Consider the following 57,671-nt stretch of genomic DNA (forward strand, 5'->3'; position numbering starts at 1 on the left):
TCACGTCGGAATCTCGCACCTCAGCCAAAGTACTGGCGATACTGCCACCGGTGTTGATTGGGGTGTTGTACGGCTCGGCCAAAGAGCATTTTGACTACTTGCTACGTGACGCAACCGGGCAGTGGATCTTGCTTTATGTGGTATTGAGCGTCGTCACTGGCTTGTTGTTGATTCGTCAACTGACCAAATTTAAGGGGTAGAAGATGGTCATCGCACAAATTGTAATGCTGGTTAGCGCGCTAATGCTGTTGGTGGTGACAAGCTTGTTGTGGCACAACACGAGTCAACGCAAGCGTCGTGAAGCGCGTCTTTCACACTATGTGAAACGTCAAGCGGCGGCTTCGTCCTCCAATCATTCCTTAATGCATAACTGGATCACGCAAAATGAAAAAGCGCGTTTAAGTCGCTTACTGGCGAACGCGGGTTTTCATAAACCTCAGGCGTTATCGTGGTTATTGTTGGCCAAGTTTGGCAGCGGCATTTTGGTGGCGCTCCTGCTGCTGATGCGCCAATCCATCAATGGCGAAGCGATCGTAAGCATGTTGTCGCTTACCTTGGTGCTGGTGGGGTATGTGTTGGGCGCCAATGGCCCAGAGTGGTGGTTGAACTTAAATGCGGACAGATACCGCAAGAAGCTCAAACAATCCGCCCCCGACGCGATTGATCTGCTGGTGTTGTGTGTGGAATCGGGATTGTCACTCAACCGTGCCTTTGAACGCGTGGCTCGTTACCTACAAGAGCAACATGCGCCCATGGCGGAGCAGTTTCGCGTGACTTCAGCTGAATTGGATTTGCTGAACGACCGCACTCAAGCGCTCAATAACTTAAGCTGGCGAACCGGTATTCCAGAGTTACATACGTTAGCCACGACACTGACGATGGCGGACAAATATGGCTCGCCACTGGCTGATACCTTACGTCAAATCAGTGAAGATGCGCGTCGACAACGCGCGCTCGATATTGAAGAAAGAGCCGGTAAATTGCCGGGCAAAATCACGTTGATTCAGATGACCATGATCATGTTGCCGATGTTGGTGATGGTGATTTCGCCGATTCTTTCTCAACTTCTCACCAGTCTGGCCTAGCTTCAATGTTGGACCGCAGTACCTCTGTGCTCCTTTAGGAACAAATCATGAAATTTGCCTCAAAACTTATTCTTTCCGTTGTCAGCATTTTGCTCGTGGGATGCGCTGCGCCAGCATCGCAACCCAGCGCAGAATCGCTCAACAGCTTGGCCGATACCGCATTTGAGTATGCGCGTTACGATTCTGCCAAAAGCAAGTATCAACAAGTGCTTGATGTGTATCCTGAACAACCGCATGCACGCTTGATGCTGGCGCGCATCGATCTCTTGCAAGATCGGCCGCATGCAGCGCAAAGTCAATTGCAGCAACTGCTGACAGAAAAAGCCGACAATGCGGCGGAAGCGGCGTTCATTCTTGGCCGTTATCAGCTCAATCAGGGGGATGCACTCAGCGCCAGCAATTATCTTCAACAAGGCCTCGCATTGGATGAGCAGCACGCAGGGCTGCACAATTTGCTTGCGATTGCCCTAGATGAGCAACAACGCACGGCGCAGGCCAAACAGCATTTCCTCCGCGCGATGGAACTGGAGCCCGATAGCAAAAGTTTTCGCGTTAACCTCTCGTTTCACTATTTATTGCAAGGGCAGTTCAAGCAAGCACAGTTGTTATTGCAACCGCTGATGAAAGGCAATCAAGTGCCGGACTTCGTCACGCAACATTACGCCTTAGTGTTGTTGGCACAACAACAAGAACAACAAGCGTTTTCGCTGCTCAGCCGCAGTATGTCAGAACAACAAGCGGAGCATGATATCGCTTTGTTGAAGCAGCAGTTGAGTCGTTTGCAATGAGAAGTCGTCAATCTCAAAACGGCAGTGTCAGCGTGGAAGCGGCGCTGATCATGCCGGTGCTGTTAGCGCTGGTTTTGCTCTTTTTCGAAATTGGCCGCGTGCAGTGGCATTTTTCATCCCTCGATCATGCGGTTCAGCAAGCGAGGCGAGCAACCCAGCTCAAGCAAGAGGCTGATCCGAACGCGCTCATTGAACATTTTTCGCAACAGTTGCTGTTACACAGTCCGGAGTTAACCAGTGAAGCCACCATAGAGCCTCAATGGCACCCTTCGATTGCACAATGGCTCGGCGTGGCCGCAACCGAGGAAACGACACAGGTGCGATTGCAACAAGGGGTGATCGTATTGACGGTAACACTCTCATTACCCGCGTTAGCGATTCCTCTGTTGAGTGAACGCGAGATGACGTACACCTACCGAAACCAAGTGGCCTTAATCCCGGAGAAAGCGTTTGAAACTGAATAGACTCTCTCGCCGCCGTGTTCAAACTGGCAGTGTGGCGGTAGAAGCATTGATGTTTATCCCTTTGTTGCTGGTAATGGCGCTGGCGTTTGTCGATCTCACTTCGCTGATTCGCAGTAACGATAAAGTGCAAGATATCAGCCATACCTTGGTTCGATCGATCTCAATGCAGGATATCCAAGATGGCAATGAACTGCGCGGATGGATGCCCGCCTATCTCCAGCAAGCGGAACAGCTAATGGCCAAGCCCGGCTCAGTGCTCGGAGTCAAAGTCCAGTTTTTCTCTGAGCAAAACAGCTTTGTGCTGGCAGAAGGGGCGTGCCAGCCACCAGAGCTGCAAGCGGAGCTGACCGAGGTGGATCTGTGGATGGTGAGTGTGTGTTACCAACCCGCACCCAAAGACTTGTTGTCACGTGTATTGGTGCTGTTGAGTGAACAGCAATCTCTTGTTAGCCATGCGATTTACAAAAGGAGATAACATGCGCAAGCAAACGGGTGGAATTTCGGTGTTCATGCTGGTCTTGTTGATGAGCATGTTGGTGTTTGCCGCATGGGTGACGGATGTGATGCGTATTTACAGTGTGCATAACCAAATGGCGAACGCGACGGATGCCGCACTCGCGTCGGCGATCATCAGTGAGGTGCCAGAAAGTACGGCGGTGGAACTGCTGCATGCCAACCTTACCTCCGGAGCGGCAAGCCCTTATGTGGAAGAGGTGCGTCTGACTCATCTGCGTGATGAGCAAGAGGAAAGTTTGCAAGTGGCGTTGGATTTTGTGCCCAACTCGCTCAACATCGCGGCGCAAGAGAGTGTGCCGATCCGCACCAACGCCAAAGCGGGCATCAGTAGCAACAAAGCGGAAATCGTCTTTATGCTCGATGTTTCCAACTCGATGTCTGGTGAGCCGATGAACAAAACCAAAGAGGCGTTGCTGGCCTTTGCGGACAAGCTTTACGCTCGTGGTAACCGCAATCAAAATTACGTGGTCAGCATTGTGCCCGCGTCAGGTAACGTCAATACCGGGCCGATGGAAGAAATCTATCTGGGTTCGTTTCGCCGCTACGATCACGCGCAAGTCAAACGTGAAAATCGTTGGAGTGACATGTTCGATAGAGCCAGTGGGCGAACGCCAGCCGTACCGGGAAGACAACGTAACGCGATGTGCCGCGATCTTGATTTTGAGGGAAACAATCCCGCGACGTTAGGCTTACGTTATTTTCGTAACCTCGAGAAAGCGCCTCAGTTTGCCAGCAACAATTCAAAGCGCATTATCCGCCCAATTCACAAGCCAGCGGTACTGCACTTTGATGATGGAACACCGCTGGATCCGCCTGTTTATCCGTCGACCAATCCGAGCAATAACTATCGTCCTTTTCACGAAGACAAAGCCATTTTTGATGACATCGAATGTCACGTAAATCCGATTGTGCCGTTTATCACCGAGCGTCGACACTTTGAATCCACCGTCCAACGTCTCGTGCCCGGCATGAACACCAATAATGCGGAAGGAATGGTGTGGGCGATGCGTTTACTCTCTCCGTATTGGCAGGGGATATGGGATAAAACCCGTCCAGAATTGCCACGCCGATACAGTGATGAAACGAGCAACAAATACTTAGTGATGTTTTCTGATGGCAATCATTTGATTGATCCCGCGTTTCGCGACAAAAAAATGAAGCTAATTTGTACACAGCTCAAGCAGCCAGGCCGTGGTGTTAAGGTCATGACGGTTAACTTTGGTGGAGCGGCAAGTGAACGTTTGATGCAATCTTGTGCGTCTGGTCCGGAGTATTACCACGTGGCGAGTTTGTTTAGCGTTGAAAAGGTGTTTGAGCAGATCGCAGAGCAAGTGATCAGCAGTTCGTTGATCGAGTAACGCAAGGGTAGAAGCCTGATGAAAAAAGCCCTCACATCATGTGAGGGCGTAAACAAACTGGCACGAAGTGGGCAAGGTGCTATCAATCCGTTGGTGTGCCAGGCAGTGGAATCTATACGGGTGCTGTGACTTAAGTTGTTAGCGTACTTAAGCTGTTAGCGCTGCAAGGTGCTCACTCGCTGAAGCCAAACCTTTATTGGCAAAATCGTCACCCATGTTCAGCGCTTCAGCGTAGACAAATTCAACCTCTGTGATGCCAACAAAACCCAGTACGGTTTTCAAGTACGGTGTAATGATGTCAGAAGCTGCGTCTTTATGAATCCCGCCGCGTGTTGTCACGATCACGGCTTTCTTGCCTTCAATCAGACCTTTCGGGCCTTGCTCGGTGTAAGTGAATGTCACCCCTGCACGCGCAATCAAATCGATCCAGTTTTTCAATTGAGTCGGGATGGTGAAGTTGTACATAGGTGCCGCAATCACTAGGGTGTCTGCCTCTTTGATTTCATCAATCAAGGTGTCTGACAATGTCACAATTGCTTGTTGCTCGGCAGTCAACTCACCCGCAGCGCGCAGAGCGGTTGCCACCTGAAAATCTAAAACCGGCAATGGTTGCTGCGCCAGATCGCGTACAACGAGCTGCTGGTGGTCGAAATGGTTGATGAACTCGTCAACCAGTTTGTTTGATTGTGAGTAATCGCCAAGAATGCTTGATTTTAATACTAGTAAACGAGACATAGTGAATTCCTTAGATGGGTGTTCAAACGATGAAGTCATTCTATCGAGTTCATCTTAGGGATGAAGCGTTGAAATTCGCTCATCTCATTCGAAAAAACTGAATGAGTTATTGCTAATGTAGTCGTGGCGTTAAATACGACAGAGATAAAGAAAAAGAGCCGCAGATGCGGCTCTAGAGAGGCAGACGATTACTGGTTTTGTTCGATCATTTGATTGAAGTAATCCACTTGTTCTGCCATTGAAAGGCTTTCAGTATTGGAACCTAAGGTCCAGATAAAGAAGCCGCCATAGCCATTCTGTTTTTGCCAACGTGCACGCTCAATGTTGTTTGCGCGGGTTTCCACAAAGCGCCCGTTTGGTCCCCATTGGCTGTTGATGGTCGCCCCAAGGATGATTTTCGACGGATCGCCTACGTGCTCGGCATAGTTGGCCATTGCCACGTCATATCGGAAGTTTTCCCCCGCGTCATAGGCCATCACATTGAAGAAATCGATGCTCTGTTTGGTGTTTTGCAACAAAGAGATCACTTCACCGTGATGAATAGAGCGTGCAGGTTCAATAAATGAGCAGTTCTCAAACACCGCTGGGTTTGAACACGCTTCTGGATCCGCACCGACGTGATAGGTGGTCAGTGAGAGCAGCTTGCTGTCGCCCACTTGAGCACGAATACGTTGAATCAGGTCTTCCAAATTGCGATTCGATTGTTCGGTCAAACGCGCGGTCGTCTCGTAGTCGAAGTCGATACCATCAATAGAAACGTAACCTGCCAGCTGATACTTGCTGTAGTCACATTGGCCGCTCCAATCGGTCGCCAAACACTCGCCAACCATCTCTTCCGGTTTCAAATTGCGTTTGTAAACTGGGTAAGGTTGGTTCATCAGTTTCACCAAACTGTTGGCGATATTCTGACGGCCTTGCTCGGTCGCCATGTCGTTCCACATGCTTTCGTAGGTCGCGCCGCCAAAGGCCACCATCATCGCTTTGCGCGGTTGGGCATGTTTGAGTTCCGTCCACGATTGATACGTTGGTGACATCCAATCGGAGTTGTAGCTTGGGGTCAGCATGTCGTCACTGATTTGGATATTGCCGGCGCTGTCCCACTTACCAAAGGAGAGGAAGTAAGCATCACCCTGAGAGCGTTGAAGCTCTTCGATGTTGGTCAAACCCCAAGAGGTAAGATAGGTGATGCTGCGATCTGGGTTGTCACGCAAGCCAGTATCGGGCTTGGCTTCTTTGACTTCGATGTGCGAAACCACCGAAGTTTGCTCGTTGCCTTTGGAATCCGTCGCGATTGCATAAAGCTGATGTTGGCCAAGCTGTGCCCCTAACCACTCATGTTGGTATGGGCTTTGTGTTACCGTCGCAATCAGCAGGTCATCGGCGTAGAAACGCACTTGCGTGACTTCTCCGACAAAACTCGACGCATCTGCGGTCAACGTGATCGCACGGCCTTGAGTAAAGACCGAACCGTCGCTTGGTGAGGTGAGCCCCACAACCAGTGTTTTATCCGTGATTGCCAAGGTAATTGGTGATGTTTCGCTGCTCGCGCCTTTGTCGTCATAGGCCATCGCCGTCAATTGGTACAAGCCCTCAGCTTGCCCCGCGATTGTGAGGCGATAAGTGTCGACACCTTGTTGCCCGTCAGCGGTTGCCACCACTTTTCCATTAAGTAGCACGTCGACTTTTTCGATATCACCGTCTTGGTCAGTCGCGGTTAACATGACATCGAATGGTTGGTTCGGTGTGAGGCGATCGCCATGCGATGGTGAAAGCAGATCGACTTCTGGCGCGTAATTAGGGTCACATTGACCGACTTGATCCCAGGCATCTTTCCAAGCGTCCGGGTAGCTCGGGTGTCCGGTTCCAGGTGCCCATACAGGGTTGCCACACCAACCAAACACTTTACAAGAGAAAATCTCGCCGACATTGGTGACTTGATCGCCCACTTGGTAATTGACGCCATCTTGATAGCGAGGCACATCGCCACAACTGTTATTGGACTCGGTCACCGAGATGTTAACTTGCGCTACGCTTTGTAGCTTTTGTTCATCAACCGCGGTGGCCGACAGCGTCACGCTACCAGCATGGTCAGGCTGCCATTCACATTCGAAAGGCGTGCTTTCGGCAGGTTCAAATTGGCAAATCTCTACGCCATTGGCATCCAAGGTGACGCTCTTTAAATCGTCATCGGCGTCAAAGGCTTCAACCGCAATGGCAATACGTTCTGTTTTCTTAAAGCTTTGACCACTTTGTGGTGTCAGGAAGCGCACTTCTGGCGCACTGTACTGGTGATCCGGAATGACGGAAACAGACACGCTTTGTGATTCCAACTGTTTACCTGCATGGTCAAATGCCAGCGCGGTGACAGTCTGAATTCCTGTGGTGTTAGGTGTCCAGCTTTGCTGATATTCCAGCGTGTTTTGGTCCACTTTTTGCTCGCCAAGTCGACGATTTTCGGCCCAAAATTCCACTTTGTCTGCCGGACCAGAAAGAGAAATGGAGATAGAAGTCGGCTCTGATACGGTTAGTGTGGCACCTTCAACAGGTGCAAGAATGGTGAGTTCAACTTCAGGGTCCACTGGAGGAAGAGTGCCCCCGTCGCCATTGAACTTAATGCTCTGTTCAAATTGGGCCAAATCGTTCAGTTGCCCGTTGTAACCTATGGTCAACTGAAACGATTGATTGGCTTGCAAAGTGGTTTTGACCCAATCCCCCTGAGGAAATTGAAACGTCACGATATGCCTTACACCACCTTGGATGGGTTGATGAGTGATGGCGCTGCTTGGGTAAGAAAGGTGCTCTGACGCCCATTGAACATCGTTGACCGCACTTGGCAAAACAAACTCGATGTTCGATTCACGCATGTCAATTTGGCTATCACCGGCGTTGCTCACTTGCACACGATAAGTGCTCCACCATTGGCTTTCTGAAGGCGCTTGCACGCCGATTTGCACCGTTTCTGCCAATGCCGCAGAGATTGGATTCAATGCGAACCCAACCGTGAGCATCAAGCTGGCGAGTGTTGTGGTTTTTCTGTACATGGTTTTTCCCTATTGTTTCACTTTCCAATGAGCTTGGTTTCGAAGGAAATAGTACTTCGAGATAAAACAATTTGATTGAAGGAAAATTCTTACAAATTAGTGGTTTGGCTTGTAAATTGACAACGAATTTGCAAATTCTGGTGGAATGTCACAATTGCATCTTATGCTCAGATAGAGACAAGAAAGGTCCGTTTTCTATTGGTGTTTATCGAAGTTGTTGATGTTATTGATTTGATAAATTAATAAAGCGAAAGGAGGCGAGATGCGCACTTCGCGCGGCCAGCCTCGGTGTGATACAATCCGCGCAGTTTTATCCCATGAAATGAATAGGAAATGCTTTGACTTCGTCACAGCCAAATACAGAATCCCATGCTTCTGAGCAAAAGGCTCAAGCAAACAGCGCCGCGTCATTACGCAAGGCGCTCAGTCAGTGTTTGATCAAAGATCGCTTTCGCCTGAGTAAGCGCATTGCAGGTGCCAGTAAAATTAATAAAGAATCGGCACGCAACGCGGTGTTTGATGAGATCGCACTGGACATCGCCAAATCCATGATGGAAGTGGAACAGCGCAGCCGCTATCAACCGAAAATTGAGTACCCAGAAATCCTGCCTGTTAGTCAGAAGAAAGATGACATTGCAGACGCCATTGCTCATCACCAAGTGGTGATTGTGGCGGGTGAAACGGGCTCAGGTAAAACCACGCAGCTACCAAAAATCTGCGCCGAATTAGGCCGTGGTAAGTTTGGTTTGATTGGCCATACTCAGCCACGCCGCTTAGCGGCACGCTCGGTGGCCAATCGCATTGCCGAAGAGATGGAAACGCAACTGGGGGATTTCGTCGGTTACAAAGTTCGATTTAACGATCAAATCTCCGAAAATACCCAAATTAAATTGATGACAGACGGTATCTTGCTGGCCGAGATCCAACACGACCGTTTCCTTAATCAATATGACACCATCATCATCGATGAAGCGCACGAGCGCAGCCTGAATATCGATTTTATCTTGGGTTATTTGAAAGAGTTGCTGCCACGTCGTCCTGATCTGAAAGTCATCATCACGTCGGCAACCATTGACCCAGAGCGATTCTCCAACCACTTTGGCGGCGCGCCGATCATTGAAGTGTCGGGACGGACTTATCCTGTGGAAACGCGCTACCGTCCGTTAGGTGGCGAAACCGAAGACGATCGTGACCAACTTGAAGGCATCTTTGACGCGGTTGACGAGCTGTGCGACGAAGGCTTGGGCGACATTCTTATCTTCATGAATGGTGAGCGTGAAATTCGCGATACCGCAGATGCGCTGGCCAAACGTAAGCTCAAAGATACTGAGATTGTGCCGCTTTACGCGCGTCTTTCTGCGGGCGAGCAAAATAAAATCTTCCAGCCGCATACTGGCCGCCGCATTGTCTTAGCGACCAACGTTGCTGAAACCTCGTTAACCGTGCCGGGCATCAAGTACGTGATTGACCCTGGTACCGCGCGTATTAGCCGTTACAGCTATCGCACCAAAGTACAGCGACTGCCCATTGAGCCGGTTTCTCAAGCCAGTGCCAACCAGCGAAAAGGTCGTTGTGGTCGTGTGCAAGAAGGTATCTGTATTCGTCTCTACTCTGAGGACGATTTCAATTCGCGTCCTGAGTTTACCGATCCTGAAATTCTGCGCACCAACTTAGCGTCGGTTATCTTACAGATGACCGCGTTGGGCCTTGGCGATATTGAAGCATTCCCATTTGTTGAAGCGCCAGATAAACGCAATATTCTTGATGGTGTACGCTTGCTTGAAGAGTTGGGTGCCATCAACAGCAACGCCAAAGATCCGAAAAAACGCCTCACCGCGGTGGGCAAGCAGTTGGCTCGTTTGCCAATTGACCCTCGCTTAGCGCGCATGGTGTTGGAAGCGCCAAGATTTGGTTGTTTGAAAGAAGTCATGATCATTGCAGCGGCCTTGTCGATTCAAGACCCGCGTGAGCGACCTTCAGACAAACAGCAATCGGCAGATGATAAGCATCGTCGCTTCTACCATGAAGATTCTGATTTCCTCACCTTTGTGAATTTGTGGAATCACATTCAGAAGCAACAAAAAGCCTTGTCGGGCAACCAGTTCCGTCGTCAGTGCAAAGACGATTACCTCAACTACTTGCGTGTGCGTGAGTGGCAAGATGTTTACTTCCAAATCCATCAATCGATGCGTGAGATGGAGTTCAAGCTCAATAGTGAACCCGGTTCTTACGATGCGGTGCACAGCGCGATTTTGACTGGCCTGTTATCGCATATTGGGATGAAAGATCAGGAGAAAAATGAGTATCACGGCGCACGCAATGCCCGTTTCCATATTTTCCCTGGCTCTGGTCTGTTTAAGAAACAGCCAAAGTGGGTGATGTCGGCAGAGCTGGTCGAAACCTCGAAACTGTGGGGCCGAATTATTGCCAAGATTCAACCAGAATGGATTGAACCACTGGCGAAGCATTTGATTAAGCGTAGCCACAGCGAACCGCATTGGTCGAAGAAGCAAGCGGCCGTGATGGCGTACGAAAAAGTGATGCTCTATGGCATTCCGATTGTGCCTAAGCGCTTGGTGAATTATGGCAATATCGATGCGTCAGTGAGCCGTGAGATCTTCATTCGCAGTGCGCTGGTGGAAGGGGATTGGGAAACCAAACACGCGTTCTTCAAACAAAACCGTAAATTGCTGCTCGAAGTGGAAGAGCTGGAGCACAAATCTCGTCGTCGCGATATTTTGGTCGACGACGAAGAGCTGTTCCAATTTTACGATCAACGCGTCGGTACGGAAGTGGTCTCTGGACGCCATTTCGACACCTGGTGGAAGCAAGCATCGAAGAAAGAGCCTGAGCTGCTGAACTTTGAAAAAGAGATGCTGTTCAAAGGCGATGCAAGCCACGTGACGGATTTGGATTACCCGAATTTCTGGCATCAGAATGGCTTGAAACTCAAGTTGAGCTACCAGTTTGAGCCGGGTGACGACAGCGACGGCGTCACGGTGCACATTCCATTGCCGATTTTGAACCAAATTGATCCGGCGGGCTTCGATTGGCAAATCCCGGGCTTGCGTCATGAATTGGTGGTGAGCTTGATTAAGTCGCTACCGAAGACGCTGCGCAAAAACTTTGTGCCTGCGCCAAATTATGCCGATGCATTCCTATCTCGCGTTACTGCAATGGAAATGCCGTTGCTCGATGCTTTAGAGAAAGAGCTACGCCGCATGACCGGGGCGACGGTGCTGCGTGAAGATTGGAAACTGGATCAAGTTCCTGACCATCTGAAAGTGACTTTCCGTGCGGTTGATGAAAGAAATCGTAAACTGAAAGAGCACAAAGATCTTCATGAGTTAAAAGAAAGCCTAAAAGAGAAGGTGCAAGAAACCTTATCGAAAGTGGCGGATGACGACATCGAGCAACAAGGCTTACATACATGGAGCTTTGGCGAGTTGCCACAGGTATATCAGCAGAAACGTGGCGGTTATCAGGTTAAGGCGTTCCCTGCGCTGGTTGACAACAAAGACAGCGTAGAAATCAAGCTCTACGAAACCGAGCAAGAGCAGATCAGTGCAATGAAAGCCGGTCAACGCCGTTTGATCTTGTTGAATGTGCCATCGCCGATTAAGTATCTGCATGCGAACTTGCCGAACAAATCGAAGCTGGGCCTGTACTTTAACCCGTATGGCAAAGTGCTTGATTTGATCGACGACTGCATTGCTTGTGGCGTTGACAAGCTGATTGAAGAGCAGGGCGGCTTAGTTTGGGAGCCAGAAAAATTTGAAGCGTTGAAGGAACACGTGCGCGCAGAATTGGGCGACACGGTGGTGGATATCGCCAAGCAAGTGGAAACGATTTTGACCACGGCCTTCAACATCAACAAAAAGCTCAAAGGTAAGATTGATTTCACCATGGCATTTGCTCTGTCGGACATCAAAGCGCAAATCGAAGGTCTGATCTTCAAAGGCTTTGCCACGGAATGTGGTTGGAAACGACTGCCAGACATCTTGCGTTACATGAAAGCGATTGAGCGTCGAATGGAAAAACTGCCTATCGACCCGAACAAAGATCGCTTACATATGTTGAAGATTGAGTCGGTAGTCAAAGACTACAAAGAGCTATTGAACAAGATTCCGAAAGGATTAGCGGTACCGGAAAATGTGAAAGAGATTCGTTGGATGATCGAGGAGCTGCGAGTCAGTTTCTTCGCTCAGCAGCTCGGAACACCTTATCCGGTCTCCGATAAACGAGTAAAAAACGCTATAGAAGCTTGCTAATACGTTGTTTACTGTAGGCATATAATTTGCATACGCTATAATAACGGATATTGATATGTCGGTCAGGTGGCAAAACCATGCCACCTGAATGACTGACTAGTAAACAAGAGAAGGTTAACAATGAAAAAGACTCTTTTAGCACTAGCGCTTATCGGCGCGTCATCAACTGCGATGGCAGATTCATGGATTTACGGCGGTGCGAGTGTAGGTCAGTCTGACTACAAAGGCGAAAGCGACACGTCTTACTCACTGCATGTAGGTACAGGTATTCTACCTATCATCGGTATTGAAGGTGGTATCACTCAACACGGTACATTTGGTATTGATTACTCAGGCACTAAGCGTGACACCAAGTTGAGCTCTTACTACGCGGCGCTAAAACCAAGCATCGATTTTGGCCCACTGCACATTTGGGCAAAAGGTGGTCTGCACTCATGGGACAAAGAAGTGACTGGTCTTTCTTCTTCCAATGATGACGGCGTAGATATCATGTACGGTGTGGGCGCTGAATACTTTATCTTTGGTCCACTTTCTGTCGGCGCAAGCTACATGAACTACACCATGGACAAAGATGACGTGGGTACTTTCTCACTGAACGCGACGCTACACTTCCTATAAGCTGACGCGAAATTGTTCCTATAAACCGCTACCTTGTTAGCGGTTTATTTTTATCCCCACTTTCTCAAAACGTGCTTCCACCGACGGTTGTTCTTGGTGATACCACTCCCTAGGCATGGCGTTTTCTAGCCCCGCTTCTTTCAGACTTGCTTGTTCATCTTTGGTGATCACCGCGTAGTGCAGCCATTGCTCAAACAGCGATGTCAGTGATAGCAAAGAGATCTGCTCATGGTCTTTCCAGTAGGCTTTCAGCAAACCGACGATGCTCTGCTCAGGCACGAGTGGCTCAATGACACATTGCTTGGTGGTGATAACCGAAGACGAACGAGGCAACTTTTCTCTTGCTAAGAGCCAATCAGGCTTGCCTTGACGCGTGAGCAACTGGTGCTGATAGCAATAATAAGGGAAAAGGAAGCGCTCGATGGCGTGCCAACGTTCAGCTTTCACTTCTAACAAGATGTGCTGCAGTTCTAGATGGGTGTCGTACATAAATGCGATGTGGCTTTACAGTAAACTCGAATCGGATGGGCTTATTGTAACGCAGTTCTGCGTGAAAGCGTGGTTTGGCGGAGTAAGCAAGTGAATCAATTCGCGTTATTCTGGTTGGCTTATGAGGCCATAAAATATCAGAATCGGGATTGTCTTGATATCAAAAGGGTTTTCTATAATCATCTTTTTATAAAGCTAACTAGATGAAAAACAATGAAAATAACACATACCATTTACATCCATTCTGCATTTTTAACCTTTATTGTAGTGGTCATGCTTTTTTCTTCGGTGGTTTGGGCAAACGACACTTGGTCTGATCCTATGGAGGAGAGCATGCTTAATAAGTACATCATGGGGCGTGTCTTTGTAGAGCAATATCCGCAGCAAGAGACAATGCGTTGCCATTCTTGCCTAGAACAAAGTGTGATTGAGTTTGATACCCAAACCCGCACGGCACTTTACTCCCATCCCGGTGGGGAAGAAGGCTACACCAGCATCTATAAATACGAAGATCACACCATTCGTCTCAACGGCTTATTGCTGCACATCAAGTTACAAGAAGACAGAGTTGCATTAGAGACCGAGAGTGGCGTAGTGTTTCTCTCCAATTAGAACTTTGGCGTCAAAAGCTGGTTTTGCCATTCATGGAGGGAAGATGGCGGAGTACAAAGCGAAAATAGTGTGGCAGCGTCAGGCGAGCGAAGTGTTCTCAGACAATCAATACAGCCGAGGTCACATGTGGGAATTTGATGGTGGTGTGCAGGTACCTGCATCGGCATCGCCACATGTGGTGCCACTGCCGCTTTCTGTGGCGGAAAATGTGGATCCTGAAGAAGCGTTTGTTGCTGCTCTTGCAAGCTGTCACATGCTAACGTTCCTCGGTATCGCAGCGAAACAGCGCTACGTGATTGACGAATACATCGACGACGCTGTTGGAATCATGGAAGAGAATGAGCAGGGCAGAATGTGGGTGGCCAAAGTGGTTTTGCGACCGACCATCCGTTTTTCCGGTGACAAGCAGCCTGATCGACACGCTTTGGAAAAACTGCATCATTTAGCACACCAGCACTGCTTTATTGCGAACTCCGTGAAGAGTGAAGTGGTTACCGAAATTTAGTAAAAGCTAATAAAAACAAAACCTTACTTTATGCGGTATCGTGCAATGTTCACCATTCTTGTTGAACTGCAAGATATGCTCACGAATGTTAAATTAATGTTACTCATTAATGCCGCTTTCGCTGAATTTCCCTTCTACTTTTAATTAGCTCCTCAGAGGTCCGATTAGTAGAAGGAAAATAACTTGAAACGGAAAATATTGTTCGCTGCTCTCTGGTGTATGAGTGCCGCTGCCCTCGCAGGGACCAGCACCTCATCTCTCAATCAAACGGGGTATACGCAAACGCGTTACCCTATCGTGTTAGTCCATGGTCTGTTTGGCTTTGATAAGTTGGCTGGCGTGGATTATTTCTATGGTATTCCTGAATCCTTAACCAAAGATGGTGCCAAGGTGTATGTCGCGCAAGTCTCTGCTACCAACAGCAGTGAAGTGCGTGGTGAGCAGCTCCTATCACAAGTAGAAATGCTGTTGGCAGCCACTGGCGCAGCAAAGGTCAATTTGATTGGTCACAGCCATGGTGGGCCGACTGCTCGTTATGTTGCGTCTGTTCGGCCTGATCTCGTGGCGTCGGTCACCAGCATTGGTGGGGTCAACAAGGGCTCTAAAGTGGCGGACTTAGTCCGAGGTCATGTTTCTGAAGGCTCGCTTACCGAAGCACTGGCAGTGAAGCTCGCGGAGGGGCTTAGCGGTCTAATTGGTCTACTATCCGGTGGCAGTGGTTTGGATCAAGATCCGCTAGCGTCACTGGATGCACTTACAACGCAAGGGTCATTGCGCTTTAACCAATTCTACCCAGAGGGACTGCCTCAAACCGAGTGCGGCGAGGGTGAGATGTTGGCTGGCAATGGCGTCTATTACTACTCGTGGACGGGTTCGAGCACCTATACCAACGTTTTGGATCCCGCCGACGCACCAATGGCCATTCTTGGTTTAGCGTTTGCCGGTGAAGCGAATGATGGCCTTGTTGGTGCGTGTAGTACCCATTTGGGTAAAGTGATTCGTGACGACTACAAAATGAATCACTTAGATGAGATCAATGGTCTGTTGGGTATTCATCATTTGTTTGAAACGGATCCCGTCACCCTTTATCGCCAGCACGCCAATCGTCTGAAACTACAAGGGCTGTAGCCTCAAAGGGAACGTTATGAAAAAGACCGCACTGACCATTATCACGATCGCCTTGGGGAGCCTCGGTGCGGTCTATTTTTTACCTTCGGAGCCCGCTGCGCAAAAAGACATTCGCGCTACCTCTCAGCACGATACCTCGGTTGATAACACATCGGCCAAGGCCTTTTTGGACTACTCACTCTCCACGCTAGGTGAAAAACCTTTGCAGACAATAACGCAAGATGTGGTTAGAGAAGAGAGGGCGTTAGGCGAATTGCAGTTGGATGAGCAGCTATTCGCACTTTACCTTCGCTACAAGCAAGCTCTTGCTGATTTAGATATTGAAATAACGGGGTCAGACATCATCTCATTAGAAACCTTGCATCAAGCGATACTCGATCTACAGCGAGAGTACTTTTCAGCGCAACAAATCGACCTGATTTTTGGCGAGGAAAACCAATTAAGGGCGCTTGCTCTGGAAAAAGCGCGCTTGAGTGAACAGGGCTATTCAGCAGAAGAGCAGAAACAGCTCTGGCGTGATCATTTGGCACTGCAACCGGAATACGTTCAAGAAAGTGACGCCAACCGCCGATTGATGAGTGAATTAGCGCAAGGAGAAGATGCACAAACCACTTATCTCAAGCGAGTGGAACTCGTGGGCGAGGCTGGAGCACAGCGACTGGAAGTGTTGGACCAAAATCGCGCCGAGTTTGATCGCGTTTTTCAACATTACTTAGTGCAACGCAGTGCGATTCTTGATGACCTCGGCTTGAGCGATGAGCAAAAGCACAAACAAATCACAATGTTGAGAGAAACCAGTTTCGACGCAAAACAGTGGCGCAGAATTGAAGCACTTGAACGCATTGCAGATGGTGGATAATCGCTATCGGAGCAAATAAAAAAAGAGGCGATGAAATCGCCTCTTAGAAAGATCAGATTGCCAGCGGCATTTCATTGGAAGAATCAGGTTTACGATAGACCAAACGCAACCCTAACATCGCAAGGATGGACATTGCGAGCATGAGGCAGCCAAGAGGCAGTTGATCTTGGGCTGGGAACAAGGAGGCGATTAATGTCGCGATACCTGCTCCTAGATTTTGCATACCGCCCAAAATAGCGCCACCGGTTCCCGCGTGATAAGGGAAAGGAGCCAGTGCTCCCGTGGTCGCCGCTGGGAACAAAATGCCTGCGCCAAGGAAGTAAATTGTCGCACCACCGACCAACGTCAGTGCCGTTGTTTGACCAAACAGACCTGGAATTAGCACCACGGCTGCGCCGATCAGTATTGCGACCAAGCCAACGTTCAGAGCACGCTTTTGTGAGCGACGCTGCGCAATGTAGCTGGATAAGCCCGCACCAATCAGATAGCCCGGGATCGGCAATACAAATAGAATGCTGACGACAGTCGCAGGCAGCCCTAACACACCGCCTAATAGCACGCCCGCCGCTGCCTCAAAAACCGCCACGCCAGCAAAGGTTGCAACTAAGCAAAGTAAGTAACCTTGGAAACGTTTGTTGGATAAAACGTAGTGGTAGCTGCGAGCAACAGGCTCGTGTTTACGTTTTTCTTTTGGCAACGTTTCCATCATGCTGGTCATCATGGTAATAATGACCGCAATAGCAAATAGCGCCAAAAACAAATAGCTTGAACGCCAGCCAAAGGTTTCCGTTAGCACGCCGCCCAATACAGGAGCCATCAGCGGTGAAAAGATCACGCACATGCTGATCAAACTGTTGGCGCGATGTAATTCAGCGCCTTCAAAACAGTCACGAGTCAGGGTGCGAGACATTGCACCACCACAACCGATCCCCAAGCCTTGAACAAAGCTACCGACAAGGAACCAAGTGTACTCGTGTGCAAACAGTGACAGCATAGTGCCGGCAATGTAAATCAATAGACCGGCGATGATGATCGGCTTACGGCCAAGGCGATCCGACAGTGGACCATAGACAAATTGCGATAATCCGTAAGGGATCAAATAGCACGCCATGACGGCCTGCAGTGCAGCAGGCGATACCAAAAACTCACTGGCCATGTGACCGATTGACGGCACGTACATGGTTTGAGTCATTTGACCCACAGCGGTCAAAATAGCGATCAAAAGGGTAAGCTTGGCTAATGGAAATGACGCGGACATCTGCGCAAATTCTCCGGCTAAATTAAAAACGAAAAAGACCATGACAGATCGGTAAGGACTGCCAGATGATGAGTTTTATAGGGATTTACGGCGCGAGATATTAGTCGTTGATGGCGTTGTGATCAATCCGGAAATGTGATCTTAAGCAAGATAAAAATCTATCATTTGCATTAGAAAAACTAATGATTATTTGGTTGTGGTAAGAGCCTGATTGGTGTTTAGACTTAGCCCCGATGAAAACGCTGCAGTAATTAGATACCGAAAGAGCATTTAGGGCCGTTAAATAGCAAGGAGTGCAAATGAAAAAATGATAAGTAGTGTTTATCGGTTCTTGGTTAATGAAAAAGGCGCGAAATGTCGCGCCCTTTGCTCGTCTTCAGCTGTGACCCAAGAGGTGCTTGAAACGGATTGTCTGTGGCTGGCCTGCTAAAGTTTGAGTAGGACTTTAACATCAGCCGTTAATGCTGACTCGTCAACGTACCCAATCGCGTTTGTGTTGCTGGTCACTTCCGCAATCACACCTGCATAGTCGGCCACTTGGATGGGTGCTTCTGCTTTGCCAGTAAAGACCAATCGTGACCATGCGGATTGCAGCTGAGACTCACTGCGCCCTGTGGCTAGGTTGTGAAAAGCAATACGTCCTTCTGAGCCATCGCTAAGTTCAACAATGCGTGCTTTTGCACCGTTGGTGAGCAGATTTTTTTGCCCCAAAAAGAGCTTTTTGACTTCATTTTGGGAAAGAGAGTCGACGCCCGCTGCATTACCAATGACAACCATGCCTGCCATCGCATTGAAAGAGAGTAGGGATGCTGCAAAAAATGGAATCAGTTTGTTCATGAGAGGCTCCTTAGAAAACGAAATCTAGACGGGCAGAGTAAACCACGCTGTCTTTTTCATTAAACGCTCCAGTGTTATCAATGTTGCTCTTAAAGCCGCCACTGGTGTTTTGATAATCGGCGTACGTGATATCGAATTTCAGTGCCATGTTGGTGGCGAAATCCCAACGGCTTCCAATGGAGTAGGATAAGCGCTCATAGTTCATCAAGCGATTCAACCCGAGCGCTTGTTTATACGCAGGAAGGTTTGTTGCGGCAAGGGCAGGAGTTGGTGCTGGTCGCTCATCGTTATCGGTGGTTTGCATCCAGCTTACCGCTAAATATGGCGTAAAGGCGGCCACTCGGTAACCCAGCAAGCCCGAAGCAGAGCGGGTATCACTGAACTTGCCATCGAGCTTCACGTCCGTCGCTTCGATGTTCGCGAGCAGGCTGCCATTATCATATTGCGCGCCAAGTGAAATGAACTGGCCATCTTGCTTGTGAACGCCTAACAACGCAGCACGTTGGCAAGGGGCCGAGTTGGTATCTCCTTTGTCGCATTTAGGATTGGCTTCGGCGATAAAGTAAGAGCCGCGCAGCGAGAAGTCGCCGTAGTTCCAGTTAGCAGAAAGGCCGAGCATTTTGTCCAGTTTGACTTCGCCAATGCTCGAATCATCCTCATCGATGGTGGCAATGCCGACAACGGGCTGTAGCAGTAGGCTTGAGTGCTCAAATTCAACCGGGATAAGAAGATCTGCACCGGTGTAGCTCTTAAGTACGATGTGCTCGTAAGTCTCTTGAGACGGACGAATCATCGGGTAGGCGTAGCCTAAATCAATGTAGTCAGAATAGAAGAACAAAGGCAAACGCAGTTTACCCGCGCGAGCAGTGAAAGCTTCAAATTCGTAAGAGGCGTAGGCCATTTCAATTTTAGGCGCATAATCATAGCGGCTGTTTGCCACCAATTGGGTGACAAACTTCACCTTGTCGTTGATTTGAAAATCAAACTGAAGACCCGCCAAGGTTTCTTGTTCCCAATCGATTTTTTCCGCTGTGTATCGTGCGTAACCAATATCGTTGTTTGATTTGCCCATACCGACGGAGCCAAATCCACTGATGGACAGATCCTCAAGATTGGCAGCATTGGTGCTAAAAGTGGTAGCAACGATGAGGCTTGCTAACATGGTTTTTTTCATTCTGAACTCCACTACTGTGTTCGTTATTTTTGCTTTTTATGAAATTTAAGGTGCGGCAATCCACACCTGGTCAACACGACCAAGTGCCAAAGCAAGTGCGAAGGATTACTTCACCTTAAAGTGTCCGGTTAAACCGGATAAGTTTGCCGTAATTGCGTTGATGTTTTGTGCTACTGCGTCAAGTTCGCCGACGCTGTCAGCGGTGCCCTGTGCCATACTGCGAATGTTGTCGACGATGGCTTCAATGTCACTGGAGGCACGTTCCTGCTCTTCGGTTGAAAATGCAATCAGGCCATTTTTACTGCTGATGTCGGAAACGTCTCTGGTGATGCGTTGTAAGGATTGCTCTGCGACCAACGATTTCTGCACGCACTCTTCTGCGCGGCAAGCGCTCTCAGAAATGATGTTTGCGGCCGTTTTGGTTTGTTCTTGCAACTCATGCAAAACGGATTGGATCTCTTGGGTGGAAGATTGAGTACGAGAGGCCAGTGTTCTGACTTCGTCAGCAACGACGGCAAACCCACGCCCCTGTTCTCCTGCTCGGGCGGCTTCAATCGCTGCGTTCAAGGCGAGCAGGTTGGTTTGTTCGGCGATGGCACTGATGGCATCGAGTATCGAGCCTGCGTTTTGCGTATTTTGATCCAATTGCTGAACCACGAGTGAGGCATTTCTCACTTCGGCCGTCAGTTCTCGAACGGCAACAATCGTGCTTTGGACCTGCGCTTCGCCGTTGGCAGCTTCTTCACTCGCGCTATTGGCGGATGTGGAGGCTTCACTGGCGTGCGAGGCGATGTGTTTCGCTGCGTCGAACAACTGGCCAAGTGAATGGGACACATCTTCAATCTCTTTATATTGGCGTTCAGACAAGTCTGCCGTAGTGTGGCTGGAAGCAACCAAAGTGCTGGATATTTGGTCCAGTTTGCTCACGTTCTCAATGGTTTGCGTGACGTTGTGCTGAAGTTTGGTGACAAAAGCGTTGAATGAATCGACAACGGGTTTCAGTTCATCATTTTTCTCGTGACGGATGCGAACAGTAAGGTCGCCATCGCCGTCGGCAATATCACGCATCTTTTCTGCGAATGAGCCTAAATCTAGTCTAATGCCGCGAGTGACAAACCAACCCATCAAAATGGTGAGCAACAATGCAGTGGCGCCCAACACACGCATGAGTTGAGTGGCCGCGACATTGTTCTGTTCAAGCTCCGTCACGGAGCGTTCAAAATCCGCGACTCGAGCATGTGAAAATTGCTGCATCTGATTTTTTAGTGCGTCAAGCGTCTTTCGATTGGCGTCTGCTTTTTGCGCAGCGGCGGAGAGATCAAGGTTGCCATCAATCATGCCGAGAGCCACATCATAAGTTGATTGAAAGTAAGTATTTAAAAGCCGACGCAACGTGGTGGTTTGTTCACGTAACGCGGGTTGCAATGTCGCCTGTAACGCAAGGTTCTCAACGATTTCCTCAAGCGTGGTGCGGTTCAAATCCAGCAGCTCTTCATCGCCTAGGGTAACCGCAAGGTTAAAGCGCTCTGTAAGTTGGGAGAGCAGCACTAAGTTGAGCGCTGCGGAGTTCATGACGGGATAGTACAGTTTGTCGATATGACGAACCTGTTCAGTGTTATTGGTCAGGGTGGAACCACTAATGGACAACATGCTAGCAAATCCGAATAACGATAGAAGGCATAGTGCAAGCACCTTCCCTCGAATAGACAGTGACATCATGCAGACATCCTTCTAAAAGAAAAAATAAATATAAAAATTATAATCTTGGGTATTAATAAACCGCGTCCATGTTACCGCTAATGACATTCATGACATTAGAGTATTTATGTAAGTGAGCGTAAGCTGGTGACGTAGGGTGAGCGAGAGGGTCTTGTTTTAAAGGTGGTAAAGTCGGCATGCCATCGGTGCAAAATCACTTCGCTGCGTGGTTCTCTTTGGATTAGAGGGGCGATCTCTTTCGTGGGAAAAGTGATAAAAGGTGGGGAAAACGATAGTCTAGAAAGACAAAAATCCGATAAACAGAGTTTATCGGATTTGGTGGTCTTGCTTCAAAGTCTTCGCTTAGAACTCTGATTCAAACTCTTTATTTGCTGCCCAAGCGTACATAAGTTCCAGCGCAATGGTTGCGCCAGCCAGTGCCGTCAAATCGCTTTGATCGTATGGAGGAGAGACTTCTACCACATCCATACCAACGATGTTAACGTCTTTTAGGCCACGGATGATTTTCAAAATCTTGTCCGAGTTCAAGCCACCGCAGACAGGTGTACCAGTTCCTGGTGCAAAAGCCGGATCGAGACAGTCGATATCAAACGTCACATACACCGGCTTATCTGCCACGATGCGGCGAATATCTGCAAGGATCTCTTCTACGCTCATGTCGTTGGCTTGCATCGCATTGATGACGTTAAAGCCGTGACCTTCTTGCTTGTACTCAGTACGGATACCGACTTGTACGGAATGCTTAGGAGAGATAAGCCCTTCTTTTGGCGCATGGTAGAACATGGTGCCGTGGTCATAGCTGCTGCCGTTTGCGTACGTGTCGGTGTGCGCATCGAAGTGGATCAGTGCCATTTCACCGTAGTGTTTTGCGTAAGCGCGCAGAATAGGCAGCGTGATGAAGTGATCACCACCAAGGCCAAGCATTGTTTTGCCACTTTTTAGGATCGCAGAGGTAGCTGCTTCCATACGGTAAGTGAAGTCTTCTGCATCACCACAATCGAAGACAAGATCGCCACCGTCAATCACTTTCACCTTTTTGAAAAGGTTGAAATCCCAAGGGAATTTCTTACCTTCCCATGCAAGATTCACCGATGCACGACGGATCGCATCTGGGCCCATACGCGCGCCAGGACGACCAGAGGTTGCCATGTCTAGCGGTGCGCCAAAAACAACTAGGTCAGCGTCTGCTGCGACAGGATCTTTGACATACGGACGACGCACAAAACTCATCGAGTTTGAGTAGAGTGAATAATCAGTTTTAGTAAACAAATCATTCATTTAGAAATCCTCTAAATAGGTGTAACCAGACAGACCTTGTTCAAGCTCTGCTAGAATTTGTTGCTGTTCCTCTTGGTCAACGCGCTGCGATACCAAAGAGTGATAATTTTTGCGAATTTGGTCTACATCGATGTGTACGTAACGCATCATGTCTTCGACGGTGTCGCCTTCGTTGATGAAATCGATGTTGATCTCACCTTGGTCGCCCACGTTCACCACAACACTGTGGGTGTCACCAAATAGGTTGTGCATGTCACCAAGAATTTCTTGGTATGCACCCACGAGGAAGAAGCCCATCAAGTATGGCTCATCTTCGTTCCATGCAGGTACTGGCAGTGTACTTTCGATGCCTTGACCATCTACATAGGCGTCAATCGCGCCATCTGAGTCACAGGTGATGTCGAGCATCACTGCACGGCGATCAGCGGCGTTTTGTAAGCCAGACAGTGGCAGAACAGGGAAGACCTGATCAATACCCCATGAATCTGGCAATGATTGGAACAATGAGAAGTTGACAAAGAACTTATCCGCTAAACGCTCTGACAATTCATCAAGAATTGGGCGATGGAAGCGGTTCTTCGTGCTCATCAAACGGTTCAATTCATAGTAGATACGCAGCGATGTTTGTTCTGCCCACGCGCGATGTTCAAGGGTTAATACCCCGGTCGCAAACTGTGAGTGCACTTCCGCCAAGTCGCTTTGCGTATCGTTGTAAATTTCGATCAGTGCACGAGCATCGGTGCCATTGTGCAAGTTCAACCAGCTGCGCCACATGTTGTTCAGTAGAAGAGGGAAGTCTTCTTCTGGCTCTGTCACGGTTTCTGGTTTGTAAGTTTCAGTACCAATTACGTTCGAGATCAACACTGCGTGGTGTGCTGTCAGTGAACGACCAGACTCAGAAATGATCACTGGCATTGGTTGCTTGTAATCTTTACACACGTCACCCACGGTATTGACGATATTGCGTGCGTACTCCACCAAGCCGTAGTTCATCGAGTTGGAAGACTGGCTGCGAGTGCCATCATAGTCAATCGCCAAGCCGCCACCCACGTCGAAATACGTGATGTTGGCACCCAATGTACGCAGTTCACAGTAGAAACGTGCTGATTCATTCACACCATTACGCACATCGCGAATATTCGCCATTTGCGAACCTAGGTGGAAGTGGACGAGCTGCAAGGTATCGAGTTGGTTTTCTTTCTTCAAACGGCTGATCACATTCAGCACTTGTGATGCAGAGAGACCAAATTTCGATTTCTCGCCACCGCTGGCTTGCCACTTACCTGCACCTTGAGAAGCCAGGCGAATACGGATGCCAAGACGGGGTGTCACACCAAGACTTTTTGCTTCTCTTAACACAAGGTCTAGCTCGGACATTTTCTCAAGTACGATGAAGACTTTGTGACCAAGTTTTTCACCAATCAGTGCCAAACGGATGTACTCACGGTCTTTATAACCGTTACAAACGATAACAGAGCTTGCGTGCTGAGCCATGGCTAGAACGGCGAGAAGCTCAGGCTTACTGCCTGCCTCTAGGCCTAGCTGTTTGGTTTCCAGTTGTGCCTGGCTGGCAAGAATCTCGTCTACCACTTCACGCTGTTGGTTTACCTTGATTGGGTACACTAACAGGTATTTATTTGGGTATTGATATTCTTCAATTGCCTGGTTAAACGCGTCACAGATTGAATGCACACGTTGATGCAGGATTTGCGGAAATCGAACCAGCACAGGTACATTGAGCTGACGCTCTTCTAGCTGCTTAACGATTTTGCTTAGCTGAATCTGATGGGCATTATCACTACGTGGGGAAACGTACATTTCGCCTTGGTCGTCAATACCGTAAAAACCTTGACTCCAGTAGTGCACGTTGTAGTCGGCGCGAACGCGGTCTAATTTGGATGTTTGTTCCACATCTAATCTCACAGAGTATATCCGAAATACAGCAACGGATATTAAGAACAAAACATGAGTGGAAAGTCCCTCTCATGGCCTGGCACGCAACGCGTGTTGCGCGAATTAACGGACAATTTATCACTTGAGTCTAATGAATAAAATTGATTATTACGACAAGAGTTTATTATTGAGAGGTTGGTAAAAAGGCCAGCGAATTTTCATGGAGGAACAATGCATAAAGCGATCTTGTTTGATTGGGGAGATACTCTCATGATTGATGACAAAACTCAGCAAGGAAAGATGAGGTATTGGGATAAAATTCAATTGGTTAATGGTGCTTCTGAGACCTTAAGAAAACTGAGCTCTGTCTATCCACTTTACGTTGCAACCGGTGCTGGCGATTCAACAATTAAAGATATTCATGCAGCATTTGCACGTGCTGAAATCGATGTTTTCATTAAAGGCTATTTTAATCGGCAAAACATTCCGTTTCTCAAAGGCTCAAGTGACTTTTATCTCGCCATTTCCTCTGCGCTGGGGGTAAAGCCCCAAGAGCTTTGTATGATTGGAGACAGTCTAGATAAGGACATCATTCCAGCCAAGCAGGCTGGGCTTTCCGCCATTTGGTTAAATCATCACCGGCATACACCGCCGCCTCAGATCGTGGCCATAACCCAGTTGCAGGCGCTTGAAAATTTGTTGTTATAAAAGAGGGCTGCAACGAAAAGCGGTAGGTCAAATCAAAACAACCGAGTGAAGACGCTGTCATGGCTGCTCCCCCGATTGTTTGATTGTGAGACTAAATCAAGTTAGCTCAGCCACGGCTAAGCGGCCACCATTTGCATTGCCAAATCACGCCCGTTTCCTCTCACTTTATCTATCTTGTCGACAAAAGCGGCGGAGATACACAGCAGCCGTGAATCGGGATGATTGGCTAGGAAATGTGCTTTTTCACTGGGATCTTTAAAATCATCCCAACTTTTGTTTATTGCACGAGCGAAATGGATAATGGTCGCGAGCTTTGGTGATACATCGGCCTCTCTGGGTTCATGGAAATGTTCAATTGCATCCGCCATCTCTTCAGGAAACTTCCAACTTCGTGCCAATTTGGCCCCTAATGTTGGTGATGAAACATTCAGTAGCTCTTCTTGTACTGCAATGGCGTCTGCCCCTTTATTAACGCGTTGATTAATCTCTACGGCTTGTTCGGGTACTAACGTGTGGATCATCAACTCGCCAATGTTGTGCAAGACTCCAGTGGTAAAGGTTTCATTGACGTCCATTCCCGCTTCTGCCGCCAATTTGGACGAGATGACCGAAACCTCGAAGGTGTCGGTCCAGTATTTTTCCATATCTAAGGTCTTGACCCGCGGGAAAGCGCTAGAAAGTACCGAGGCGACCACTAACGTTCTCACGGGGCCCGTGCCGACACGAATCAAAGCATCATTGATGGTGGCGATGGATTTCGTACCACCAAAGTGGGCGGAATTGGCCATACGTAGCAATCGGGCGCTGAGCACTTGATCCATCGATATCTTTTTCGCTAAAGCGCCAAAGTTAACCTCTTCTTGGTTAACCATCTCCAGTAATTCTTGCAGCAGACTTTGAATACGTGGTAATTCATTTAATCGAGTTATTAACGCAGCCTGACTCATGATCATTCTCCTCAATGCTCAGCATAATGAGCGTTAGCCATTTGAATATAGGTCAGGTCATTTGATATTTACAAAAAAGTAAATAATAACGATGGTGGCCCTTGATGCCCGTATGGGGAGGTAAATCAGAGCAGTGACTTCGCAGCGTTAACTGTGCTGAGAAAAGCGCTTAAACCACTTGGAAGTGAAACAATGGATAATCAGTGAGGCAAGGATGAACATTGGAATTTATATTTATGATGAGGCGGAGGTCCTCGATTTTTCAGGGCCATTTGAAGTGTTTTCAACCGCCAACCGTTTTGGTGAAAACCATTGGCAAGTCGCATTGATTGGCGAAACAGGCAAGCCGGTGAAAGGGCGAGGTGGCTTCTATGTTCAGCCTCACTATTCCATCGACAATCACCCTCACTTAGATTTGCTTTTGGTTGTAGGGGGCGATCATCGTGATGAAGTCAAGAAACGCAATGTTGTCAACTGGATCGGTACAACGGCAATGCAGGCGAGTTTAGTCGCCTCCGTGTGTACCGGAAGCTTTCTGCTGGCGGAAGCTGGCTTGCTTGATGGTTTGCAAGTCACGACGCATTGGGAAGACATCGAAGATTTAAAACAACGTTACCCCAAGCTGACGGTTTTGTCGCAACGACGTTGGGTGGATAGCGGAAAGTACACCACCAGTGGTGGCATTTCTGCTGGTATAGATATGAGCCTCTATTTGGTCGCCAAGTTGAAAGGCGAGGGTTTGGCTCGTCAGACGGCCAAGCAAATGGAGTATCAGTGGAATCAATAATGAGGTCATCAGTGACAAATGTGGAGCAAGGGCGTTTTCATTTGAGAATGCTAAGTGGTAGCGATGACGCATCGCTGCTGGTATTTGAATACGAAAATCGCCATTGGTTTGAGCGTTTCATCACACCGCGAGACGCGTCGATGTTTTCTGAGCAGGGGATCCGAAAACACATCGATTATTGTTTATCAGAATACCAACACAAGCGAATGCTACCGATGATTGTTGAATCGGATGAGGGTGCCATTGTGGGGCGCGTGAATTTTCACGACATCAAGTTTAACCGTGGCGTTGCGACGCTCGGTTATCGATTTTCTGAAGAGAGTGCAGGAAAAGGCATTGCTACACAAATGGTGACGAAATCGATGGTGGTATTGGAAAACTTAGGCTTTAGAAGCGTGCTTGCCGTGGTTGCCTCTGATAATTTTGCATCGCAAAGAGTGCTCGAAAAGTGTGGTTTTAGGCAGATGAACTTGATCGCAAATTATGTGATCTTGCATGGTCAATCGGTCGATTGTTTTCGATATCTGTATCAATTTAAGGTTAAAAAGTAGCCACACTTAACAGAAATTAGAAAAAATACTCTAAATGATGAAATTAGAGGATGATGTTCTCTTTGTTATTGTTTTTAATGAATAAACGAGATAACTACTTAAAATGTGTGTGTTTGGTGATATTTGTTCCATAAATGATAAAACACGTTTTTGAGCACATTATTTATAACTAAATCAACATAAATAGTTGCGAAAGATTTGGAACTGGTTACAAATGTAGCCCGGAAATACTAATAATAGGGAAAGAAGATATGCAAGATACCACTCCCGAGTATCTGTTGGCTGCTTTAAGACAGGCGATCAAAAGCAAGGGGCTGACATATCGAGAGTTGTCTGACAGGTTAGGAATACCTCTTTCTACGTTTAAAAGACACCTTTATAGCTCGAACATTTCGCTCGATAAGCTGCTGGAATATTGCCGTGAGACAGATACTTCGCTAGAAGAGCTGCAAAAATTGGCGGTTCAGTTACAAACTAACGATGAAAATTACTTCAGTCACACTCAAGACGAAGTGTTTTTCAATTTTCCGGAACTTTACGACTTTTACCGAGAAATTCGTCATTTGCGCGATAAAGACGGATTTCGTTGGATGAAAGAAAAACATGGGCTTGATGAATCAACCACTTACTCCTATTTCCGTGCTTTGGAAATGTTAGGTTTGATCAAGTTAAGTGAAGATCACAAGTTCAGTTTGATAGGTCCAATGTACTATCGTTTTGCGGACAACTCTAAGCTCAACAAAAAGTACACACAAACACTGAAAGAGCAGACTACGGCGTACAAAGATTGCGTCAAAATTGGTTTTTCACGTATGAATTTGACCGATGACCAACTTAAAGCGATTGGTAAAGTGATTGCCAAAGAAGTGCTGAAGTATCATAGCGAAAACATGGCGGAAGGTAATTTTGAAGTGTCTGATTTCAAAAACGTGCTCTTGATCGCGAGCCCGCATGAGCCGTTGATGTTCTCTGATGGCATTGGAAAACTGCCAAGTGATTTCTTAAACCAAATCAAAGATGCAATTGACAAATCAGGCGATAAGCCGAGTCTTGCTCTCTAGAGTGGGATAAACGAACTCTTTGGCTATCTTGAATGAAAACTAAAAAAGAGCCGTCACATGAAGCGGGGCGGCTCTTTGTTTTACTGACGTTGTTACTTTGTACTTAATCCATTACGGGCAACTGCTCAATGGAGCGACGGTAGCGACGGTACTCACCAGAATTCCATAGCCAGATGCTTTCCACTGGAATAGCGTAATATTGTGCGTAGTCTGGATTCTTCTTAATCTGTTCCTCGATATCTTTTTCAGCTTGTGCGGAAAAGGCAATTAGATTTTCAAGGTATTCAGGAGCACTTTCTTTATTGGCATCAATAGCTTGCCAAGCGACCAAAAGGTCGTTTTGCTTGTGACAGCCATTGGCAGCATCTTGCCCTTTAGGGTAGTAGCAGTTGTTTGTCTTATCATGGACAAATTTTGGGCTAAAGGGGTTAAATAAGCTGTTAAATGAGCTAGCACCATTCAGTACTTCAACGGTGTTACTGTCTCGCAACAAATACAATGTAGCGTCCTTTTGTGAACGGATACCTAACTTAGCAAAGTTAAGGTATGTATTTACTGGATTAGGCAAATTATTCAAAAGCTCAAGGTGTAGCTCTCTTCCATCAATAAACATGGCTTTTTTAGCAATCTCTTTTGCCAGACCATTGCGACGTGTCACCATGTATTTACGTGCTTTCCAAGTAAATTCGTAACCGCCTTTCAAGTCGACAGATAAGCTTGGTTTCGTCAGAGTAATATCGTCGATCAAATGTTGCGAGCTATCAGAAAGCCCATACTCTTCAGCTTGGCCGAATGCCACTAAGTTGGTCAGCAACGCATTAAAATATGGTGTTACGGTGCTCTGTGACAACTGGAAGTAGCTTTTAATACCATAGAGATATGGCGGCACCTCAATAGAGCTACGCAGATCTGGTACGTAACGTGACTTGGTTTCAACATACTCACCAGTTTGATCAACGAAGACAGGAGAACGGAACTTGTCATCGGCGAAACCCAAGTAGCTAAGGTACTCTTTCATTTTTCTTGGTGTGCCTTTAGTGCCACTGCGAACATCGGAAACATCCATTAGTGCCATATTGGATTTAGCTCTCACACTGTTCCAATCATTTCGTTTGACCAGCATCTGCGCGGCGAGCAGCTTATCAGGCCAAATTCCCATTAAATCAATGGCGGAGGATGAGGACTGATGCGGGTTGTTGGCTTTCATATCGGCATACGGGCGGCCATCACGCGTCTCAGCGAGTACTTTGATTGGCTGTGACCCTTTTGCTAACTCAGCGACCAAATCTTGGTCGAAACATGACTCTGGAAGCGTGGTTTTATAGTCGATACGAGGGCCATACTGTGTCCACAAATCATTCAACGCGACAAAACGATATAGCGGTTGGTCGTCGTTTGCGACTTCAATTTCACAAACATGATTAGGTTGTGCCATCACTTTGACAAAGAAATCTGCCGCTAATAAGGCTGCATCAAAGGTGTCACAAATCATCTGTGCCCCTTGTGGTAGCTGACTTCTACGGAACTTATATTGGCAGTTGTCTGTGTAGAAATTTGCTACGTTTTGCCCGTAACTCTCTTCCTCTTCCCCTTTAAGTTGCGCGAAGTAGTAGTCAATTTCACCTAAATCTTCAATAACTTTGCGAATTTCATTGAACTGATTGAGGCGCGCGACGGTGTAGTTATGCACCTGATATTCGTAAAACTGGTTACGTCCATTCCGCTTATTAAGGAACTCATAGCTATCCCAGTATTGCTGAATACGGAATTCGGTCAGTTCAAGGATATTGGTGCCTTCATCAAAACGATTACAGGTGGTTGTGCTGCTAGTGTTTTCATCCGAGCAGTAGTAGTAATTTTTAACGCTTTGAGTCGGTTGGCTATCGTCTAGTTTTTTCAACTGCTCTTTGAGCACTTCCAAAGTACCGAGTGGATAAGCACGGTAGTTTTGACGCACTTTTTCGTCGATTTCACTTAAGCTAACGTAAGCCACTGTCGTTTCGCCTTTATCATCAAGCGTTTGAACTTCCGCTTGACGTTGGTAGCCAAAACGCAATGCGGCAATATCGTACTTACCGTAAGTTGGCAGCTCGTCAAAAATGGACGCACCGTAGTCCATAATAGAACTGTAAGCGGGGACTTTGTCGTAGCCAAGTGCAGTGATTTCTTGCTCGTTATAGAAGTTACTTTTATCCATTGAGCCCATAAAGTTGTGTCGCAAACCGAGGTTATGGCCAAGCTCGTGGACTAACGTTGACGTATAAATGTGCTGCGAAATCTGTTTGGTTACTTGCGCTTGCTGATCGGCGTTGAGATCTTCCCACGCTTTGAGCTTGGTGTTGACCTTGTCGGCGTAATCTGGCGCAGAAGGGTCTAAATGAGCGTTGTCAAAATAGCCACCCGCTTTGTAATCAATACCTTTGATCAACCCTTTTGACTGAGTGCTTACCCACAAGAACTGATCAGAGTACATGTTTTGCTCAGCGTAGGCTTGGCGCTGTTTTGCGTAGGATAAAGCTTGTTTGTTGAAGCTGTATTCGTTCTGCATATCTGGGCGAAGCCAAGTCACTACGCCGTCATTGAAATCTGGCTCACTAGCAGCCACCAAGGGTAGGGACGTTTGAATATTGGTGATATTTTTATCTACGATGAAGTCAGAGACCCTTTCGGCACCAAAGGTCATGGAGGTGGTGCCTGCATCAGATTCATCGGTTCCATTGTTGACCGCTGGGTCTGTCTCATCCAATTTGAACTCTGCTGGGCGGGCAATCTCTTGGCGATTGTAGTGAACCGCTAGTCTGCGCCACATTTCACGAGCCGAAGCGCGGATCACACCTGCATATTGGTTCACATGCGCATGGACAATTTCACCTGTGAGCGGGTTGGTTGCTGATGGGCCGTAGCCTAGCAATCCGTTATCAACCGGATCGGTGATCAGGTTAAACATGTTGATACGCAAATCACCGGGATGTTTGCCTGCAGGTTTGTCTTTATTGACGATGTTGATTTTTGGCACACCAGTACCAGCGAGAATCTGGTTAATGTGTTCGATCGTATCGAGGGTGGTTTGCAGAAACTCCTTCCCCTCGGGTAAAAAATAACTGTCGCTTAAGTAGTAATCGATAGACTCTTTTTTCGGGTTGAAGCGGTTAATGAGTCGGAACTTCTCACCTTGTAGATTGGCCTCGCCATTGACTGAAAGCGGTGTTTTTTCATCATTAAAAAAACCATAACGCTGTGAGTCTTTGCCTGGGTAGTGGACCACTTCGTAATCTGGGCTAGCAAGCTTGTCGAGCTTCACCAGCGAGTAGAAAAAACGCGTTTTGAAAGAAAGATCTTCCAGTTGAGAACCAAATTGATACATATCATCAGCACTGGCGGTGAATGTGCGTTCAACTTCAACGTTAATGACACCGGCAGTCGCGTCGTATTCCCAATGCACTAAACGAGGCTCGGCGGTTTCTGTGACATTGTCAGCAGTCCACCATGCGTCAACGGTATCAACGGCCAATGACTTGATGCCCGCGTAATCGGGAGTGAAGTGAGTGGTATCTTGCCAGTTTAGACTGGCGTCTGTGTTGAGCTCTTCTTTGTTGGTGCACTCATCAAACTGATCTTCAGCGCAGCGATATTGCTGGAATTCACCAGGGATCTTAAGAACCGGAGCGAGGTTGATACTGCTGTCGTATCGGCTTGGCTTGCCATTAATAATGGTATCGCGGTCTACTTCTTCTGCGATGATGCCATTGGCTTTATCGAAACGCAGCGTGACTAATTTGGGCGTTCCCTGAAAAAATCCTCGTTGGGTTGCCGCGTAGCGTGGCGCTGCGCCTGTCGATGGCATATAAAGCCAAAGCGCTTCAGTATCTAAAGAGCTTTTAGTTATTTGCTCTTCAGCTCTCGGTTGATATTCATATGCGCGTTCCTCTGCGCCACAGCCATACAATGCCACAGACACCATAGTGGCGAGTAATAACTTTCTATACATGTTGTGCACCAGTTTAATAGTTATATGTGAGTGTTAAGTAGTAAGTTGGCTTGTCCAAGTCGAATAAGGTGTCGATTGGGTTTGGTCCTCGGTCGGTATCGAAATACCGGGCGCTGTTGGTTAAACCAGCAGCGACAGAAAAGCTTTCAGTTACGTTGTAACCAATCTCTTCGGCGTGTGAGAATTCAGGAGAATATTCTGAACCTCGGTAGGTCCACGATTTTGAACTGTCAATGGTGGTGGAGATCCACCAGTCACCATATTCGTAGCTCAAACCAAAACTGTTACTCAGGCGATACTCTTCGAGCTGGAGATTGCCTGCCGTGGTGTAACGATGGAAATTTTTTCTTAGACGAACGGAATCTGTTAGTTGTAGCCCTTCAAGCAAAAAGCCAAGGTCATAGCTGAGATTGAGATCCGCACGAAAAGCAGTAGAAAGGTCGGTGGTTTTTGCGATGTCAGAGATAGGAATTAACCCACGAATACTCGCAGAAAAATTGAGATTTTCTGTTGGTTGGTAGAGATCTCGGTAAACCGCTCGTAACCATACATCTCGCCAATACTGTCCCTCATGCCCGTCGAATTGATGAACGCCACTGAAATTGGCACTAAAGAGCCAGTTGGTTTCCGTTTCATATTTCACGGTGAGACTGGCGTCGAGAGAACGTGATGCAAGATAGCTGTTGTCGGGGTAGGCGTTTCGGCTGTATGAAGTCGAAAACGTCAAATTCCACGGACTGTTTTGAGTCGGTGGCGCCACCATAGATTCGGCGACATCTTCTGCATGAACTGTAAACGGCAAGCAAGATGCAGTTAGCGCACACAGTGCAATATGACACTGTTTCACTCTACTTTCCTTGTAATTTGTGATTAATGTAGTGTTTTTTATGATTGACGGATACTAGAGGAATCATTGGAAGAAGAACATCTATTCATGGAAAGTATCAATATCTTGTGTCACCAGTACTAATTTGTGAGCCTGCTCGAATGTTAATCGTTTTGTTTTGATCTCCAATCGCCTCTTTTAATTGCTGAACCCTTGCTGCATATGGAGTGAGTTGCACTTCTGCTTGGCTGACACATAACCTTCATCAATTTTTCTCATAAAAATGACTTGATTAGATCAATAAATGCACTATTATGACGAAGTGTCATTTATGACGATTCGTCAAAAATTAGTGAGATTCCTTTAATAGGGATTCGTGTTACAATCGCAGCGGGAGTACGTCGATACGGAAGAGTGAATGATGTTTAACTTTGGTTGTAAGAAAAGTGATGAGCAAAAAGGGTGTGGATTTTCGGCTGGAAAGACGAAAAAACAGCAAGCTATCGCTGATCGAGAAGTTGAATTAATTCTGTTAGCAAAAGCCATTGTACAGAAGGAAGGATTTGCCAACCTTACGATGGACAAACTAACAGCGGCCAGTCCGTACTCAAAAGGGACGATTTACAATCATTTTTGCAGCAAAGAGGATGTGATTTTAGCGCTGTGTATTCATTCGCTAAAAAATGAAGCGCTTCTCTTTAATCGTACCGCAGCGTTTGAAGGTACGACGCGAGAAAAAATGATCGCGATGCATGTAGGTTACCGTATCTACTCGCGTCTAGAGCCTGTGCTATCGACCTGCGCCATCATGGCCAAAACACCATGGGTGCTAGAGAAAGCGTCGCCTGCGAGGGTGAATGAGTTAAATGAGCTTGAAGAGAAAGTGATTTCAGGTGCGGATGCTCTCGTGAGCTACGCGGCCGAAGTCGGCGATGTGAAGTTTTCACCCGCAGTGGGTTCTGATGCCATTGTATTTGCTAACTGGTCAATTGCATTTGGTTCGAATGCCTTGACGCAAAACGCATCAAACAGTCACTGTATCAGCCGCCTTCAAGATCCATTTACAGTGCTACATAACGCGAATTTGCTACTTGATGGACTCGGATGGAAGCCGCTTTCGAGCGAATGGGATTATCGCAAAACCTGGCGACGGGTAGAGCAAGAACTGTTTGCTGAAGAGATCGCTTATCTCGAATCTGTTGGTCGTTAAGGGAACAAAGCCAATCTAAGGATTGGCTTTTAAATCACACTTAGTGACGAACCGTCAAAAAATGAACTTGGAAAAACAAAAATAGGTTGTTCTTTGTTGATTCCAAAATTCTTCCTCTCTTAACCAGCATTTGCTGGTTTTTAAAGAGAGATTATTGACGAAACGTCACAAATGGAGAGTGTGATGAACCATCTTCAGCAGTCAACCAATGAACGCACTTCACTGCTCGCGTTCTCAACGCGGTTCAGTTTTTGGACCCTTATCATCAGCCTGATTGCCATTGTCGCGACTGCGATGGGGGCAAAAAATCTCTATTTTCGTGGGGATTACAATATCTTTTTTGATGGCAGTAATGCTCAACTACAAGCCTTTGATGAGATTCAAACCACCTTCGCGAAAACCGACAACATCGCGTTAGTCTTAGCGCCTAAAAGTGGCGATGTGTTTGACCAGCGCACACTGACTCAAATCCAAGAAATGACGGAACAAGCGTGGCAAGTCCCTTATTCAAGCCGTGTCGACTCGCTTGCCAACTACCAACATACCGAAGCGGTAGACGATGATCTGCTGGTGGAAGATCTTCTTTATCAATCGTATCCACTTACCGCAGAACGCATTGCCAAGGTTCGCACGATTGCGATGTCAGAACCGCTACTGGTGAACGCTTTGGTCTCCGAAAAAGGCGATGTTGCGGTTATCAATATTACCATGCAAATGCCGGGGGTGGATGAAACCGCTGAAGTAAATGAAGTGGTCGCGTACGTTGAACAAATGCTCAGCCATTATCGCGCACAGTATCCTGATGTCACCATCTACAAGGCGGGTATCATCGCAATGAACCATTCGTTTGCGATGGCGGCGCAAAACGACAGCGCGACGTTAGTTCCGACAATGTTGTTGGTGATTTTGGTTTTTCTCACCCTCATGCTGCGTTCGTTTCTCAGTGTTTTGGCGACGTTAGTGGTGATTATTGGCGCCATTGTTGCGACCTTAGGCATTGTCGGCTGGGCTGGAATGTTTTTGCATGTTGCCTCTGTGAATGTGCCGACACTGATCATGACATTAGCGGTCGCAGACTGTGTTCATGTCATTGCCAGCATGCGCCATTTTATGCGCCAGGGTATGCCGAAATCACAAGCGATTCACCGTAGTGTGACGCTCAATTTTGTGCCTATCATCATCACTTCAGTAACCACCGCGATTGGCTTCTTGATGATGAACATGTCTGATTCTCCCGTGCTACGAGACTTTGGTAATTTGTCTGCGCTAGGGGTGATGATCGCATGTGTGTTGTCCGTGAGTTTACTGCCCGCCTTGCTTAACCTGCTGCCAGTGCGTTTTAGTGCCAAACAAGCGGCAAAATCGTCGGATATTATGGATAAGTTAGCGGATCTTGTGGTGCACAGACGCAACGTTTTATTGCCACTTTCCATCGTGGTGATTGCAGGCAGTGCCGCTTTGATTCCTTACAACAAAGTCAACGACGAATCGGTCAAGTATTTCGATACCAGTAGTGAATTTCGACAAGCGGCCGATTTTATGGAGCAACGAATTAGTGGCATGACCACGATGAGCATTGCCATTAAAACGCATCAATCACAAGGGATTGCCAGTCCGGAATTCTTAGCGGTTTTGGGGGAGTTCACCCACTGGCTACGCGAGCAGCCTGAAACGGACCACGTAGCATCGTTGTCGGACATCTATAAGCGCTTAAACAAAAACATGCACGGTGATGATAATGCCTATTACGCATTGCCAGCAGAGCGTGAGTTGGCCGCGCAGTACTTGCTTCTCTACGAAATGTCATTGCCATTTGGCTTAGATCTGAATAACCAAGTCAATGTCGACAAGTCTTCCGTCAAACTGCAATTGACTGTGAAAAACTTAGGCAGCGTCGAGTTGGTGGCCTTGGAAGAGCGCATCTATCAATGGTTTGCCAGCCATGCGCCGCAATATCAAGTGGTGGCATCAAGCCCATCGCTGATGTTTGCTCATATCGGTGAAACGAACATGGCCAGCATGCTTTCTACCTTGCCGATTACCTTAATCCTCATCTCTGCATTGATGATTTTTGCTCTGCGCTCTTGGCGACTTGGCATGATCAGTTTGGTTCCGAATATTGCCCCAGCGGTGATTGGTTTTGGTCTTTGGGCTTTGATCTCCGGTGAAATCAACTTAGGTCTCTCGGTTGTGGTGACCCTGACGCTTGGCATAGTTGTCGATGATGCAGTCCACTTCCTTGCCAAGTATCAGCACGCACGCAAAGCAGGGCAAAACGCAGAGCAGGCAGTGCGATATGCCTTTCATACTGTCGGGCGTGCTTTGTGGATCACCACCGTCGTGTTAGTGGCTGGGTTTTCGGTGTTGGCGATGTCACAGTTCCGCCTCAACTCAGACATGGGGCAGTTAAGCGCCATCGTTATCTTCGTCGCCTTGGTGATCGACTTCGTTCTATTGCCATCGTTACTGATGCGATTTGATACAGCGGAATATGCCCAACCGGACACCTCTCAAGAGCCGAACACAACACCTATTCAACCGAATCAAGCGTAATAAGGACATCAAGATGAAAAGACTCAGCATACAAAAACTCAATACGATGGCGATTGTGGCGGCTTTGTTTACTGCACTATCTGCTGCACTGGGAGTCACGCCAGCAATGGCCAATGATCAAGCCAAAGGACTAGAAATCGCCAAGGAGCGCAAGCAGCGTGACCTTGGTTGGGGGGACTCGGTCGCGACCATGGAAATGCTCCTCAAAAATGCACAAGGCGAAAGTAGCCTTCGTTTGATGCGTTTGAAGTCGCTGGAGGTCGAAGCCGATGGTGACAAAGGGCTTACCATTTTCGATGAGCCAAGAGACGTTCAAGGTACGGCGTTTCTCAACCATTCGCACATCAGCGATGCGGACGATCAGTGGCTTTATTTACCTGCGCTTAAACGGGTGAAACGCATTTCGTCACGCAATAAATCCGGCCCTTTTATGGGCAGTGAGTTTGCCTATGAAGATCTCAGCTCGTTCGAGCTGGAAAAATACCGTTTTGCTTATTTGGGTGATGAATCGATAGATGGAGAAAACGCATTTGTTATCGAACAAGTGCCAACGGATGAAAACTCGGGCTATACGCGCCAACTGGTTTGGCTGGATCAGCAACATTATCGTCCTTTGAAGATGGAGTTTTATGATCGCAAAAATGCGTTACTCAAAACCCTCGTATTTAATGAGTACCAGCAATACCTCAATCAATACTGGCGAGCCCATAAGATGACGATGGTGAATCATCAAACGGGCAAGAGTACAGAACTGACGACCAATGCAATGGCGTTTCGAACAGGCTTAACGGAAAGCGATTTCGAGCAAAACGTGCTGAAACGCATCAAGTAATGGGATCGATACATGAAGAAAACCATCGTTAAGGGAGGCCAGTTGCTGGCCTCAACGCTGCTTGTCACCGCAGCGTTACCGTGTTTTGGCATTGAGCTTTCGGGCAGCGCAAGTCTTGAACATAGGCAGTTCTTTTCATCAGGGCTACAAGGTCAAGACAGAGGCCAAAGTTCCTTGGTATTCGAGCCTGAATTTTATTGGCAGCAAAGTGAGGGTAATGGCCGTTTTACTTTTATCCCGTTTTATCGTTGGGATGCGGTGGATGAAGAGCGCTCTCATGGCGATATACGCGAAGCACTCTACCTCAATTATTGGGGAGATTACGAGTTGCGAGCGGGCATCGGCAAAGTGTTTTGGGGGGTAACGGAATCGGCGCATTTAGTGGATGTGATTAACCAGACCGATGCGGTTGAATCGGTGGATGGTGAAGCCAAACTAGGACAGCCGATGGTGCATGTGACGGTCGTAAAAGAGTGGGGAACAACAGATTGGTTTGTGCTGCCGTATTTTCGTGAGCGAACGTTTTCAGGCGAAGAGGGCAGGTTAAGGCCTAATCCGCCCATTTCTCAAGATGCGTTATATCAATCTTCGCAAGCGGAGAAACACACCGATTTTGCCTTTCGATATAGCAAAATGCTTGGAGATTGGGATGTCGGAGTCAGCTATTTTAAAGGCACCAATCGTGATCCCTACTATCGTTTGGATGGGGGAGAGATAAAACCGTACTACGCACAAATGTCTCAAGTTGGCATTGATATCCAGGGTATTGTCGGCGATTGGCTGTGGAAGCTTGAGAGCATTTACCGAGACAGTGACGATCACCACACCGGTGTTGTGACCGGTTTTGAATACACATGGGTAGGCGTGTTGGACTCCGTCGTTGATATCGGCTTTATTGCGGAATACTTGTATGACAGCCGAGGAAACAATGCTCAGACGATAGGGCAAAATGACGCTTTTGCAGGGCTACGTTTTGCCTTTAATGATGAGGATGGCACCGAACTCTTAATGGGTATAACTCAAGATCTTGATAATAGTGACGTATACAACGCCAAGCTCGAAGCGAGTAGCCGAGTTAACAATCAGCTCAAGTGGCGTATCGATGCATGGCTGTTTGAAAATGAAACCCCGAATGACCTGCTATACTTTGGTCGTAAAGATGACTTTATTGAACTTGGCCTAGATTATTATTTCTAAAGATAACTATCTGATTTTATTAATTAGATTTCCCTTATCTATTGAGGTGGGCTATTGATTTGAGTTTTGTGATATCGGTTCAAATTAGATCTACCTCATTTTTTCAACATTTCTATAAAGCTCTTTCGCTGTATTCACTATAAAATCCCTTAAAAATGAGTGGATTTAGAGTGTTCGGTTAGAACGGACACATTTTAAAGGGCTGTCAATTGAACTCATTCAAATGGGATAAAAACTTTGAAACGGGCATCGCAGATGTTGATGAGCAACATCAGTATCTGGTGGGTTTTATCAACCGTTACGGTGAGCTGATTTCAGAAAATACGATATCAATACAAGACATTCAAATGGCATTGTTTGAGCTGTCGCGTTACGCCGAGTTTCACTTCAAAGAAGAAGAAAACTTGATGCGTAACGCGGGTGTCTATCACGAGCATTTGCAATACCATATCAAAATTCATCGCGCTTTCATGTCTGACATCATGGGCATGCAGAGCTTTATCTCGGAAGAAAACAAAAAATCGGCAGAACAATTACTGCATTTCCTGATTCATTGGTTGGCTTATCATATTTTGGGTATTGACCAAAATATGGCAAGACAAGTGGAAGCGATCAAATCAGGGCTTACTCCGCAACAAGCCTATGAACAAGAAGAGCGAAAAAGTGATTCTTCGACCCAGCCACTGCTTGATGCGTTGAACGCGTTATTTAATCAAGTCTCGGAGCGTAACCGAGAGTTGTTGTCGCTCAACCAGCACCTTGAGGAAAAAGTGGAGGAGCGCACACGGCAACTGGTTGAAGCCAATAAACAACTGGAAGTGCTTTCTTATACCGATGCTTTGACCCAGTTACCCAATCGTCGCTGTGCCATTCAAACGCTTAAAGAGTTGTGGAATGATTCGTCTCTCGCTGACGCTCCGTTGGTGTGCATCATGATTGACGCGGATTACTTTAAACAAGTGAACGACAGTTGCGGCCATGAAGCCGGGGATGTGGTGTTGAAAGAGCTAGCGCACACGCTGAAACACAGTTTCCGCAGTGACGATATTGTTTGTCGTTTGGGTGGAGATGAGTTTTTGGTGATTTGTCCAAATACCGATTTAGCGGGCGGTTTGCATGTCGCTGAGCTTGTGCGTCAACAAGTGAACAATCTGCTTATCCCCACAGGCTTGGAACCATGGCGCGGCAGCATCAGTGTTGGAGTGGCAGAAAGAACGCCTGCGATGAGCACCTACACAGAGTTAATTCAATTCGCGGATGATTCTGTGTATCGCTCCAAGCACCACGGTAAAAATTGCGTTAACGCGACTCAACTCAACGCTTAGTCCGTAGCACGCTCAACTCGCGTCTGGGCCATCTTGGTTCAGGCGCAAATGGCTCGGATGCTAATTGTTTAGATGCTAACTGTTTAGATGCTAATGGTTCAGACACGAACTTGCGCTTATCTTCTCGTTCATTTCGCCTCTTTTTCAGCCAAATGCCATTAATCGAATCTCCGGGATTTTGTCCTCTTTTGATATTTGGCGTCTTTTTACTCAATAACCTCTTCTTTTAATAATTCAATTTGGCATTAGAGGCGGGTTTAGCTACTATGTACAGCTATCAAAAAAGTACCAATTACTCCCTTATGGACACTACCAGAAGGTAGATGAGGAAACGATGCAACATCTACAAGAGATCATTGCTAACGCGAATGCTGCGATTGATGCCGCACAGTCGCTTGTCGCACTCGATGAAGTGCGAGTTCAGTATCTAGGTAAGAAAGGTGAGCTAACGGCTCAACTACAAAGCCTAGGTAAACTTCCACCAGAAGAGCGCCGCGAAGCTGGTCAAGAGATCAACAAGGCCAAAGAGGTTGTTCAACACGCTTTAGCAGCTCGTAAAGACGCACTGCAAAGAGCGGAATTGGAAGCAAAACTGGCTTCAGAAACCATCGATGTGACCCTACCTGGTCGTCGTATCGAAAATGGTGGTCTTCACCCAGTTACGCGTACAGTTGAGCGTATTGAACAGTTTTTTGGTGAACTAGGCTTTAACGTTGAGTCTGGCCCAGAAATCGAAGACGCATTCCACAACTTCGACGCGCTAAACATCGCAGCAGATCACCCGGCGCGTACAGACCACGATACCTTCTTCTTCAATCCAGATTTGATGTTGCGTACTCATACGTCTGGCGTACAGATCCGTACGATGGAAAATGGTAAACCACCATTCCGTTTCATCGCACCAGGCCGTGTATACCGTAACGATTACGACCAAACGCACACGCCAATGTTCCACCAAGTGGAAGGCATGCTGGTGGATGAAAACGTGAATTTTGCACAGCTAAAAGGCATCTTGCACGATTTCCTATGTAACTTCTTCGAAGAGGAAGTTGAAGTCCGTTTCCGTCCGTCTTACTTCCCATTCACTGAGCCTTCAGCAGAAGTGGATGTAAAAGGTAAAAACGGTAAATGGTTAGAAGTACTAGGCTGCGGTATGGTTCACCCGAACGTACTTCGTAGCGTTGGCATCGATCCTGAAAAATACTCTGGTTTTGCATTCGGTATGGGTGTTGAGCGTCTAACCATGCTTCGTTATGGCGTGAACGACCTACGAGCGTTCTTCGAGAACGATCTTCGTTTCCTAAAACAGTTCAAGTAATCCAGAGGTTTAAGCACAATGAAATTCAGCGAATCTTGGCTTCGTGAGTGGGTAAACCCTGCGGTTACTACTGACGAGCTTACTCACCAAATCACTATGGCTGGTCTAGAGGTAGACGATGTTCTTCCTGTGGCGGGCACTTTTAACGGTGTTAAAGTTGGTCACGTTGTGGAATGTGGTCAACATCCAGATGCAGACAAACTACGTGTCACCAAAGTCGATGTTGGTGAAGAAGAGCTTTTGGACATCGTTTGTGGTGCAGCGAACTGTCGTCAAGGCCTGAAAGTGGCTGTGGCAACCGTGGGTGCTGTGCTACCAGGTGATTTCAAAATTAAGAAAGCGAAACTACGTGGTCAGCCTTCACACGGCATGCTTTGTTCATTCACAGAGCTAGGCATCGATGTGGAATCGGATGGTATCATGGAACTGGCTATCGACGCACCAATCGGTATGGACTTCCGTGATTTCCTAGCACTGAATGATGTGACCGTAGACGTTGATTTGACGTCTAACCGTGCTGACTGTTTCAGCATTCGCGGTATGGCGCGTGAAGTGGGTGTACTCAACCGTGCTGACGTCACTGAGCCTTCTGTTGCTCCTGTTGCGCCTTCTATTGATGACACCGTTGCGATTGAAGTGAAAGCGCCAGCCGCGTGTCCACGTTACCTTGGTCGCGTGGTGAAGAACGTTAACGTTCAAGCGAAAACACCGCTATGGATGCAAGAAAAACTGCGTCGCTGTGGCATTCGTTCAATCGATCCAGTGGTTGATATCACAAACTTTGTTCTTCTAGAACAAGGCCAGCCAATGCACGCCTTCGATCTAGCGAAGATCGACGGTGGTATCGTGGTTCGTTTGGCAGAGCAGGGCGAGAAAATCACCCTTCTTGATGGCAGCGAAGCAGAATTGAATGCCGATACATTGGTGGTTGCAGACCACAACAAAGCACTGGCGATCGCGGGTATCTTTGGTGGTGAAGAGTCTGGTGTAACCTCTGAAACCAAAGATGTGCTACTTGAGTGTGCTTTCTTTGCACCTGACCACATTCGTGGCCGCGCTCGTAGCTACGGTCTACATACGGATTCTTCAATGCGTTTCGAGCGTGGTGTGGATTACGCACTGCAAGTGAGCGCAATGGAGCGTGCAACCGCACTGCTTGTTGAAATCTGTGGTGGTGAAGTTGCGCCTGTTGTGGCGGTAGAATCTGAAGCGGAATTACCTAAGCCAAACAAAGTCGCACTGCGCCGCACGAAACTGGATAACCTCCTAGGCCATCACATTGCAGACAGCGACGTGGTTGAGATCCTAGAGCGTCTGGGTATGACGGTAGAAACGACCGCAGAAGGTTGGGTTGCTGTGGCACCAACATGGCGTTTCGATATCGCGATTGAGCAGGATTTGGTGGAAGAAGTTGGCCGTATTTACGGTTACGACAACATTCCAAACCAAAACCCAGCAGCCGCACTGAAAATGCACGATCACCAAGAGGCGAACATCCCTCTTAAACGTGTTCGCGATCTGCTTGTTGACCGTGGTTACCACGAAGCGATCACTTACAGCTTTGTTGAACCTGAACAACAGAAATTGGTTGTTCCAGGTGTTGATGCGCTGATCCTGCCAAACCCAATTTCTGCAGAAATGTCAGCAATGCGTCTTGGCTTGATTCAAGGTTTGCTAAACACTGTGGTTCATAACCAGAAGCGTCAGCAACCACGTGTTCGTCTATTTGAATACGGCTTGCGTTTCATCCCATGTGACACGGCTGAAAACGGCATGCGCCAAGAGCCAATGCTGGCTGGTGTTATCGCAGGTACTCGCAGTGAAGAACATTGGAACATCGATACCAACACGGTTGATTTCTTTGATCTTAAAGGCGATGTGGAAGCGATTCTTGAGCTTTCTGCAAACGACAAAGCATACAGCTTCGTTGCAGCAAAACATCCAGCACTTCACCCAGGTCAGTCAGCGGCTATTGTTGTTGATGGTAAAGAAATCGGTGTGATTGGTACGGTTCACCCTGAGCTAGAACGCAAGTTTGGTCTAAATGGTCGCACAATTGTGTTTGAGATCGAATGGTCTGCAATCAATCGTAAAGTGATCCCTGAAGCGGTGGCATTGTCTAAGTTCCCTGCAAACCGTCGTGATATCGCGGTTGTTGTTGATGAAGCGGTTGCTTCTGGTGACATCGTTAACGCGTGTCTAGAAGTGGGCGGCGAGTTCCTTAAAGCGGCAAAACTGTTTGACGTTTACGTAGGTAAAGGCGTTGAAGAAGGCAAGAAGAGCCTTGCAATCGCTTTGACTCTACAGTCTAACGAGCGCACGTTGGAAGATGCCGATATCGCAGGCGCGGTAGATGCCATCGTGACACATGTGTCTGAGAAGTTTGGCGCGTCACTGCGCGACTAATCTCAAACATAGAAGACAAAAAACCTGCCAGTTGGCAGGTTTTTTTGTGTCTGTCGTTAATCGCCACGAAAGGCGCCATGAGAGGACAGGGGCTAATTTGTTTTAAGCGACGCTTTGAATGCGCTTTTTCTGCTGACGTTTCATCTGCTTTAGCGTTTCGATCGCTTTATCAAGGTCCACTTCTAAGCCAAAGCGTTGCTTGAGGTTCATCAAGAAAAAGATGTCTTCACACATGGCTTTCTCTGGCTCGTCGCTGATTTTTGCCACTGGGGAGCCATTACATTCCGCCATCTTGACCACCATTGATATCGGTTGGTAACGGGTGCCTTTGTCATTGGTCCAATTCCCCATATCATTGGCGAGGAAAGTGCCAATGCCAAAACTTATCTGTGCGCGTCCGGCGAAATACTCGCAAATATCAAGCGCACGCGCAAAATCCAGTCCATCGGTAAAAATCAAGGTTTTAGTGGTTGGATCGATGCCTAGACTTTCGTAATGGGCAATGATTTTATCTCCCCAAACAAATGGACTGCCGGAATCGTGTCTCACGCCTGCATAGGCAGTGGCTTTGTCTAGGTCAAAATCGCTAAGAAACGCATCAATACCGATGGTGTCGGTTAGAGCGATACCAAGACTACCATTAAACGCCTCAAGCCATTTGTCTAATGCGACACGCTGAGAGTGTTGAATAGCGACAAGCGCTTGATGTGCCATGGTCCATTCATGTGCGACCGTGCCAATTGGCGTTAAATTGAACTCTTGAGCAAGGTGATAATTACTGGTGCCTAAGAGCAGTTCTGGCACTCGTGCACGCAATACGTCAAGCATCGTTTTTTGCGCAGCAAAGCTAAATCGGCGTCGTGTCCCCATCTCAGAGAAACGGAAATTAGTAATATTACGGCGTTTAAGTTCCGAATCTAAAAAGTCCAGTTTGTCCTCTAATACTTTGTGCAGTTGAGACTGGGGTATTTGTGCCCAATAACGACGATTGCGCAGCTCTGAGATAATACTCATCACTAAGGTTTCATAGAGAATGGTTTCGTGCCAAATGCCATTTATGGTGACTCTGAGCTGGCAGTCGCCCTGTGCGGTGCGGAAAATACCGACAGAGACTTGTTGCTGAGGGTGGAAGCGGAAGGTTTCTAAATAGGAGAGAAACTCTGCCGTTAAATAGGGCGCTTTCTCTGCCAAGTAAGCCAACTGGGCAGCATCAAAGCGAAGCTCTGCGAGGCGGTTGATTTCCTCACGAACCTCTTCCACTAAATCAGACAAGTTATCATCAGAGCGAACGATCAGTTCGTAGCGCACTTGTGTTTGAGGATAAAATCGATACGCGGCTTGCATCATATTGATTTTATACACATCTAAATCAAGAACACTTTGAATAATGGCTGGTTGAAAAAGTGGCGCGCACATGTGTCTGTTTTCACCCTGTTTAGGTTAAGAACATTTTGTTCGTTAATGTGCTGAACTCTAAATGAGAGAGTATGGTTTGTCAATTTTTGTTACTAACATCCAATGCTCTGGCGAGGGATGTGCCGGGCTAATTTGATTCTTATGTTTGACGGATGAGGCGTGCCTGGAATTGAATGATTAGGTATAAATCAAAGTTAGGAACAAAAGTGTACTTTCCTATTGACCCTATAGGATCGTCTCAGTATTGTAGTGCCAGTTTGATATTTAAGAGTTGCCGTATGATTGTTACGATTGACATGATTTGCCTGAAGCTAGGTGAGAAAGGGCTGGAAGTTCTGCTGATTAAGCGCACCAATCCTGAGAGACCACAGCATGGCATGTGGTCTATTCCGGGAGGATTTGTGTTTGAACACGATTTATCCCAAGAGGGAGGACAACCCGCTGACGCTGATTTTGATTCTGCGCGACGTCGTATCTGTCGGCAAAAAATTCATACCTATCCTCACTACATCAGTGAGCCGATGGTGGATGGTAACCCAAAACGCGATCCTCATGGTTGGAGCGTGACCATCGCCCACTATGCACTACTTAATCAAACCAATATCGAACAAATTCAAAACTGTGGTTTGTGTGATCAACAATTGGCTTGGTTCGCGCTTGAGTCGGTGCTGCAAGGGGAAGTTGCGTTGGCCTTTGACCATGCCGATTTAATTCGCCTCGCATGGACCAAGTTGCGTGCCGCGATCGAATACACATCGGTGGTCTTGTTTGCACTCGAAAAAGAGTTTCTCGTTTCTGACATCATTCACGCCTACGCCAAGTTTGGTGTGGATGTGAACCGCATGACGATCAAGCGACGTTTGATCGACACCGGTGTGATCGTGAGCGCGAATAAAATTGCCTCGACCAACAAAGGGAAGGGAGGCAAACCCGCTCAGGTCTATAGCTTAGCGGATAAACACGTAACCTATTTTCAAACTTGCTTGCGTTAAAGGGAGTTAAACATGGTAGATATCTTTAAAAATCGCACAGCGTCGTTAGACGTGGATCCGCAACAAGGGTTTAGTGAGTTATGCCCCAATGAACTTCCTGTCTCCGGTGCGTTAGAGATTGTTGAAGCGTTAAAGCAGAATCATACAAAAGCAAAGCTGAAGTTAGTGTCGCGCGATATGCATCCTCCGGGAGCTGCGTGGGAAGCTGAAACGCCTGCAAACATGTTAGAGCCGGTTGGCCTTCCGGAAGTGGATATTAAATGGAATCCACATTGTATTGTCGGTACGCAAGGTGTCGAATTGCTTCCGGGCTTACCCGCTATTCGAGAGTACGATTTCCAAATGAACAAAGGTATTGATCCCGATGCCCACCCATACGGGGCGTTTTATCATGACCAAGCCGATACGCTATCGACAGGGGGAATTGAGTTCCTTCGTGCCCACAGAATAGATACTGTGCTTGTGGGTGGATTGGCGTTGGACTTTTGCGTGAAAAAATCCATTGAACAGCTTGTCGCCGCAGACTTTAAGGTGATTCTAAATTTGGCGTCAACTCGCGCAGTGTTTCCAGAAAATAACCCTCAGGTGGTGAGCCACCTGACGGCGCTTGGCGTCATCTGCATCGACGATGTGAATCAACTACAACTGCACGAGTGAAGCAGGACTATTTTTGAAACAAATCGCTAGGGTGTTATCCTAATTATGTGCATGTTATTGCGGTTGCAACTTACTGATAAAACGGAAAGTTTTGTCAGGGTGGTGAAAAAACATGCGATAGCTAACGAAAATATCAAATAGATAAAAATTTCGTAATTTTGCTTTGATTTGGTTTTTTAATCTTTATAAGTGTTTGCTTTATTACATTTTTTGTTGAATTGCTTCAAAAATTGACACTCTAGCGCTGCCTTTTTGAATTCAATGCGCGATTTAGATCAAATAAAAAGTTGGCGTAAATCAGAAGCTTGGCATACACTTTCCGTTGTAAGCCCGATATGTTGTTGATTGGTAGGGCAAATTGCTTTGGCGCTACCCATTGTGTAGCAAGGTATAACTTAGCTTTGAGGAAAGTTTTATGGCGCTCACAAAAGCCGATTTGGCAGAGAACCTGTTTGAAAAACTAGGATTTAGTAAACGGGACGCCAAGGACACGGTTGAAGTGTTTTTTGAAGAAATTCGCAAGGCACTAGAAAATGGCGAGCAGGTAAAGCTATCAGGTTTTGGTAACTTTGATCTACGAGATAAGAACGAGAGACCTGGTCGTAACCCTAAAACCGGTGAAGACATTCCAATTACTGCACGACGCGTTGTCACATTCAGACCAGGCCAGAAGCTAAAAGCTCGTGTCGAAAATCTGAAATAGTAATGGAACTATGAATACAGAAAGACCACGCATTGCGTGGTCTTCGTTTTTCAGCGGTATCTAACTTATTTGCTTATTTGCTTATTTGCTTAAGCGCTTAAGCCGCTTCCAAGTGTGTGGTCAAATAAGGTTGCCACGCTTGTTGGTAAAGATCTTTTGAGTGGCTTCTTAGTCGTTTAATGGTCGCCAACTCGACATCATTCAGTGAACGCGTTTCACTTGCTGCTTGTCTCTCCATCATTTGAATTTGCTGATATAAATCGTGTTCAGGGCCACTTTTAACATCTGCAATGGCTTTCAAGTGCAATTGGACTTCTGCAACTAAGTTGGTCTTTGGTAGTTGTACCAGCAGGTTGAGGTCACGATACCCAGACTCACCTGGGCTCTTAAAGCGGTTTTTCACTTTGACGATGCGTGTTTCTCGCTCTAAAGCCTCGTAGGCACTAACAAGGCTTGCTACGTCGTCGGCTACAATGGTTGCTCTAGCGAGGTCAGTAATGCGTTCTGGTTGATTATTAAGTTCCAAAGCAATTTTCTGTTTCGCGCGTTGTTGTGATTTCACGCCTGCAAAATAGGGCTGAGTATCCGTCAACAGTGCGGTGCTCTTTACGATGGTTTCGAGCTCAAATTGCGCTTGGTGCGCTTTACTATAAAGCACGTCAAAATCAGTGTAGGGTTGAAGTGGTTGCGTATCAGTGGATTGAATGCCGTATAAACCACTCAAGCTGTGTTTAAACAGTTTTGAGCACACTTCATTTTGGCTTGTTTCGCGCTGTTTTTCTTGGTTCGATGGCGCGGTGGGAATGGCTGCAAACGCAGGTGCACGGCTTAGTACCAAAAGCATCAATGCGGTAGTACGAAGAAATAAGCTCATTCACTCTCCTTAACTTGCGTTGTTTTAGTAAACGGGGAGTCAAAAGGTCTAAAACACAGTCAAGTTACTTAAGTTATGGGGGCGCACTGTCAGGAAACAATCAAGATAAGTGTATATGTTTCTCTTATGTGCACAGTGTCACACACTGCATAATCCCCAGATTTCAGTCATACACTCTACATTCCAAGGATTAACTTAATATGAACGAAAACCACTTTTCACTGTTTTCAATGTTAATTATTGGTTAGGCTATGGCGCAGGTCAGTTCAAAAGAAAGATACAGATAACGATGAGAGATGCAGAATTTTGGCACAACAAATGGGCTAGCAACCAAATTGGCTTCCATTTGGAAGACGTTAATCCATTATTGACCCGTTTTTGGTCTGCGTTGGCACCGAAGCGAGAAGAAACGGTTTTGGTTCCACTTTGTGGTAAAACAGAAGATCTTGCGTGGTTGGCAACGAAGCATGATCACGTTGAAGGTGCTGAACTCAGTTTGATTGCCGTGCGATCGTTTTTTGCAGAGCACTTCTACACTCCGACGGTGACTCCGATTTCCGGTCAACATGAGCTATATCAGTTTGATGAGTTGTCTATTTACGCGGGGGATTTTTTCACCGCTCCGCTCAGTAAAGCAGATTTGATATACGACCGTGCAGCTCTGATTGCGTTGCCTGAAGAGATGCGAGTGGAGTATGTACAACGCATTCGTGGTCTATTAAATCCTGGCGGGCGTATTTTACTGGTGAGTTTAGATTACCCTCAGCAAGAGATGGCCGGCCCTCCGTTTTCGGTCACTCAAGAAGAGATAGAACACTTATTTGCAGGCATGCATGTGACACGTTTGTATCAAGACATCGCGGATGAACATCATCCCAAAATTGCAAAACAAGGCTTAAGCCGCTTTAGCGAAGAAGTCTACGTTATTGAAAACGATAAATAACAAAGGGTAGCGTGAGCTACCCTTTTTAATCGGCTGAATCGAAAAACGATGTTCAGTAAATGATTTTGATTTTCTTAGCACTTTCTATTGCTGCATCCACCGCTTTCTCAGTGCTAGAACGACGTGTCAACACAACACCTAAACGACGACGGCCATTAATATCGGGTTTGCCAAACAGACGCAACTGGGTTTGCGGTTGTTCAAGCGCGTCAGACATTCCGTCAAAGCGAAGGTTCTCTGATTGACCATTGCCCAAAATCACCGCTGAAGCGGAAGGGCCGTATTGAACAATCTTGTTCACTGGCATGCCAGTAAATGCACGCACGTGGAGAGCAAATTCAGACATTTCTTGTGAAATCAGTGTTACTAGCCCGGTATCGTGTGGGCGAGGGGAGACTTCATTGAAGATCACCTTGTCACCTTTTACGAAAAGTTCTACACCGAAAATACCGTAGCCACCTAACGCATTGACGACCTGTTCTGCTGTGTATTCGGCAGCTTTGATGGCATTTTCAGACATCTGCTGTGGTTGCCAAGATTCACGATAATCCCCATCTTCTTGTCGATGGCCAATAGGAGCACAGAAATGCACGCCATCAACTGCGCGAACGGTGAGTAGAGTGATCTCATAATCGAAGTCGATAAAGCCTTCGACAATCACTCGTCCAGCGCCAGTGCGACCACCTTCTTGAGCATATTGCCATGCTTTCTCAATATCGGCTGGAGATTTAATGACACTTTGTCCTTTGCCAGAAGAGCTCATCACGGGTTTTACGACGCAAGGAATCGACACCGCTTCAACGGCTTCGACAAATTGCTGATAGTTGTCTGCAAAGCGGTATGGTGAGGTAGTGAGGCCAAGCTCTTCTGCCGCTAGACGACGGATCCCTTCACGGTTCATTGTAAGTTTGGTTGCTTTTGCACTAGGCACCACGTTTAAGCCTTGTTCCTCGAGCTCTACCAACTTGTCCGTTGCGATAGCCTCAATCTCTGGAACTACAAACGCAGGTTGTTCTGCGGCGATAACTTTTTCTAGCTCGCTTGCATCTAACATGTCGAAAACATAACTGCGGTGTGCTACTTGCATCGCGGGTGCATCAGGGTAGCGATCACAGGCAATCACTTCCAGCCCAAGACGTTGGCATTCGATCGCCACCTCTTTACCGAGTTCCCCAGAGCCCAAAAGTAATACGCGTGTGGCGCTTTCGCGAGTCGCGGTACCGAACATAGTGCTTCCTTTAAAAAGTAATCAGAGAGAATAAAATTGCCGCCGATCATACTCAATTTAACCTGCAAAGCAAACGTTTGCTTTGTGATTTTAAAGAAAGCCCTACGTAAAGTAGGGCTGACGACATATCACTATAAGCTGAGATAACTCACTGGAATATCGGGGTTTAAGGCTTCCAGTGTGGACTGGGTACATGCTAAGTGGCTAATTTTGCCTTTATGGCTTTCAACAAGCGCCGCAGACTGAATATTTTCAAATCTCTCACCCGCGAGAAGCAACTGGATCAATGCCACTTGCAGTGGTGGAAGGCTTGGGTTGAAAGCGGCATTTTCGGCGTATGCACCCAGATAAACGCGTCCACTTTCGGTCTGCAATGCCACACCGCTCAAGTTGTGCGTATAAGGTGCATGACTGCGGTTCATGGCTTCAACCGCACGTTGCATTAAGGCATCATCATCTTCAGTGGCGAAACCATGATGGACTTGGCTCATTAATGCCGATTCGATGCCCAAATCTGATGGGCCAAATGAATCTGGCAGATAGTCGTGTAGTTTCTTTTCTTCGCGCTCTGGCAATTGAATCTTAAGCTCTTTGGCACTGGATAATTCATTCATGAACTGACGGCAGTGACCACAAGGGCTGAAATTAATGGTGATGTCTGAAAGACCTTGCTCGCCTTTCATCCATGCATGACTAATAGCCGATTGTTCAGCATGAACCGTTTGTCCAAGCTGGACCCCATCAAACTCCATATTCGCGCCAAAATAAAGAGCACCAGATAGGCCACGAACAATCGCACCAACATAAAACTCAGAGATGGGCGCGTAAGAGTAAGCGGCAGCAAAGGGAAGCAACGCAACACGTAGTTGGTTATCGGTCATCCCTGTTTGCTTGAGTAACTCATCAAACTGAACTGTTGAAAGGGAAGCATCAAAGTCAGCAGCCAAAATGATAGGCGCTAGATGGCGTGAAAGTGATTCTGGTGCGCTTGCCAGCGCGTTCTCAAAGCGACTCTTCATGGTGAATCCTTGTAATTGCATGGAAGGTTATTCTATGCAAGAACGAAAACTCTTCAGTGATCCCTGTCACTATAAACAATGTAACGGTTGTTTATGTTGCATTATTAGAGTGATGTCACAAATGTATTCGATTGCACAATGCTTCAGAAAGATAGTTGAATATTTCTCGTTATGCGAACGGCTGTCTGTTTGTAGATAATAATGGTTAGAAGACGCGATAGGGAAGCTGGAACTGACGACAAAAAAATACCCTCTGCAAAGAGAGGGTATCGAAATCATCCATTGATGCTTGATTCATTCCTAGTGTGGTTATCCAAGCTTATTGATTTGTCTATTTACGATAAAATATGGCTGTTTAACACTATGAACTTAACATTTGACGATCGCGCATCTGTTGTTCGCCAATGTTAAACAAGCGTACGTCAATTTTTGCAATGTCATTGCATTCTTCACATGCGTGATGGCATTTGCCATCAAGATAGTCATGTCTAGTCAGCATTCTTGGCTTTTTGCACCAATCACAGGTGCCTTCAATTGTAAACATCTCGTTCTCCCCACCTAGAGTCTTGGTTAGGTGTTATTTTGCGGCGCTATTATGCCATAACTTTTCTATGGGTGTTAAATGTCTGTAAATAAAATTTGAGAGCGTGATCGATTGCGAGAGTAGATTATATGGGTGTTTCGCGTTTTGATTGATATATCAACAATTGCAGTGTTACTTATTTGTAACATTTTGTAATAGTACTTTTAATGCCCCGTTTAGGCGCTTCATTTCCTCTTCACTACCCCTGGCATCTGGGTGGTAGAGTTTCGATAGTTGGCGGAAGCGAATTTTGATCGACTTTTCATCAGGAATGTTACTTGGCAGGTAACCAAACATCGCGCAAGCCAGCGCTACCTTATGATTTTTTTGTTGATTCTGCAGTTTTTTGTACTCGTTAAAGACTTTTTCTAACTGGCGTTTTAACTGCTTGTTACTGAACTGCTGACTTTTCAGTTCCTTTTCTAGTGTTAAGTCGCGGTCTATTTGCTGAGTGAGTCGACGTCTTCGTATTGTGCGCGCTAAAGAGACGGCTACAAGAATAACACTGAGCAATAGAGCAATAGGGATCCAATCACTGACTACAGAAGCACTGTTTTTTTGCGAGAAATTGGTTTGGTTTGATGTGAGCGAATGCTCGTCAACGGGTTCCGCCAAAGCACTATCGAGCTGCGATATCGCAGAGACTTGCTTGGCACGCAACTGGTTGAATTTAAGTTCAAGTATGCGATTGTATTCTTGATCAGCTTGCTGATTAGTTTGGGCTGCAATACCAAACCACTGTTGAGCAAGGTCAAGATTGTTAAATTCATTGCCGTGTTGTTCATACAGATTGCCCAAACGCAGCAGGGCAACTTGATTACCTTGGAGTGCCGAGTGGAGGTACCAATTTGCGGCGCTTTTAATATTGACTTGCGTCCCTATGCCACTTTCTAAAGCTTGTGCGAGTTTAAACTGCGCAGGCTCATAACCTAACTCAGCGGATTGTTGGTACCAATAGAAAGCATCGACAGAAGCCGTGTCATCTTGGTGCTGTTCGAGTTGAACAGCGAGCTGATATTGTGCCTTGGGATCTTGCTGATTGGCTTTTGCTGTTAACTCCTGCGTGCTTTCTGCATGAGAGCGAAAAGAAAGCATCAGGAACATGAGCGAAGTAACAAGCAAAATGGGTTTGCGCAAAATGGGATCTCTAGAGGTTAGGTTCAGCCCAAATTATAGACTGAACCTAATGTGAAATCAGCAGCTAAGCCAAAATTGCCATATTTACGTTATTACTTAAGTGGTAGGATTTGTATCTCGACACGGCGGTTACAAGCTCGGCCTTCTGCAGTGCTGTTGGTGCAAAGAGGGTAGCGCTCACCGTTGCCTCGTGCGACGGCTCGGCCTGCAGCAACGTTTTGAGAAATCAGGAAGCTACGGACGGATTCTGCGCGACGCTCAGAGAGAATTTGGTTAGAGGCATCATTGCCTGTACTGTCAGTAAAACCATCGATGACTAAGCTGGTATCTGGGTACTCAACTAAGATTTGCGCCACACCTTTAAGGGTATTGTGAATACTGCTATCCAGAGCATAAGAGCTTGAGCTGAAACCGATGCCATTTTCAAGACGTAACAGCAATTGATTTTCGCCAACACGTTCGACTTGAACGCCAGAATTAAGCAGTGCTTCACGCAGTGCTTTCTCTTGTTGGTCAAAGTAGTAGCCAACACCACCACCAATAGCGGCTCCGCCTGCTGCGCCGATCAGGGCACGTTTACCACGATCTTTTTTGTCGCCCGTTGCCGCGCCAGCGACTGCGCCTGCAATCGCACCAATCAGTGCGCCTTTAGTGGCTGAGTTGGTTTCAGATTCGCCAGTGGTTGCATTCTGACGTTGAGTTGCCTGACATCCGCTTAGAGTCAGAAGAATCGCTAAAGCAATAGAAACTTTTTTCAAAGTCATCTCTCCATGTACATTCAGAGGCTAACTGCTGCCTCCGTGCGGATTATTCAGCAAGTCAATGAGAGAAATGTCAGTGTAAGGTTATCTTTTTTCGATTTGTTTCATTGCTTGAGCACCACCAACCGGGCGGTTAACCGACACTTTGCGCCCTTTTTTCAGGCCCACTTCGTAATCGGCAGTGAGATTTTTCATCGCCTCACGCAACTGCTGCTTAAAGGTTTCACGATCGATGTTTTGGAACTCTTTATCGATGTAGTTATTGATTTTGTTAGCCGATTCTTCATCAGGCGTGATCACTGGCAGTTTTTCCAATGCGCCCTCTACCCAACCAGAGACAAACGAGTTGACTCGGCGTGTCACCTCAAGTGAAGAGGTGCCAGAGCCTGCAAAGCTATTGCGGAATTGGCCCGTGCTTTCGTTCATTTCACGGTAAATAATGTCAAAGGCGAAAGCGGCGAAAATAGCACGGTCAGCTTCACCAATAAACTCTAAGCGTTTGAGTCCCTTATGGTTAAGCAACACTGCTTCTACACCAAATTTGGTATTGATGCCACGAATAACACGCAGTAAGACGGAACTGATACTCGCAGGCAGAAGATGGGTTGATTGAGTTTTTCCCATCTTAATGAACTCGATATCGTCTTTGTCGAGGCCATACTTGAGCATCAAGCGATGCGCCATCTTAATCGCGTTGGCCGCTTCGTTGACATTGGCGGAGTTGCCTAGCTCTAGGCATTTGGCAATTTTCTTCAGCGCTTTTTGTTTATCCATAGACAATGGCAAAAACCTAACTCAATCAGCAAAGTCGGACATCATACCTTTTTTTCGGCAAAATTTGAATCCTTGCGAGAGGTGCGGTGACAAAAAAGCCGTGTCACAGTGGACACGGCTTTAGCGGGCTAGATGTTGCGAAAAGGCTTAGATACCCAGTTCATCAAGCAAATCTGAGGTAATGTCTAATTCTTCTTCTGATGAGTTGCTCTCTGCTTTCTTGCCGCGCATGTTTGCTTGCGCCGCTTCTAAAATATCATCCGGATTCTCATCTTCAGCGACTTCGAAATCTTCAAGCTGAATAAATTCAGTTTTATCCATCGCAAGCTCTAAGTAGAAGATGTTGTTATTTGCCGTTGAGAAGGTCACGCGACGCGCTTGTGGGCGGTCTAGGTTGGTATCCACCGAAAGAATAACCTGTTTGTTCAGAGACAACATTTTGGGTTGATTTTGGGTGATGTTGGTTTGCAGTTCTTTGCGAATTTTATTGGTGAAATCACCGACTAATTGGTTCATCAACTCACCCAGCACATCGCCCACTTCATCGGAGGTGTGCAACACAGCCAGTTCTTCTTCTGGCATGCCCATATTGCGCATGTAATTGGTGTAAATCTCTAATGCTGCTTTTGCGGTAAAGTTGATGACGACAAGGCCAGTAAAACCACCATCAAAAAGAACAAAACAGCCGAAATCAGGCTTTAGACTGGTTTTGTTGATTTTCTGCACCATTGCAGAATAGTGAATTTGAGAAGAGGTGGCAGAAGTGAGCACTCCAGATACGGACTGACACAGTTTTAACAAGATATCTTCGGTCGTAACGACTCTGTTTTTTTTCATTATCAATGCTCTGTTTAAGTTCTTTACATATGGTCTTTCAATGACTTTAGGTGGGTATCACCGGAAAAGAAAGTACAACTTTCATTTTTGCATTCAGATTCTGTTTTGATCACCTTTTTAAATGTTGTAAAGTGACGAAATTCAAAGATTAATTTCTAACTCTAATCATAAACCCGTAGCTGATAGGATCAGTGTTGTAGGGGCAGGAAGCAAATGTTACCAAGACTTAATACTCAATCGGATGTTGATCCCGTTGTCCTGAGTTTTCTCAAAGAACTTGAGCAAGCTGGTTTCAACGGTGATATTGAATCCCACTACGCGAGCCGCTTGGCGGTGGCAACCGACAACAGTGTATACCAACAACTCCCTCAAGCGGTGCTTTTACCCAAAACAACGGAAGATGTGGCACTTATTGCCAAGCTTAGCCTAAATCCGCTCTTTGAGCGCGTGACATTTTCGCCCAGAGGCGGTGGTACGGGGACAAATGGGCAGTCGTTGACCAAAGGTGTTGTGGTTGATCTCTCTCGCCATATGAACAAAGTCTTGGAGATCAATGAACAAGAAGGTTGGGTTCGAGTTCAGGCTGGGGTAGTGAAAGATCAACTCAACGATGCAGTCAGACCATTTGGTTACTTTTTTTCACCGGATCTTTCTACCAGTAACCGTGCAACCTTGGGAGGTATGATTAACACCGATGCCTCAGGACAAGGTTCACTGAAGTATGGCAAAACCTCTGATCATGTTTTGTCACTGCAAGCGGTTTTTGCCGATGGTTCGGTCCTCGAATCGGACCTCTCAAAAGGCTTGCCTGAGGAAGGTCAGTACGCATACCACGCTTTACAAACGACGGAAGCCGTTTGTCGAGAAAAGCGTCAGCAGATTTTAGCGAAATTCCCGCCATTGAACCGCTTTCTAACCGGTTATGATTTAAAAAATGCAATTGAAGAGCAAACCGGCGAGTTTAACTTTACTCGGGTACTCTGTGGCGCCGAGGGTTCACTGGCGTTCATCACTGAAGCCAAACTCAACCTTACGCCAATTCCGAAAGCGCGCACGCTCGTAAATGTAAAATACAACAGTTTCGATGCTGCGCTACGTAATGCGCCCTTTATGGTTGAGGCAAAAGCGCTGTCTGTTGAAACCGTCGATTCCAAAGTCCTGAATCTCGCTAAGCAAGACATTGTTTGGCACAGCGTGAGTGATTTGATTACCGATGTACCCGGGCTGGAGATGCTCGGTTTAAACATGGTGGAGTACGCAGGTGAAAATGAGCTAGAAGTCGCTGAGCAAGTAGCCGCGCTGACCAGCAAACTCGATAGCATGCTAGAACACGGTGAAGCTGGCATTATTGGCTATCAAGTGTGTAACGACGTGGCTAGCTTGGGGCGTATCTACAACATGCGTAAGAAA

49 protein-coding genes (2 of these 49 only partly in view) are annotated in these 57,671 nt (G+C 47.0%); 28 read left to right on the forward strand and 21 right to left on the reverse strand.

Going from position 1 to position 57,671, the window contains the following annotated elements; translation table 11 throughout:
• The 6 genes in view from VV1_RS11005 to VV1_RS11030 are tightly spaced (at most 47 nt apart) and all read left to right on the forward strand, a layout consistent with a single transcriptional unit that may run on beyond the window.
• A protein-coding gene (locus tag VV1_RS11005) for a type II secretion system F family protein (RefSeq protein ID WP_011080204.1) crosses the window boundary here: on the forward strand, positions 1-200 show its 3' portion. 685 nt of this gene lie to the left of the window's left edge; 200 of the gene's 885 nt are visible here — the last part of the coding sequence; its start codon lies beyond the left edge, outside the window; its stop codon occupies positions 198-200.
• 3 nt (positions 201-203) lie between these two features.
• Positions 204-1,085 carry a type II secretion system F family protein gene (locus VV1_RS11010; RefSeq protein WP_011080205.1) on the forward strand — a complete coding sequence of 294 codons (882 nt, stop codon included), beginning with the start codon at positions 204-206 and terminating at the stop codon, positions 1,083-1,085.
• A gap of 47 nt (positions 1,086-1,132) precedes the next feature.
• Positions 1,133-1,873, forward strand: coding sequence for a tetratricopeptide repeat protein (locus VV1_RS11015; RefSeq protein ID WP_011080206.1), 741 nt, complete (start codon positions 1,133-1,135; stop codon positions 1,871-1,873).
• The gene (locus VV1_RS11020) at positions 1,870-2,337 is read left to right on the forward strand and encodes a TadE/TadG family type IV pilus assembly protein (RefSeq protein ID WP_011080207.1); all 468 of its coding nucleotides are present in this window, start codon (positions 1,870-1,872) and stop codon (positions 2,335-2,337) included. Before VV1_RS11015 ends, VV1_RS11020 begins: the two co-directional genes overlap by 4 nt.
• On the forward strand, positions 2,324-2,812 hold the full coding sequence (locus tag VV1_RS11025) for a TadE/TadG family type IV pilus assembly protein (protein WP_011080208.1): 489 nt from the start codon (positions 2,324-2,326) through the stop codon (positions 2,810-2,812). Before VV1_RS11020 ends, VV1_RS11025 begins: the two co-directional genes overlap by 14 nt.
• Position 2,813: 1 nt before the next feature.
• Entirely contained in the window at positions 2,814-4,211 is a 1,398-nt protein-coding gene (locus VV1_RS11030; RefSeq protein ID WP_011080209.1) for a VWA domain-containing protein, read from the forward strand.
• A 147-nt stretch (positions 4,212-4,358) separates the two neighbouring features.
• On the opposite strand, the gene VV1_RS11035 is transcribed toward VV1_RS11030, so the two are convergent.
• Both VV1_RS11035 and VV1_RS11040 read right to left on the reverse strand, forming a co-directional pair.
• Entirely contained in the window at positions 4,359-4,946 is a 588-nt protein-coding gene (locus VV1_RS11035) for an FMN-dependent NADH-azoreductase (protein ID WP_011080210.1), read from the reverse strand.
• 188 nt (positions 4,947-5,134) lie between these two features.
• On the reverse strand, positions 5,135-7,987 hold the full coding sequence (locus VV1_RS11040; protein WP_011080211.1) for an Ig-like domain-containing protein: 2,853 nt from the start codon (positions 7,985-7,987) through the stop codon (positions 5,135-5,137).
• A gap of 338 nt (positions 7,988-8,325) precedes the next feature.
• Here VV1_RS11040 and hrpA point away from each other — a divergent pair, with 338 nt between their 5' ends.
• Complete coding sequence (gene hrpA / locus VV1_RS11045) at positions 8,326-12,258, forward strand: ATP-dependent RNA helicase HrpA (RefSeq protein ID WP_011080212.1); 3,933 nt, start codon at positions 8,326-8,328, stop codon at positions 12,256-12,258.
• 120 nt (positions 12,259-12,378) lie between these two features.
• Positions 12,379-12,876: an outer membrane beta-barrel protein gene (locus tag VV1_RS11050; protein ID WP_011080213.1), complete on the forward strand. Its 498-nt coding sequence runs from the start codon at positions 12,379-12,381 to the stop codon at positions 12,874-12,876.
• Between the two features lie 36 nt (positions 12,877-12,912).
• Here VV1_RS11050 and VV1_RS11055 read toward each other — a convergent pair whose 3' ends face one another.
• Positions 12,913-13,365 (reverse strand): hypothetical protein, encoded by a 453-nt coding sequence (locus VV1_RS11055; protein ID WP_011080214.1) that lies wholly within the window; start codon positions 13,363-13,365, stop codon positions 12,913-12,915.
• 213 nt (positions 13,366-13,578) lie between these two features.
• Between VV1_RS11055 and VV1_RS11060 the strand changes: the two genes are divergently transcribed.
• From VV1_RS11060 to VV1_RS11075, 4 genes are all read left to right on the forward strand, one after another.
• On the forward strand, positions 13,579-13,977 hold the full coding sequence (locus tag VV1_RS11060) for a hypothetical protein (protein ID WP_011080215.1): 399 nt from the start codon (positions 13,579-13,581) through the stop codon (positions 13,975-13,977).
• A 43-nt stretch (positions 13,978-14,020) separates the two neighbouring features.
• A complete protein-coding gene (locus VV1_RS11065) occupies positions 14,021-14,482 on the forward strand; it encodes an OsmC family protein (RefSeq protein ID WP_011080216.1) in 462 nt (153 codons plus the stop codon).
• A 219-nt stretch (positions 14,483-14,701) separates the two neighbouring features.
• Positions 14,702-15,610 (forward strand): esterase/lipase family protein, encoded by a 909-nt coding sequence (locus VV1_RS11070; protein WP_086016922.1) that lies wholly within the window; start codon positions 14,702-14,704, stop codon positions 15,608-15,610.
• A 16-nt stretch (positions 15,611-15,626) separates the two neighbouring features.
• Positions 15,627-16,469, forward strand: a complete 843-nt coding sequence (locus VV1_RS11075) for a lipase secretion chaperone (protein ID WP_011080218.1) — start codon at positions 15,627-15,629, stop codon at positions 16,467-16,469.
• 52 nt (positions 16,470-16,521) lie between these two features.
• Here the strand turns inward: VV1_RS11075 and emrD are convergent, their stop codons facing one another.
• The 6 genes from emrD to speA form a co-directional block, all read right to left on the reverse strand.
• Positions 16,522-17,727, reverse strand: a complete 1,206-nt coding sequence (gene emrD / locus VV1_RS11080; RefSeq protein WP_043920973.1) for a multidrug efflux MFS transporter EmrD — start codon at positions 17,725-17,727, stop codon at positions 16,522-16,524.
• 426 nt (positions 17,728-18,153) lie between these two features.
• Positions 18,154-18,564 carry a type 2 periplasmic-binding domain-containing protein gene (locus tag VV1_RS11085; RefSeq protein ID WP_011080220.1) on the reverse strand — a complete coding sequence of 137 codons (411 nt, stop codon included), beginning with the start codon at positions 18,562-18,564 and terminating at the stop codon, positions 18,154-18,156.
• 10 nt (positions 18,565-18,574) lie between these two features.
• Positions 18,575-19,738, reverse strand: coding sequence for a hypothetical protein (locus VV1_RS11090; RefSeq protein WP_011080221.1), 1,164 nt, complete (start codon positions 19,736-19,738; stop codon positions 18,575-18,577).
• 105 nt (positions 19,739-19,843) lie between these two features.
• Positions 19,844-21,310, reverse strand: coding sequence for a methyl-accepting chemotaxis protein (locus tag VV1_RS11095; protein ID WP_193387263.1), 1,467 nt, complete (start codon positions 21,308-21,310; stop codon positions 19,844-19,846).
• A 489-nt stretch (positions 21,311-21,799) separates the two neighbouring features.
• A complete protein-coding gene (gene speB / locus VV1_RS11100; protein ID WP_011080223.1) occupies positions 21,800-22,735 on the reverse strand; it encodes an agmatinase in 936 nt (311 codons plus the stop codon).
• The gene (gene speA / locus VV1_RS11105; RefSeq protein ID WP_013571559.1) at positions 22,736-24,646 is read right to left on the reverse strand and encodes an arginine decarboxylase; all 1,911 of its coding nucleotides are present in this window, start codon (positions 24,644-24,646) and stop codon (positions 22,736-22,738) included.
• A 213-nt stretch (positions 24,647-24,859) separates the two neighbouring features.
• Between speA and VV1_RS11110 the strand changes: the two genes are divergently transcribed.
• The gene (locus VV1_RS11110) at positions 24,860-25,336 is read left to right on the forward strand and encodes an HAD family hydrolase (RefSeq protein WP_043920975.1); all 477 of its coding nucleotides are present in this window, start codon (positions 24,860-24,862) and stop codon (positions 25,334-25,336) included.
• A 116-nt stretch (positions 25,337-25,452) separates the two neighbouring features.
• On the opposite strand, the gene VV1_RS11115 is transcribed toward VV1_RS11110, so the two are convergent.
• Positions 25,453-26,283 (reverse strand): HDOD domain-containing protein, encoded by an 831-nt coding sequence (locus VV1_RS11115; RefSeq protein ID WP_013571561.1) that lies wholly within the window; start codon positions 26,281-26,283, stop codon positions 25,453-25,455.
• A gap of 214 nt (positions 26,284-26,497) precedes the next feature.
• Between VV1_RS11115 and VV1_RS11120 the strand changes: the two genes are divergently transcribed.
• The 3 genes from VV1_RS11120 (at position 26,498) to VV1_RS11130 (ending at position 28,682) form a co-directional block, all read left to right on the forward strand.
• Positions 26,498-27,070, forward strand: coding sequence for a DJ-1/PfpI family protein (locus VV1_RS11120; RefSeq protein WP_043920976.1), 573 nt, complete (start codon positions 26,498-26,500; stop codon positions 27,068-27,070).
• Entirely contained in the window at positions 27,070-27,621 is a 552-nt protein-coding gene (locus tag VV1_RS11125; protein WP_206760889.1) for a GNAT family N-acetyltransferase, read from the forward strand. The genes VV1_RS11120 and VV1_RS11125 overlap by 1 nt, the downstream gene beginning before the upstream one ends.
• 251 nt (positions 27,622-27,872) lie before the next feature.
• The gene (locus VV1_RS11130) at positions 27,873-28,682 is read left to right on the forward strand and encodes a helix-turn-helix domain-containing protein (RefSeq protein WP_011080229.1); all 810 of its coding nucleotides are present in this window, start codon (positions 27,873-27,875) and stop codon (positions 28,680-28,682) included.
• A gap of 103 nt (positions 28,683-28,785) precedes the next feature.
• Here the strand turns inward: VV1_RS11130 and VV1_RS11135 are convergent, their stop codons facing one another.
• Together VV1_RS11135 and VV1_RS11140 are read right to left on the reverse strand one after the other, a co-directional pair.
• Positions 28,786-32,670 carry a zinc-dependent metalloprotease gene (locus tag VV1_RS11135; protein ID WP_243742141.1) on the reverse strand — a complete coding sequence of 1,295 codons (3,885 nt, stop codon included), beginning with the start codon at positions 32,668-32,670 and terminating at the stop codon, positions 28,786-28,788.
• 13 nt (positions 32,671-32,683) lie between these two features.
• Positions 32,684-33,517 (reverse strand): TonB-dependent receptor, encoded by an 834-nt coding sequence (locus VV1_RS11140; protein WP_011080231.1) that lies wholly within the window; start codon positions 33,515-33,517, stop codon positions 32,684-32,686.
• Positions 33,518-33,917: 400 nt separating this feature from the next.
• Between VV1_RS11140 and VV1_RS11145 the strand changes: the two genes are divergently transcribed.
• The 7 genes from VV1_RS11145 (at position 33,918) to pheT (ending at position 44,337) form a co-directional block, all read left to right on the forward strand.
• A complete protein-coding gene (locus VV1_RS11145; RefSeq protein WP_039555204.1) occupies positions 33,918-34,706 on the forward strand; it encodes a TetR/AcrR family transcriptional regulator in 789 nt (262 codons plus the stop codon).
• Between the two features lie 171 nt (positions 34,707-34,877).
• The gene (locus tag VV1_RS11150; RefSeq protein ID WP_011080233.1) at positions 34,878-37,259 is read left to right on the forward strand and encodes an efflux RND transporter permease subunit; all 2,382 of its coding nucleotides are present in this window, start codon (positions 34,878-34,880) and stop codon (positions 37,257-37,259) included.
• Between the two features lie 46 nt (positions 37,260-37,305).
• A complete protein-coding gene (locus VV1_RS11155; RefSeq protein ID WP_011080234.1) occupies positions 37,306-38,091 on the forward strand; it encodes an outer membrane lipoprotein-sorting protein in 786 nt (261 codons plus the stop codon).
• 12 nt (positions 38,092-38,103) lie between these two features.
• Entirely contained in the window at positions 38,104-39,288 is a 1,185-nt protein-coding gene (locus tag VV1_RS11160; protein WP_011080235.1) for a hypothetical protein, read from the forward strand.
• A 209-nt stretch (positions 39,289-39,497) separates the two neighbouring features.
• On the forward strand, positions 39,498-40,613 hold the full coding sequence (locus VV1_RS11165) for a GGDEF domain-containing protein (RefSeq protein ID WP_011080236.1): 1,116 nt from the start codon (positions 39,498-39,500) through the stop codon (positions 40,611-40,613).
• Positions 40,614-40,947: 334 nt separating this feature from the next.
• On the forward strand, positions 40,948-41,931 hold the full coding sequence (gene pheS / locus VV1_RS11170; RefSeq protein WP_011080237.1) for a phenylalanine--tRNA ligase subunit alpha: 984 nt from the start codon (positions 40,948-40,950) through the stop codon (positions 41,929-41,931).
• An 18-nt stretch (positions 41,932-41,949) separates the two neighbouring features.
• Positions 41,950-44,337, forward strand: coding sequence for a phenylalanine--tRNA ligase subunit beta (pheT, locus tag VV1_RS11175; RefSeq protein WP_011080238.1), 2,388 nt, complete (start codon positions 41,950-41,952; stop codon positions 44,335-44,337).
• 102 nt (positions 44,338-44,439) lie between these two features.
• Here the strand turns inward: pheT and pncB are convergent, their stop codons facing one another.
• A complete protein-coding gene (gene pncB / locus VV1_RS11180; protein WP_011080239.1) occupies positions 44,440-45,753 on the reverse strand; it encodes a nicotinate phosphoribosyltransferase in 1,314 nt (437 codons plus the stop codon).
• Between the two features lie 278 nt (positions 45,754-46,031).
• On the opposite strand from pncB, the gene VV1_RS11185 reads away from it, so the two are divergent.
• From VV1_RS11185 to ihfA, 3 genes are all read left to right on the forward strand, one after another.
• The gene (locus tag VV1_RS11185) at positions 46,032-46,745 is read left to right on the forward strand and encodes an NUDIX hydrolase (protein ID WP_011080240.1); all 714 of its coding nucleotides are present in this window, start codon (positions 46,032-46,034) and stop codon (positions 46,743-46,745) included.
• 12 nt (positions 46,746-46,757) lie between these two features.
• Positions 46,758-47,402, forward strand: coding sequence for a cysteine hydrolase family protein (locus tag VV1_RS11190; protein ID WP_011080241.1), 645 nt, complete (start codon positions 46,758-46,760; stop codon positions 47,400-47,402).
• A gap of 415 nt (positions 47,403-47,817) precedes the next feature.
• Positions 47,818-48,105, forward strand: a complete 288-nt coding sequence (gene ihfA, locus VV1_RS11195) for an integration host factor subunit alpha (RefSeq protein WP_011080242.1) — start codon at positions 47,818-47,820, stop codon at positions 48,103-48,105.
• 97 nt (positions 48,106-48,202) lie between these two features.
• On the opposite strand, the gene VV1_RS11200 is transcribed toward ihfA, so the two are convergent.
• Positions 48,203-48,979, reverse strand: coding sequence for a nucleotidyltransferase family protein (locus tag VV1_RS11200; protein WP_011080243.1), 777 nt, complete (start codon positions 48,977-48,979; stop codon positions 48,203-48,205).
• 289 nt (positions 48,980-49,268) lie between these two features.
• On the opposite strand from VV1_RS11200, the gene VV1_RS11205 reads away from it, so the two are divergent.
• Positions 49,269-49,922: a thiopurine S-methyltransferase gene (locus VV1_RS11205; RefSeq protein WP_011080244.1), complete on the forward strand. Its 654-nt coding sequence runs from the start codon at positions 49,269-49,271 to the stop codon at positions 49,920-49,922.
• 52 nt (positions 49,923-49,974) lie between these two features.
• Here VV1_RS11205 and purT read toward each other — a convergent pair whose 3' ends face one another.
• The 7 genes from purT to VV1_RS11240 all read right to left on the reverse strand — a co-directional run bounded on the left by purT (position 49,975) and on the right by VV1_RS11240 (position 56,261).
• Entirely contained in the window at positions 49,975-51,150 is a 1,176-nt protein-coding gene (gene purT / locus VV1_RS11210; RefSeq protein WP_011080245.1) for a formate-dependent phosphoribosylglycinamide formyltransferase, read from the reverse strand.
• 131 nt (positions 51,151-51,281) lie between these two features.
• Positions 51,282-52,169, reverse strand: coding sequence for a cytidine deaminase (cdd, locus tag VV1_RS11215; protein WP_013571574.1), 888 nt, complete (start codon positions 52,167-52,169; stop codon positions 51,282-51,284).
• A gap of 361 nt (positions 52,170-52,530) precedes the next feature.
• Positions 52,531-52,713, reverse strand: a complete 183-nt coding sequence (locus VV1_RS11220; RefSeq protein WP_011080247.1) for a hypothetical protein — start codon at positions 52,711-52,713, stop codon at positions 52,531-52,533.
• Between the two features lie 171 nt (positions 52,714-52,884).
• Positions 52,885-53,889: a J domain-containing protein gene (locus tag VV1_RS11225; protein ID WP_011150514.1), complete on the reverse strand. Its 1,005-nt coding sequence runs from the start codon at positions 53,887-53,889 to the stop codon at positions 52,885-52,887.
• A gap of 92 nt (positions 53,890-53,981) precedes the next feature.
• The gene (locus VV1_RS11230; protein ID WP_026050560.1) at positions 53,982-54,647 is read right to left on the reverse strand and encodes a YiaD family glycine zipper/OmpA-like lipoprotein; all 666 of its coding nucleotides are present in this window, start codon (positions 54,645-54,647) and stop codon (positions 53,982-53,984) included.
• Between the two features lie 87 nt (positions 54,648-54,734).
• Positions 54,735-55,424 (reverse strand): DUF2786 domain-containing protein, encoded by a 690-nt coding sequence (locus VV1_RS11235; RefSeq protein WP_011080250.1) that lies wholly within the window; start codon positions 55,422-55,424, stop codon positions 54,735-54,737.
• A 147-nt stretch (positions 55,425-55,571) separates the two neighbouring features.
• Positions 55,572-56,261 (reverse strand): DUF3334 family protein, encoded by a 690-nt coding sequence (locus tag VV1_RS11240; RefSeq protein ID WP_011080251.1) that lies wholly within the window; start codon positions 56,259-56,261, stop codon positions 55,572-55,574.
• A gap of 213 nt (positions 56,262-56,474) precedes the next feature.
• On the opposite strand from VV1_RS11240, the gene ydiJ reads away from it, so the two are divergent.
• Positions 56,475-57,671: the start of a D-2-hydroxyglutarate dehydrogenase YdiJ gene (ydiJ, locus tag VV1_RS11245; RefSeq protein WP_011080252.1), read on the forward strand. It continues 1,848 nt past the right edge of the window; the window shows 1,197 of its 3,045 coding nt (coding positions 1-1,197); the start codon lies at positions 56,475-56,477; its stop codon lies beyond the right edge, outside the window.

The organism is Vibrio vulnificus CMCP6 (assembly GCF_000039765.1).
Lineage (GTDB): Bacteria > Pseudomonadota > Gammaproteobacteria > Enterobacterales > Vibrionaceae > Vibrio > Vibrio vulnificus_B.

Bases quoted from the DNA above. Each gene is read 5' to 3' on its own strand.
- VV1_RS11010 (WP_011080205.1), top strand. From the start codon at position 204: ATGGTCATCGCACAAATTGTAATGCTGGTTAGCGCGCTAATGCTGTTG.
- VV1_RS11015 (WP_011080206.1), top strand. From the start codon at position 1,133: ATGAAATTTGCCTCAAAACTTATTCTTTCCGTTGTCAGCATTTTGCTC.
- VV1_RS11020 (WP_011080207.1), top strand. From the start codon at position 1,870: ATGAGAAGTCGTCAATCTCAAAACGGCAGTGTCAGCGTGGAAGCGGCG.
- VV1_RS11030 (WP_011080209.1), top strand. From the start codon at position 2,814: ATGCGCAAGCAAACGGGTGGAATTTCGGTGTTCATGCTGGTCTTGTTG.
- VV1_RS11035 (WP_011080210.1), bottom strand. From the start codon at position 4,946: ATGTCTCGTTTACTAGTATTAAAATCAAGCATTCTTGGCGATTACTCA.
- VV1_RS11040 (WP_011080211.1), bottom strand. From the start codon at position 7,987: ATGTACAGAAAAACCACAACACTCGCCAGCTTGATGCTCACGGTTGGG.
- VV1_RS11050 (WP_011080213.1), top strand. From the start codon at position 12,379: ATGAAAAAGACTCTTTTAGCACTAGCGCTTATCGGCGCGTCATCAACT.
- VV1_RS11055 (WP_011080214.1), bottom strand. From the start codon at position 13,365: ATGTACGACACCCATCTAGAACTGCAGCACATCTTGTTAGAAGTGAAA.
- VV1_RS11060 (WP_011080215.1), top strand. From the start codon at position 13,579: ATGAAAATAACACATACCATTTACATCCATTCTGCATTTTTAACCTTT.
- VV1_RS11065 (WP_011080216.1), top strand. From the start codon at position 14,021: ATGGCGGAGTACAAAGCGAAAATAGTGTGGCAGCGTCAGGCGAGCGAA.
- VV1_RS11070 (WP_086016922.1), top strand. From the start codon at position 14,702: ATGAGTGCCGCTGCCCTCGCAGGGACCAGCACCTCATCTCTCAATCAA.
- VV1_RS11075 (WP_011080218.1), top strand. From the start codon at position 15,627: ATGAAAAAGACCGCACTGACCATTATCACGATCGCCTTGGGGAGCCTC.
- emrD (WP_043920973.1), bottom strand. From the start codon at position 17,727: ATGTCCGCGTCATTTCCATTAGCCAAGCTTACCCTTTTGATCGCTATT.
- VV1_RS11085 (WP_011080220.1), bottom strand. From the start codon at position 18,564: ATGAACAAACTGATTCCATTTTTTGCAGCATCCCTACTCTCTTTCAAT.
- VV1_RS11090 (WP_011080221.1), bottom strand. From the start codon at position 19,738: ATGAAAAAAACCATGTTAGCAAGCCTCATCGTTGCTACCACTTTTAGC.
- VV1_RS11095 (WP_193387263.1), bottom strand. From the start codon at position 21,310: ATGAACTCCGCAGCGCTCAACTTAGTGCTGCTCTCCCAACTTACAGAG.
- speB (WP_011080223.1), bottom strand. From the start codon at position 22,735: ATGAATGATTTGTTTACTAAAACTGATTATTCACTCTACTCAAACTCG.
- VV1_RS11110 (WP_043920975.1), top strand. From the start codon at position 24,860: ATGCATAAAGCGATCTTGTTTGATTGGGGAGATACTCTCATGATTGAT.
- VV1_RS11115 (WP_013571561.1), bottom strand. From the start codon at position 26,283: ATGAGTCAGGCTGCGTTAATAACTCGATTAAATGAATTACCACGTATT.
- VV1_RS11120 (WP_043920976.1), top strand. From the start codon at position 26,498: ATGAACATTGGAATTTATATTTATGATGAGGCGGAGGTCCTCGATTTT.
- VV1_RS11125 (WP_206760889.1), top strand. From the start codon at position 27,070: ATGAGGTCATCAGTGACAAATGTGGAGCAAGGGCGTTTTCATTTGAGA.
- VV1_RS11130 (WP_011080229.1), top strand. From the start codon at position 27,873: ATGCAAGATACCACTCCCGAGTATCTGTTGGCTGCTTTAAGACAGGCG.
- VV1_RS11135 (WP_243742141.1), bottom strand. From the start codon at position 32,670: ATGTATAGAAAGTTATTACTCGCCACTATGGTGTCTGTGGCATTGTAT.
- VV1_RS11145 (WP_039555204.1), top strand. From the start codon at position 33,918: ATGTTTAACTTTGGTTGTAAGAAAAGTGATGAGCAAAAAGGGTGTGGA.
- VV1_RS11150 (WP_011080233.1), top strand. From the start codon at position 34,878: ATGGAGAGTGTGATGAACCATCTTCAGCAGTCAACCAATGAACGCACT.
- VV1_RS11155 (WP_011080234.1), top strand. From the start codon at position 37,306: ATGGCGATTGTGGCGGCTTTGTTTACTGCACTATCTGCTGCACTGGGA.
- VV1_RS11160 (WP_011080235.1), top strand. From the start codon at position 38,104: ATGAAGAAAACCATCGTTAAGGGAGGCCAGTTGCTGGCCTCAACGCTG.
- pheS (WP_011080237.1), top strand. From the start codon at position 40,948: ATGCAACATCTACAAGAGATCATTGCTAACGCGAATGCTGCGATTGAT.
- pheT (WP_011080238.1), top strand. From the start codon at position 41,950: ATGAAATTCAGCGAATCTTGGCTTCGTGAGTGGGTAAACCCTGCGGTT.
- pncB (WP_011080239.1), bottom strand. From the start codon at position 45,753: ATGTGCGCGCCACTTTTTCAACCAGCCATTATTCAAAGTGTTCTTGAT.
- VV1_RS11185 (WP_011080240.1), top strand. From the start codon at position 46,032: ATGATTGTTACGATTGACATGATTTGCCTGAAGCTAGGTGAGAAAGGG.
- VV1_RS11190 (WP_011080241.1), top strand. From the start codon at position 46,758: ATGGTAGATATCTTTAAAAATCGCACAGCGTCGTTAGACGTGGATCCG.
- ihfA (WP_011080242.1), top strand. From the start codon at position 47,818: ATGGCGCTCACAAAAGCCGATTTGGCAGAGAACCTGTTTGAAAAACTA.
- VV1_RS11200 (WP_011080243.1), bottom strand. From the start codon at position 48,979: ATGAGCTTATTTCTTCGTACTACCGCATTGATGCTTTTGGTACTAAGC.
- VV1_RS11205 (WP_011080244.1), top strand. From the start codon at position 49,269: ATGAGAGATGCAGAATTTTGGCACAACAAATGGGCTAGCAACCAAATT.
- purT (WP_011080245.1), bottom strand. From the start codon at position 51,150: ATGTTCGGTACCGCGACTCGCGAAAGCGCCACACGCGTATTACTTTTG.
- cdd (WP_013571574.1), bottom strand. From the start codon at position 52,169: ATGAAGAGTCGCTTTGAGAACGCGCTGGCAAGCGCACCAGAATCACTT.
- VV1_RS11220 (WP_011080247.1), bottom strand. From the start codon at position 52,713: ATGTTTACAATTGAAGGCACCTGTGATTGGTGCAAAAAGCCAAGAATG.
- VV1_RS11235 (WP_011080250.1), bottom strand. From the start codon at position 55,424: ATGGATAAACAAAAAGCGCTGAAGAAAATTGCCAAATGCCTAGAGCTA.
- VV1_RS11240 (WP_011080251.1), bottom strand. From the start codon at position 56,261: ATGAAAAAAAACAGAGTCGTTACGACCGAAGATATCTTGTTAAAACTG.